This window comes from Streptomyces sp. NPDC058773 (genome assembly GCF_042746015.1).
Taxonomy (GTDB): domain Bacteria; phylum Actinomycetota; class Actinomycetes; order Streptomycetales; family Streptomycetaceae; genus Streptomyces.
Window position 1 is genome coordinate 1 of record NZ_JBHYPE010000032.1, and the last position, 57,671, is coordinate 57,671.

Annotated in this window: 44 protein-coding genes and 1 tRNA gene (1 of these 45 running past the window's edge); 26 read left to right on the forward strand and 19 right to left on the reverse strand. The window is 72.2% G+C overall.

The genetic code is table 11. The annotated features are described in order from the left end of the window. Nucleotides 1-156: 156 nt before the first annotated feature. Both ACFW5B_RS24845 and ACFW5B_RS24850 read right to left on the reverse strand, forming a co-directional pair. A complete protein-coding gene (locus ACFW5B_RS24845) occupies nt 157-1,335 on the reverse strand; it encodes a helix-turn-helix transcriptional regulator (protein ID WP_386443571.1) in 1,179 nt (392 codons plus the stop codon). A 2-nt stretch (nt 1,336-1,337) separates the two neighbouring features. Continuing rightward, nucleotides 1,338-2,270, reverse strand: coding sequence for a DUF4097 domain-containing protein (locus ACFW5B_RS24850; RefSeq protein WP_386443574.1), 933 nt, complete (start codon nt 2,268-2,270; stop codon nt 1,338-1,340). Between the two features lie 195 nt (nt 2,271-2,465). On the opposite strand from ACFW5B_RS24850, the gene ACFW5B_RS24855 reads away from it, so the two are divergent. Next, nucleotides 2,466-2,906: a hypothetical protein gene (locus ACFW5B_RS24855; RefSeq protein WP_386443578.1), complete on the forward strand. Its 441-nt coding sequence runs from the start codon at nt 2,466-2,468 to the stop codon at nt 2,904-2,906. A 171-nt stretch (nt 2,907-3,077) separates the two neighbouring features. Here the strand turns inward: ACFW5B_RS24855 and ACFW5B_RS24860 are convergent, their stop codons facing one another. Next, nucleotides 3,078-3,260 carry a DUF6104 family protein gene (locus ACFW5B_RS24860; protein ID WP_018087464.1) on the reverse strand — a complete coding sequence of 61 codons (183 nt, stop codon included), beginning with the start codon at nt 3,258-3,260 and terminating at the stop codon, nt 3,078-3,080. A 153-nt stretch (nt 3,261-3,413) separates the two neighbouring features. On the opposite strand from ACFW5B_RS24860, the gene ACFW5B_RS24865 reads away from it, so the two are divergent. The 7 genes from ACFW5B_RS24865 (at nt 3,414) to fxsT (ending at nt 15,641) form a co-directional block, all read left to right on the forward strand. Further along, nucleotides 3,414-3,833 carry a CU044_2847 family protein gene (locus tag ACFW5B_RS24865; RefSeq protein ID WP_386443581.1) on the forward strand — a complete coding sequence of 140 codons (420 nt, stop codon included), beginning with the start codon at nt 3,414-3,416 and terminating at the stop codon, nt 3,831-3,833. Continuing rightward, entirely contained in the window at nt 3,833-6,064 is a 2,232-nt protein-coding gene (locus ACFW5B_RS24870) for a trypsin-like peptidase domain-containing protein (protein WP_386443584.1), read from the forward strand. Before ACFW5B_RS24865 ends, ACFW5B_RS24870 begins: the two co-directional genes overlap by 1 nt. Before the next feature lie 349 nt (nt 6,065-6,413). Continuing rightward, nucleotides 6,414-7,469: an AAA family ATPase gene (locus ACFW5B_RS24875; RefSeq protein WP_386443587.1), complete on the forward strand. Its 1,056-nt coding sequence runs from the start codon at nt 6,414-6,416 to the stop codon at nt 7,467-7,469. A 5-nt stretch (nt 7,470-7,474) separates the two neighbouring features. Beyond that, nucleotides 7,475-10,864 carry an SAV_2336 N-terminal domain-related protein gene (locus ACFW5B_RS24880; RefSeq protein ID WP_386443590.1) on the forward strand — a complete coding sequence of 1,130 codons (3,390 nt, stop codon included), beginning with the start codon at nt 7,475-7,477 and terminating at the stop codon, nt 10,862-10,864. A gap of 104 nt (nt 10,865-10,968) precedes the next feature. Further along, entirely contained in the window at nt 10,969-11,187 is a 219-nt protein-coding gene (locus ACFW5B_RS24885) for a YxD-tail cyclophane-containing RiPP peptide (protein ID WP_386443593.1), read from the forward strand. 157 nt (nt 11,188-11,344) lie between these two features. Continuing rightward, nucleotides 11,345-12,499, forward strand: a complete 1,155-nt coding sequence (locus tag ACFW5B_RS24890) for an FxsB family cyclophane-forming radical SAM/SPASM peptide maturase (RefSeq protein ID WP_386443596.1) — start codon at nt 11,345-11,347, stop codon at nt 12,497-12,499. Between the two features lie 133 nt (nt 12,500-12,632). After that, a complete protein-coding gene (fxsT, locus tag ACFW5B_RS24895; RefSeq protein ID WP_386443599.1) occupies nt 12,633-15,641 on the forward strand; it encodes an FxSxx-COOH system tetratricopeptide repeat protein in 3,009 nt (1,002 codons plus the stop codon). Nucleotides 15,642-15,747: 106 nt separating this feature from the next. Here the strand turns inward: fxsT and ACFW5B_RS24900 are convergent, their stop codons facing one another. The 4 genes from ACFW5B_RS24900 to ACFW5B_RS24915 form a co-directional block, all read right to left on the reverse strand. Beyond that, nucleotides 15,748-19,524: a multifunctional oxoglutarate decarboxylase/oxoglutarate dehydrogenase thiamine pyrophosphate-binding subunit/dihydrolipoyllysine-residue succinyltransferase subunit gene (locus tag ACFW5B_RS24900; protein WP_386443602.1), complete on the reverse strand. Its 3,777-nt coding sequence runs from the start codon at nt 19,522-19,524 to the stop codon at nt 15,748-15,750. A 237-nt stretch (nt 19,525-19,761) separates the two neighbouring features. Then, nucleotides 19,762-20,895 (reverse strand): ATP-binding protein, encoded by a 1,134-nt coding sequence (locus ACFW5B_RS24905; protein WP_386443605.1) that lies wholly within the window; start codon nt 20,893-20,895, stop codon nt 19,762-19,764. Next, nucleotides 20,892-21,632 carry a response regulator transcription factor gene (locus tag ACFW5B_RS24910; RefSeq protein WP_386443608.1) on the reverse strand — a complete coding sequence of 247 codons (741 nt, stop codon included), beginning with the start codon at nt 21,630-21,632 and terminating at the stop codon, nt 20,892-20,894. The genes ACFW5B_RS24905 and ACFW5B_RS24910 overlap by 4 nt, the downstream gene beginning before the upstream one ends. Before the next feature lie 72 nt (nt 21,633-21,704). Further along, nucleotides 21,705-22,469, reverse strand: a complete 765-nt coding sequence (locus tag ACFW5B_RS24915; RefSeq protein ID WP_386443611.1) for a spermidine synthase — start codon at nt 22,467-22,469, stop codon at nt 21,705-21,707. A 253-nt stretch (nt 22,470-22,722) separates the two neighbouring features. Here ACFW5B_RS24915 and ACFW5B_RS24920 point away from each other — a divergent pair, with 253 nt between their 5' ends. After that, nucleotides 22,723-23,583 carry a rhomboid-like protein gene (locus ACFW5B_RS24920; RefSeq protein WP_386443614.1) on the forward strand — a complete coding sequence of 287 codons (861 nt, stop codon included), beginning with the start codon at nt 22,723-22,725 and terminating at the stop codon, nt 23,581-23,583. Between the two features lie 88 nt (nt 23,584-23,671). Here the strand turns inward: ACFW5B_RS24920 and ACFW5B_RS24925 are convergent, their stop codons facing one another. Continuing rightward, the gene (locus ACFW5B_RS24925) at nt 23,672-24,214 is read right to left on the reverse strand and encodes a hypothetical protein (protein ID WP_386443616.1); all 543 of its coding nucleotides are present in this window, start codon (nt 24,212-24,214) and stop codon (nt 23,672-23,674) included. A gap of 270 nt (nt 24,215-24,484) precedes the next feature. On the opposite strand from ACFW5B_RS24925, the gene ACFW5B_RS24930 reads away from it, so the two are divergent. Then, complete coding sequence (locus ACFW5B_RS24930; protein ID WP_386443761.1) at nt 24,485-25,270, forward strand: pentapeptide repeat-containing protein; 786 nt, start codon at nt 24,485-24,487, stop codon at nt 25,268-25,270. Nucleotides 25,271-25,541: 271 nt separating this feature from the next. Beyond that, nucleotides 25,542-27,944 (forward strand): endopeptidase La, encoded by a 2,403-nt coding sequence (gene lon / locus ACFW5B_RS24935; protein ID WP_386443619.1) that lies wholly within the window; start codon nt 25,542-25,544, stop codon nt 27,942-27,944. Between the two features lie 63 nt (nt 27,945-28,007). Here lon and ACFW5B_RS24940 read toward each other — a convergent pair whose 3' ends face one another. Further along, nucleotides 28,008-28,865, reverse strand: coding sequence for a lysozyme (locus ACFW5B_RS24940; protein ID WP_386443621.1), 858 nt, complete (start codon nt 28,863-28,865; stop codon nt 28,008-28,010). A 266-nt stretch (nt 28,866-29,131) separates the two neighbouring features. Between ACFW5B_RS24940 and ACFW5B_RS24945 the strand changes: the two genes are divergently transcribed. Then, nucleotides 29,132-29,635, forward strand: coding sequence for a MarR family winged helix-turn-helix transcriptional regulator (locus tag ACFW5B_RS24945; protein ID WP_386443623.1), 504 nt, complete (start codon nt 29,132-29,134; stop codon nt 29,633-29,635). A gap of 166 nt (nt 29,636-29,801) precedes the next feature. Here ACFW5B_RS24945 and ACFW5B_RS24950 read toward each other — a convergent pair whose 3' ends face one another. After that, nucleotides 29,802-30,647: a hypothetical protein gene (locus ACFW5B_RS24950; RefSeq protein ID WP_386443626.1), complete on the reverse strand. Its 846-nt coding sequence runs from the start codon at nt 30,645-30,647 to the stop codon at nt 29,802-29,804. Between the two features lie 639 nt (nt 30,648-31,286). Between ACFW5B_RS24950 and ACFW5B_RS24955 the strand changes: the two genes are divergently transcribed. The 5 genes from ACFW5B_RS24955 to ACFW5B_RS24975 all read left to right on the forward strand — a co-directional run bounded on the left by ACFW5B_RS24955 (nt 31,287) and on the right by ACFW5B_RS24975 (nt 37,220). Further along, nucleotides 31,287-34,235, forward strand: coding sequence for a nitrate- and nitrite sensing domain-containing protein (locus ACFW5B_RS24955; protein ID WP_386443629.1), 2,949 nt, complete (start codon nt 31,287-31,289; stop codon nt 34,233-34,235). Then, nucleotides 34,232-34,729, forward strand: coding sequence for a roadblock/LC7 domain-containing protein (locus tag ACFW5B_RS24960; RefSeq protein ID WP_386443632.1), 498 nt, complete (start codon nt 34,232-34,234; stop codon nt 34,727-34,729). The genes ACFW5B_RS24955 and ACFW5B_RS24960 overlap by 4 nt, the downstream gene beginning before the upstream one ends. Before the next feature lie 73 nt (nt 34,730-34,802). Beyond that, on the forward strand, nt 34,803-35,204 hold the full coding sequence (locus ACFW5B_RS24965; protein ID WP_386443635.1) for a DUF742 domain-containing protein: 402 nt from the start codon (nt 34,803-34,805) through the stop codon (nt 35,202-35,204). 37 nt (nt 35,205-35,241) lie between these two features. Then, on the forward strand, nt 35,242-35,856 hold the full coding sequence (locus tag ACFW5B_RS24970) for an ATP/GTP-binding protein (RefSeq protein ID WP_386443638.1): 615 nt from the start codon (nt 35,242-35,244) through the stop codon (nt 35,854-35,856). A 107-nt stretch (nt 35,857-35,963) separates the two neighbouring features. Continuing rightward, nucleotides 35,964-37,220 (forward strand): styrene monooxygenase/indole monooxygenase family protein, encoded by a 1,257-nt coding sequence (locus tag ACFW5B_RS24975; protein WP_386443641.1) that lies wholly within the window; start codon nt 35,964-35,966, stop codon nt 37,218-37,220. Nucleotides 37,221-37,373: 153 nt separating this feature from the next. On the opposite strand, the gene ACFW5B_RS24980 is transcribed toward ACFW5B_RS24975, so the two are convergent. From ACFW5B_RS24980 to ACFW5B_RS24990, 3 genes are all read right to left on the reverse strand, one after another. Further along, the gene (locus tag ACFW5B_RS24980; protein ID WP_386443644.1) at nt 37,374-37,634 is read right to left on the reverse strand and encodes a hypothetical protein; all 261 of its coding nucleotides are present in this window, start codon (nt 37,632-37,634) and stop codon (nt 37,374-37,376) included. Nucleotides 37,635-37,670: 36 nt separating this feature from the next. Next, nucleotides 37,671-38,411: a TetR/AcrR family transcriptional regulator gene (locus tag ACFW5B_RS24985; RefSeq protein WP_386443647.1), complete on the reverse strand. Its 741-nt coding sequence runs from the start codon at nt 38,409-38,411 to the stop codon at nt 37,671-37,673. 73 nt (nt 38,412-38,484) lie between these two features. Next, a complete protein-coding gene (locus tag ACFW5B_RS24990) occupies nt 38,485-39,432 on the reverse strand; it encodes a diiron oxygenase (RefSeq protein WP_386443650.1) in 948 nt (315 codons plus the stop codon). A 181-nt stretch (nt 39,433-39,613) separates the two neighbouring features. Here ACFW5B_RS24990 and ACFW5B_RS24995 point away from each other — a divergent pair, with 181 nt between their 5' ends. Continuing rightward, nucleotides 39,614-40,720 (forward strand): ferritin-like domain-containing protein, encoded by a 1,107-nt coding sequence (locus ACFW5B_RS24995; RefSeq protein WP_386443653.1) that lies wholly within the window; start codon nt 39,614-39,616, stop codon nt 40,718-40,720. 9 nt (nt 40,721-40,729) lie between these two features. Here the strand turns inward: ACFW5B_RS24995 and ACFW5B_RS25000 are convergent, their stop codons facing one another. The 5 genes from ACFW5B_RS25000 to ACFW5B_RS25020 all read right to left on the reverse strand — a co-directional run bounded on the left by ACFW5B_RS25000 (nt 40,730) and on the right by ACFW5B_RS25020 (nt 45,787). Beyond that, nucleotides 40,730-41,512 (reverse strand): ABC transporter ATP-binding protein, encoded by a 783-nt coding sequence (locus tag ACFW5B_RS25000; RefSeq protein WP_386443764.1) that lies wholly within the window; start codon nt 41,510-41,512, stop codon nt 40,730-40,732. Between the two features lie 186 nt (nt 41,513-41,698). Further along, nucleotides 41,699-42,184, reverse strand: coding sequence for an HD domain-containing protein (locus tag ACFW5B_RS25005; RefSeq protein ID WP_386443656.1), 486 nt, complete (start codon nt 42,182-42,184; stop codon nt 41,699-41,701). A 45-nt stretch (nt 42,185-42,229) separates the two neighbouring features. Continuing rightward, nucleotides 42,230-43,684 (reverse strand): penicillin-binding transpeptidase domain-containing protein, encoded by a 1,455-nt coding sequence (locus tag ACFW5B_RS25010; protein WP_386443659.1) that lies wholly within the window; start codon nt 43,682-43,684, stop codon nt 42,230-42,232. Beyond that, the gene (locus tag ACFW5B_RS25015; protein WP_386443766.1) at nt 43,681-45,285 is read right to left on the reverse strand and encodes an FtsW/RodA/SpoVE family cell cycle protein; all 1,605 of its coding nucleotides are present in this window, start codon (nt 45,283-45,285) and stop codon (nt 43,681-43,683) included. The genes ACFW5B_RS25010 and ACFW5B_RS25015 overlap by 4 nt, the downstream gene beginning before the upstream one ends. Before the next feature lie 139 nt (nt 45,286-45,424). Further along, entirely contained in the window at nt 45,425-45,787 is a 363-nt protein-coding gene (locus tag ACFW5B_RS25020) for a hypothetical protein (protein ID WP_386443662.1), read from the reverse strand. An 883-nt stretch (nt 45,788-46,670) separates the two neighbouring features. Between ACFW5B_RS25020 and ACFW5B_RS25025 the strand changes: the two genes are divergently transcribed. Further along, a complete protein-coding gene (locus ACFW5B_RS25025) occupies nt 46,671-47,957 on the forward strand; it encodes a cytochrome P450 (protein ID WP_386443665.1) in 1,287 nt (428 codons plus the stop codon). Between the two features lie 248 nt (nt 47,958-48,205). Here ACFW5B_RS25025 and ACFW5B_RS25030 read toward each other — a convergent pair. Beyond that, nucleotides 48,206-48,277, reverse strand: a tRNA-Arg gene (locus ACFW5B_RS25030). A 221-nt stretch (nt 48,278-48,498) separates the two neighbouring features. Here ACFW5B_RS25030 and ACFW5B_RS25035 point away from each other — a divergent pair. The 7 genes from ACFW5B_RS25035 to rho all read left to right on the forward strand — a co-directional run. Beyond that, nucleotides 48,499-49,017: a PleD family two-component system response regulator gene (locus ACFW5B_RS25035; RefSeq protein WP_386443668.1), complete on the forward strand. Its 519-nt coding sequence runs from the start codon at nt 48,499-48,501 to the stop codon at nt 49,015-49,017. 195 nt (nt 49,018-49,212) lie between these two features. Further along, entirely contained in the window at nt 49,213-50,241 is a 1,029-nt protein-coding gene (gene nrtL, locus ACFW5B_RS25040; protein WP_386443670.1) for an ArgS-related anticodon-binding protein NrtL, read from the forward strand. Nucleotides 50,242-50,267: 26 nt separating this feature from the next. Then, entirely contained in the window at nt 50,268-51,659 is a 1,392-nt protein-coding gene (lysA, locus tag ACFW5B_RS25045; protein WP_386443673.1) for a diaminopimelate decarboxylase, read from the forward strand. Between the two features lie 137 nt (nt 51,660-51,796). Then, the gene (locus ACFW5B_RS25050) at nt 51,797-53,089 is read left to right on the forward strand and encodes a homoserine dehydrogenase (RefSeq protein WP_386443675.1); all 1,293 of its coding nucleotides are present in this window, start codon (nt 51,797-51,799) and stop codon (nt 53,087-53,089) included. Between the two features lie 8 nt (nt 53,090-53,097). Next, entirely contained in the window at nt 53,098-54,174 is a 1,077-nt protein-coding gene (gene thrC / locus ACFW5B_RS25055) for a threonine synthase (protein WP_386443678.1), read from the forward strand. 346 nt (nt 54,175-54,520) lie between these two features. Further along, nucleotides 54,521-55,438 (forward strand): homoserine kinase, encoded by a 918-nt coding sequence (gene thrB, locus ACFW5B_RS25060; RefSeq protein WP_386443681.1) that lies wholly within the window; start codon nt 54,521-54,523, stop codon nt 55,436-55,438. A gap of 373 nt (nt 55,439-55,811) precedes the next feature. Then, nucleotides 55,812-57,671 carry the 5' portion of a transcription termination factor Rho gene (gene rho, locus ACFW5B_RS25065; protein ID WP_386443684.1) on the forward strand. It continues 177 nt past the right edge of the window, so the window shows 1,860 of its 2,037 coding nt (coding positions 1-1,860); it begins with the start codon at nt 55,812-55,814; the stop codon falls past the right edge of the window.

A 57,671-nucleotide genomic window follows, 5' to 3' on the forward strand; every position in this document is an offset into this window, starting at 1 on the left:
GGGGGGGGGGGGGGGGGGGGGGGGGGGGGGCGCGGGGGGGGGGGGGGGGGGGCGGGGGGGCGCCCCCCCCCCCCGCCGCGGCGTTCGTCACGAGCCGTCGGTTCCGTCCCGGCGGGCCCGCCGGTTCGGCCCGCCCGGTCCGTTCAGTCCGTGCGGTCAGCCCGTGCGGTCAGTCCGGTCCGTCTGATCCGCCTGGTCCGCGTGGAAGGCGAACTGCTCGGGGTGGCGCAGCAGCGCGCCGATGTGGGCGGCGGCCGTGGACAGCCGGCGGCGGGACTCCTTGAGCTGGGCGGCCGTGACGCCGTGATCGCGTGCCGCGTCCCGCAGATCGTCGCGGAAACGGTCCAGCAGCCGGTCGAAGTCGCGGGCGGGGTCGTCGCCGGGCGGTTCCTTCGCCCACTCCGGGGCGAGCGGGGCCTCGGCCGCCGTGTCCGCTCCTGGGCCGTCCCCGGGCCGGTCGGTGCGCTCGACCGTCACCTTGGTTCCGGCGTTCCTGCCGGACCGCCCGGCCGCGCCCGGCTCGCCGGCGCCTCGCCGGGCGTCGGACGGGCCGCCGGTGAAGCGGCCGACCTCGCGGGAGACTTCGGACAGCGCCTCGCGCAACGCGCCCGACCAGTCGCCCGAGCGCACCGCACCCTGGGTCTGCTCCTGGACACGCTTGAGGATCCGCTGGACCTCCTCGCGCGCGAACTCCTGGGCGTCCTTGGCCTGTTTACGGGCCCGCTGGGCGTCCTGCTTGGCGCGCCGGCTCTCCTCCTTGGCCCGGCGGGCCTGCTCCTTCCACTCCTCCTTGGCGCGGCGGAACTCCTCCTTCGCCTGCTGCCAGGACTCCTTGTCGCCGAACGCGCCCTCGAAGTAGTCGGCGGCGTCCGCGAACGGCCCGCCGCCGGCGCCGTCCGAGGCCCCGCCGCCGGTCCGTCCGGCCTTCCCGGTGCCGCGGGCGTCCGTACGGGCCTGCTGGGCGGCCTCCCGGATCTCCCGGCGCAGGTCGCGCGCCGAACCGCTCACGTCCTCCCGGATGTCGGAGGCGAGCGCCGCGACCGACTCCCGGATCTCCAGTTCGAGGTCGGCCAACTCGCCGCCGCGGTCGGCGAGTTCGGTACGGCCGGCGTCGGTGAGGGAGTAGACCTTGCGGCCGCCCTCGGTGGTGTGGGTCACCAGGCCCTCGGCCTCCAGCTTGGCCAGCCGGGGGTAGACCGTACCGGCGGAGGGGGCGTAGAGGCCCTGGAAGCGCTCCTCCAGGAGGCGGATGATCTCGTAGCCGTGCCGCGGGGCCTCGTCCAGCAGCTTGAGGAGGTAGAGGCGGAGGCGGCCGTGGGCGAAGACGGGGGGCATGCTCAGAGCACCTTCTTCTCGGCGGACGGGTCGGTGGGGGAGCCCCCCTGAGGGCCGGGGGCCGGGCCGTCGCCGGGGTCGCCCGGCCGGTGCTCCTCGTCCCCGAAGGCGGGGCGGCGCAGCAGGGCCAGACCGCCGGTGACGGTGGTGGCCCTGAGGGTGCCGGTGCCCGCGCCGAGCGCGCCGGTGATCTTCTTGGCGCCCCACTGGCCGGTGACCCGCAGGGCGTCGAAGGCGTTGGAGACCGTGCCGCTCGCGGTGTTGGCCTCCACCGTGGCGTCGGCCGGGTCGGGCAGCCGGATGGCGACCTCCCCGGAGACCGTGTTCAGCGCGATGTCCGCGCCCCGGGCGGGGTCCAGGTCGAGGACCATGTCGCCGCTGACGGAGTCCGCGCGCACCGCCCCGCCCGCACCGTCGATGACCGTCAGGTCCCCCGAGGCGGAGTGGAACCGCAGATCGCCGGTGACCGACTGCACCTCGACATTGCCGGAGACTGTGTCCGCCCGCACCTCGCCGGTCAGCCCGACGAGCGTGGCGTCACCGGAGACCCCGCGGACGTCCGTACGCCCCGAGATGCCGGAGATCACCGCCCCGGCCCCGACCACGCCGACCTCGACCCGGGTGCCGGCCGGCACCGTCACCGAGATCACCGCGCTGCGGTGCCGGCCCTTGCGCTCCAGGAACTCCAGGAAGCCCTTCCAGGGCAGGTCGTCATAGGCGACCGAGAGGGTGCCGTCCTCGCACGAGACGGTCAGCGGCGGGCCGTGCAGCTCGCTGATCTCCACCCGGGCCGGGCTGCCGTCCGAGGTGCCGACGACGTTGACGGTGCCGCCGACCACGCGCACGCTCACGGCGTCGAGGGGGCCGGGGATCTCCAGTGTGCGTGGCTCGGCCACCTGCACCGGCCGTTGTGGCCACTCGCTCCGCGCTGACATTCCTGGCACCCCCTGGACAAGCCGTGCAACGCAACATATCGCGTCTCTTGAGGACACGATATATCGCGGCTTGTGGAAGTCAAGCGCCGATCCCGCCCGGAGGTGACCGCCGTCGGGTGCAACCGCGCGCCGCGGAAGGGGAGTCCTGGTAAGTGACCATCGATGTCATGGCGTATGCCATAGAGGAGTTGAACTGTGCGTACTTCCACGGGGCTGATCTCGACACTGGTGCTCGGCGCCGCTCTGAGCCTGTCGGCCACCGCCGCCCAGGCCGCCCCCGCCGGGCCCGCCGCCGCTTCCGTCTCCGCCTCCGCGTCCTGCAAGGGGCTGATCGCGAGTGCCAACTCACTGAACGACAAGGCCATTTCGGCCGACGGCGGCCGCCACTACAAGAAGGCCGCGAAGTACAACCACGCGACCCAGGGGAAGATCGTCAACGCCAAGGCGGCATGCCGGCACGCGCGCCACGCGGCGGAGATCCGGCATCGCCTCGACGCCGCCGGTGAGGCGACCGAGGCCGCCGAGTACCACAACAAGAAGGCGTACATCGAGCACGACCGGCAGGCCGGGCGGGAGGCTCTCCACGACGGGTACGAGGTGGAGGAGCAACTGCACAAGGCGATCAAGGCCCTCTGATCCGCGTACGCCCCATCCGCGGTTCCGCCGTGGTGCCGCCACGAAGGGCTTCGCTCGACGGTTCCGCCACGACGGTCCGCCGCCTCCAAGGGGGGCGGACCGTCCGCGCGGGACCCGGCCGCAGGGGAACGGGAGCGCCGGGCCCCCGGTCCCGGCCCGCTTCCCGGCGGTCTACTCGTCCTCGTCCTCGTCGTCCAGGCGGGCCAGCCAGGTCGCCAGCCGCTCCACCGGTACCTCGAAGTCCGGATTGAGGTCGACGAACGTACGCAGCTGGTCGGCCACCCAGGCGAGGGTGACCTCCTCCTCGCCGCGCCGGTTCTCCAGCTCCTCGATGCCACGGTCAGTGAAATACACGCGCTCTCCACCAGGGGTCATGGGTCATTACCGGCCAGGATAGGCAGGCTCACGGACCTCTCGCGCCACAGAGCGCCGGCCGCTAGCCTGATCACCTGTCAACGGTCCTGCGGCAATTGGCACATTGCCGCCCACGGGGCGCAGGAGGCCGTGATGCAAGATCGCGCACAGCGCATCGAACTCCCCGACGGCACGGAAGTCTGGGCCCGGGTCTCCCGGCTCGACACCCCGGGGCCCGACGGGGCGGACGACGCGGACGGGGAATTCGAGGACGTCGGCGCCTGGGATGCGCTCGGGGCCAGGGTCGAAGGGCTCCGCGAGGTGATCGGCGGGGTCGCCACCAGCGTCCGGGAGGCCGCCGGACGGGTCGCGCCGCACGAGACCAGCGTGACCTTCGGTGTGGAGCTGTCGGCCAAGCCGGGCAAGGCCGTCGCCCTGCTCGCGGACGGCGAGGCGAAGGCCAACCTCTCCGTCACCCTCACCTGGCGGCGCGACGACGGGGCGCCGTTGCGGGACGAGCCGCACGGGGCGGCCGCAGCCGAGCCCCGGGAGCCGGACGATTCGAGCCGCTGATGCCGAACTCCGAGAGCCGGGCCGACGGCCGGGCCGACCGCACCCGCTACGCACAGCTCCTCGACCACGCCGGCCGCGCCACCGTCGGACTGCGCGCCGCGCCGGGCCGCCCCGCCGCCCGGCTGTGGGGCAGCGGGGTGCTGATCGCCCCGGGATGGGTGCTGACCTGTGCCCATGTGCTCGCCGCGAGCGACGGGCGGCGCCGCGACACGGGCCCGGACGGGGTCCTCGGGGTCACCTTCGACGGTGCGGTGCTGCCCGCCCGGCTCGCCTACGACCTCAGCCGGCCGCATCCGGACGCCGGGCCCGCCGCGGCCCGCGCCGACCTCGCCCTGGTCCGGCTGATCGACCCGGAGACCGAGCACCCCTGCGCCTGGCTCAGCGACCAGCCCGCGACGCTCCTGGAGGACGCGTACATCTTCCGCGGACACGACCAGCCGGGCGCGGGTGCCGAAGGGGAGGGTGACGCGGACACGGGCCTCCGGGCGGACCGCGCCACACATGCCCCAGGCGCCGGGCGGGAGGGGTGTGATCCGCAGGACGGAGGCGGCCCGCAGGACGGGCGCCGCTCCCGTACGCCGGGGCAGCGGCGCGGCCCCCGCGCCGTCACCGGCCCCGTCGACCCCTTCATCGCGGTCCGCTTCGGCGCCCGTGACGCCCGGGGCCTCCAGTTCGGCAGCGATGTCCGGGTCACCCCGGGCGCCTCCGGCGGCCCGCTGCTCGACTGCGACCGCGGCGAGGTCGTCGGCATCGTCAAGGGCCGCCACCAGCAGGACCATGTCGGGCTGGCGGTGCCGGTCACCGCGCTGCGCGGGCTGGGGCCGGAGCACCTGGTCGAGGGTGCCGAGGACCTGGGCCCCGACCCGTACCACGCGCTGATGAGCCGGCACGACCGCTGGCACTGGGCCGGTCAGGGCCTCGGCCGGGCCGCCGGACCCACCTGGTTCGACGCCCAGCACGCGATCATGGCCGGACGGGGCCGTCTGTGGGGCGTACAGGAGCGGCTCCAGGCGCTGGACCTGCTCGCCCGGCTGCCCGCACCGCGCGATCCGCTGGTCGTGGAGGCCGCGGTCGGTGAGGTGCTGGAGCGCGGCGAACGGCCCGGCACCTGGCTGCTGCGTACCTGGCGGGACGGCCATGGCGCGCTCTACCAGGGCAGCGACCCGTACACCGAGCTGCGCGCCTTTGTGCACTATCTGCGGATCGTGGCGCAGCTGACCGCCGACGAGGTGCGCGACGTCCCGGGTGAAGCGGCCGCCGGGGTACGCGAACAGGCCGCCCGCCTCACGGAGTTCGTGCAGGCCAAGGCGGTGGTGCTGCAGCCGCAGGACCGCCGGAGGATAGGGCCGGTACGCCGCCGGCCGCGCTCGGTGCTCGTCGAGTTCGAGCCGCTCTTCTACGACGAGGGCGGGCAGGAGCTGTTCAACTGGTCGGTCAGCGAGGGCTACGGCCAGGGCCAGTGGCTGCGGGTGGACGTCCAGGAGTCGGCCGGCGGGGTGCCGTTCGAGCAGGCCAGGGAGCAGGTGCTGCGGCGGCTCGGCGGGCGGCTGCTGCGGGCCGACGGCGATGCCGGGCCGGGCGCCCGGGTCCGCCTGGAGGTCGCCGTCCCCGAAGGGCGCTGGGACACCGCCGCCGGCCAGTGGGAGGTCGCGGCCTCGACCCGGCGCACCGCCCGGCTGCGGCCGGTGGGCCCCGGGCGCGCGGTGATCCTGCGGGACCAGGGGCGGCGCGAACAGGTCGACCCGGCCTGGCTGCGCCGCTGGCAGGCCCTGGCCGCAGCGAGGGAACTGCACGCCCTGCGCATCCCGCCGCGGCCGGGCGCCGACGCCCGGTCCGGCTCCGCCGAGGCGATCTGGCGGCTGCTGGAGACGGCCGCCGAGGGCGCGCTGCCGGCGCTGTGCCACGCCGTCGCCGACGGGTTCGGCCGGGACGCGGTCGGCGTCGCCCTGGACACCGGCTTCCCGGCCGGGCTGTGGCCGGCCCGGGGGCACGGCGAGGAGCGGGACTGCGACGCCGGCTGCGAGGAGTTCCACCGGGGGGTGCGGGAGCTGCTCCAGGGGTCGGGCGGGGTGGTCCGGCTCCCCGAACTGGTCCGCCAGTTGCGGGCCAAGGCGGCGGAGGCCGCGGAGGAGGGCACCCACTGGGCGCGCGATCTGATCCTCCTCTACGACGACCCGGAGGACCCGATTCCGCCGCTGTTCACGGACCGGCCCCAGGTCTCGCCGCGATGAGCGGTACGGGGCGCCGCCCCCGGAGGCGCCGGGCGCCGCGCACGCCCCCGTGCACCTCGCACGCGCCCGGTGCCCACCCGCGCGGCGTCCGCCCCTCATGCGGCAAGTCACGTCCCGTACCTGGCACTTGGGAGCCCACGGCACCCAAGGGGGAGACCGGAAACCGCCCCGTGCGCTTCCGTCCGGGTGGGTACTGTCATAGCGTCGTGGAAGACTTGTTCGTGATGACGCGACTGCGTGATTGTGGGTGGCGGACGCAGGGGGAGGCCGAGCGGATGCCGACATCTCCGGTGCTCCGCCATGACCATCGCTCCTGACCGAGGCCTGGCCGGCGATGAGGAGTTCCGACGTGAGCGACTGGCTCATCTACCGTGGCGCGGGGGCACCGCACGACGGAATTGAGCATCTTCCGCCGCCGCCCCCCTGGCGCGATTTCGACGGCGGCCCCCTCGTGGCGCCGCCGGCCGCCCTCGACCCCTCCTCGGAACGCAGACTCGGCGTGCAGCACCGGGAGGCCAGCCACCACCGCCCCGGCGAGACCGAGCGCGAGCTGGTCAACGCCGCCCTCTACCTGCGCCGTCCGCTGCTGGTGACCGGTGCGCCGGGCAGCGGCAAGAGCACCCTGGCCCATTCGGTCGCCTACGAACTCGGCCTCGGCCGGGTGCTCGGCTGGCCCGTCGTCAGCCGCAGCACGCTCCGTGACGGTCTGTACGACTACGACGCCATCGGCCGTCTCCAGGACCTCCAGATCGCCCGCGCCGCCCCGGCCGCCGGGGAGGGCGGGGTGCCGGCCGGCCCGGACCCCACCGACGAACCCGGCGGCGGCATCGGCCGCTACATCCGCCTCGGCCCGCTCGGCACGGCCCTGCTGCCGGCCGCCCGGCCCCGGGTGCTGCTGGTCGACGAGCTCGACAAGAGCGATATCGATCTGCCCAATGACCTCCTCAATGTGCTGGAGGAAGGGGAGTTCCGGATTCCGGAGCTGGAGCGGCTGGCCGGATCCGCCCCCGAGGTGGAGGTGCTCAGCGACGACGGCACCCAGGTCACGGTGCGCGACGGCCGGGTGCGCTGTCATGCCTTCCCCTTCATCGTGCTCACCAGCAACGGCGAACGGGACTTCCCGGCCCCGCTGTTGCGCCGCTGTATCCACCTCCACATCCCGGTGCCCGACAAGGAGCGGCTCGCCGCCATGGTGCGGGCACACTTCGGCGAGGGCGCCGCCGAGCGCTACGAAGCCGTGATCGACCGTTTCCTGGACCGCGAGCCCGGCGATGTCCGCGCCGTCGACCAGCTCTTCAACGCCATCCACCTGACGCAGCGCGCCGGCTGGACGGACGAGGACGAGGAGGAGACGCGCCGGCGTCTGACGGCGGAGCTGATGCGGCCGCTCGACCGGACGAGGTGAGTCCGGTGCCCTCCGGGGAGCCCGGTCCGGGCCCCCTCGACGAACTGGTCGCCCGGCTGACCGCGGCGGGCCTGCCGGCCGACGCCCGCGGGATGGCCGACGCCCTCTGGCTCGCCCAGTGGATCACCCCGGGCGCCCCGCGGCCCGAGGGCGCAGCGGGCGAGGAGCCCACCCCCACGGACCGTCCGGACCGTGCAGATCCGGCCACTTTCCGGGTGGGACCGGCCGTGGCCCCCGGGGCCGTTGATGGCGACGGGACGGCAGTGAGCGACAGCGGGGCCGGACCGGTGGACGAGGACCTCGCGCCCGCCGCACCCCGGGACGGCGCCCGGCGCCGGGTCGCGGAGCTGCTGCCCGCCCATGACCCGGGGGAGAGCGCCACCCGGTTCCCCGACCCGGACCGGCAGCGCCTCGGCGAGGTCGCGGTCCCGATCGCCTCCGCGTTCCCCGGACTGCTGCCGCTCCAGCGCGCGCTGCGCCCCATCCAGCGCTACCGCCCGCCGGTCGCCCCGGTCCCCCGCACGCTCGACGAGCCCGCCACCGCCGAGCTCTCCGCCCACGCCGAAATGATCATCCCGGTGCTGCGCGGGGTGCACCGCAGGGCGGCCGCACTGCGGCTCCTGATGGACGGCTCGTCCTCGATGGCCGTCTGGGAACAGATGCTGCACGACCTGCGCCAGGTCTGCGAGCGGGTGGGTGCCTTCCGCGATGTCACGGTGCACTACCTCCATCCGCACGGCCCGGACGTGGGCGTCGCCGCGGCCCCCGGCCCCGGCCGCCCGCTGCGCCCCGCCGACCAGCTGTACGACCCGACGGGCCACCACCTCACCCTCGTCGTCAGCGACTGCGCCGGCCCCCTCTGGCGGGACGGCCGGATGCAGCGGCTGCTCTACCGCTGGGCGGCCGACGCCCCGCTCGCCGTCGTCCAGCCGCTGCCGCAGCGGATGTGGGCCCGCACCCTCCTGCCCGCCGTCGCCGGTACCCTCATCCGCCGCCAGGGCCCCTTCCAGGCCCTCGACTTCCGGCCGGCCCGGCGCCGCCGCCGTCCCGCCGGGCCACCGGGCGCCGCGCCCGAAGTGCCCCGCGAGCGCGCCGTTCCGGTCCTCTCCGCCACCCCTTCCGCCCTCGGCTCCTGGGCCCGGCTGGCCGCCGCCGACGCCGGTCTCTCGCTGCGCGGCGCGGCCTCCGTCGTCCGGGCCGACCACGGCACCGAGCTTCCGGCGGGCCCGCCGCCCGCGCCCGGCCCCGCCGCCCCGGCCCGTATGGTCCGCGAGTTCGACCAGCAGGCCTCACCGGCCGCCCGGCTGCTCGCCGTCCACCTCTCGGCCGTCCCGCTCGCCCTGCCCGTCATCCAGCTCGTACAGCGCGCGATGCTGCCGCACACCGGCCCGGCCGAGCTGGCCGAGGTTCTGCTCAGCGGGCTGGTCACCCAACTCCCGCCGGACGAGCGGCCGTCGGGGGAGCAGTCCGGGGTGAGCGGCCCCTGGTACGACTTCGCGCCCGGGGTGCGGGACGAACTCCTCGCCCGGCTCAGCGCGGGCGAGGCCGCCCTGGTCCTCAAGCATTGCTCGCTCTACGTCGAGCGCACCTTCGGCCGCAGCGCCCGCAACTTCCCGGCCGTCGCGGTCGCCATGCTCTCCGGCAGCGGCCGGGAGCCGGAGACCGGCCGGCTGGCCGTCCCCGAACCCTTCGCCCGGGTCTCCGAACGCGTACTGCGCCGCTTCGAACCGGCGCTGCGCCCGCCCGCCCGGCGGCCGTACGCCTCCGACGGCCCCGCCGCCGAAGGCGCCGCCCTCCTGGAGCGCTACGAACAGGACCGTGCCGGACGGGATCTGATCGAGGCGGTCCGGCTGCTGCGCGCCGCCACCGCACGCCTGCCGGTGGCCGGCACCGACCTCGCCCGCGCGCTGCTGCACGCCTGGAGGGTCTGGCGCCAGCCGGACGCCCTGGAGGAGGCGGAGCGCGCGGCCCGCGCCGCGGAACGGGCGAGCGCGGCGGAACCGGCCGCCGACGACCAGGAGGGCGCCACGGCCGGCCGCGAGGCCGAGCGCACCCGGGCGCTGATCGTGCTCGGCCGGGTCGGCCACGCCCGCGCCCGGGAACGCCGCGCGGCCGGCACCCCCGCCGAGGAGCGCACCGCCCTCGCCGACGCCGCCCGCCATCTGCACACCGCCTGCGGGCTGATGAGCCTGCTGGACCCCCGCGTCCTGGAGAGCATGGTGTTACGCACCGAGGTCCTGCGCCGCCTGGCCGCCCTGCCGGCCGCACCGGACACCGACGGGACAGGCGACCCCGACCCGCTCGACGAGGCCGAACACTCCCTCACCACCCTCCTCGACCAGTGGCCCAGCGGCGAGCAGGTGCCCGGCGAGGTCTATGCCGCCCGCGGCGGCGTCCTGCTCGACCAGGCCCGGCGGGCCGCCTGCGGGGACACCGCAGGCCCGCACCCCGCCGAGGCGCTCGCCGTGCGCGCCGCCGACGACCTCGACACCGCCGCCGTCCTGCTGCGCCGCCGCGGCGGGGCCGCCGACCGGCTGGTCTGCGAGACCCTGCTCGATCTCGCGGCCGCCCGCCAGCTCCACGGCGGCGCCGCGCTGCCGTCCGTGCTGCCCACCCTCGAACGCGCCCGTGCGCTGGCCCGTGCCCTCGACGACCGGGCCCTGGAGGCCGCAGGTCTGCGCCGTACGGCCGCCGCCCAGCGCGCCGTGCACACCCGCACGGGCGACCTGACCGCCCTCGACGCCGCGATCGCCGCACTGGCCGCCGCCCTCCGGCTGACCACCCCCGATTCGCCCGAGCACAGCGCGCTGCTCGCCGAGCGCGGGGCGGCCCTGCTGCTGCGGGCCCGGCTGGAGCCGGCCGAGGAGCCCGGCCGGCGGCTGGCCAACGAGGCGGTGCACGTGCTGCGCGAGGTGCTGGGCCGGGTCGCGCCGCAGGACCCCGACCTGGGCAGCCATCGGCTGCTGTTCGGCCGCGCCCTGCGGCTGCGCTACGAACGCCAGCCCTCGCTCGCCGATCTGCACGAGGCCGACTGGATCCTGGAGCTGGCCGCCCGCGGCGCGGACGTACCCGACGCGGTGGCCGCCGAGGCCTGGCTGGAAGTGGGCGACGTCCAGCTGCTGCTGGACCGCCGCTTCGACTCCCGGGAGCGCCACGACCGGGCCGCCGCCTGCTACCGCCGGGCCGCCGCGGCCGCCCGCCGGGCCGACAGCGCCCTGCTGGCCGCCCGCGCCCACCACCGCCGCGGCGAGGTCCTGGAGGACACCGCAGGCCCCCGGTCCGCGCTGCACGCCTACCGCGAGAGCTGGGAGCAGTGGCAGCGGGCCGGTGAGGACACCGGCCCCGAGGCCCAGCGCACCCGCGCCCGTATGCGCGCCCTCGAATCCACCGCCTGACCGCCCCCAGCACCCGTCCGGCTGCCTGGCCGTCGGCACCGGAACGTGTTTCTGTGGACGGCAGTTCGGGAACACCCCCGTCCAGCCGGCCAGAGGAGAGCAGCGTGGCGACTACCCCCCGCACCGAACCGGCTGTGGCCGCCCCTCCGCGGCCGTCGGCCGAGCGGCTGCCGGATTTTGCCGGGGTCGACGTGGGCGTTCTGGCGGCACGGACCGGCCATGCGGTGCTGGGAGAGGTGGCGGCGCTGCTGCTGCGCAACTGGCCGTCGGCGGAGGACGCCGTCGCGTACTACGAGGACGGCCCGGAGAAGGCCCTGCACTGACCGCCGGGAGCGGTGGTTTTTGGGCAAACGTGCAAGCGAACCGGCCAGTTGCCGGGGGAATCCGGTTCCTTGCCCGGGAGCGGAGCCATGTACCAGACAGCGGGCCGGAGTTGGCGTGCCCGTACCTCGACGCAGGCACAAGAGCAGGGGGCGACCCGTGGCGGGGGAGAAGACCGGCCCGACCGCTGTCGTGCCCTTCCGGCAGTTCGTGCTCAAGGTCCACAGCCGCTGCAACCTCGCCTGCACCTACTGCTACATCTACGCCGGCCCCGACCGCAGCTGGCGCGCGCGCCCGCCCACGGTCCCCGCCGCCACCGTGCGGCAGACCGCTCACCGCATCGCCGAACACGCCCGCACCCACCGGCTGCGCGAGGTCCGGATCGATCTGCACGGCGGCGAGCCGCTGCTCACCGGGCCCGCCCCGCTGCTGGCCCAGGCCGCCGCCGTCCGCGCCGCGCTGCCGGCCGGCTGCACCGCGGACTTCGGCGTGCAGACCAACGGCACGCTCCTCACCCGCGACACGGTCGACACCCTCGGCGCGGCCGGGTTCCGGCTCGGCCTCAGCCTCGACGGCGGCACCCCCGGCCTCAACCGCCGCCGGGTCGACCACGCCGGACGGCCCTCCTGGCCCGCCGCCGCCCGCGCCGTACGCCTGCTGCACGAGCGGCCCGAGGTGTTCGCCGGCATCCTGTGCACCATCGACATCACCGCCGACCCCGCCGAGGTCCACGACTCGCTGCGCGCCCTGGACCCCCCGATGGTCGACTTCCTCCTCCCGCACGCCAACTGGTCCAGCCCGCCGCCCGCCCCGCCCGGACCGGCCGGCCGCACCCCGTACGGCGACTGGCTCTGCACCGTCTTCGACCTGTGGTGGGACGGCGGCCCCGGCCCCCGGGTGCGGGTGTTCACCGAGATCCTCGGCCTGCTCCTGGGCCGCCCCAGCTCCAGCGAGGCGGTCGGACTCTCCCCGGTCGTCGCCCTGGTCGTGGACACCGACGGCGCCATCGAACAGGTTGACTCGCTCAAATCCACCTACGAGGGCGCCGCCGCCACCGGCCTCGACGTCTTCCGCCACAGCTTCGACGACGCCCTGGCACACCCCGGTATGGCCGCCCGCCGCAGCGGCCGGGACGGCCTCGGCGCACAGTGCCGCGGCTGCGCCCTGGTGGAGGTGTGCGGCGGCGGCAACTACGCCCACCGCTACCGGGCGGACGCCGGGGGATTCCGCAACCCGTCCGTCTACTGCGCCGACCTGGAGCGCCTGATCCGGCACATCGCGGCCCGCCTGGACGCCACGGTCGCACTCAACTGACCTGCCCCCGAGATGACCTGACGCACTGTCGTCATATGGAGGGACACTTGGGCTATCGTGCCAAAGAGCCAGGGCGTGCCTGATGAGACAGCGTCTGCACGCGCGCACCATCGCATCCCAGGGAGACGGTCGCATGGTCGGTCAGGCCCACTTCTCCGGTCCCACCGGCTCCACCGAACACATCACCATCAGCTATGCCGGCTTCACCCGGCCCTGGGCCGCCTGGATCTCCCATCAGCTGGAGCAGCAGGGCCACGGCACGACCATGCTGCGCTGGGACCCCCAGGTGGACACCGCGCTGGTGGCGGAGCTGTCGGGGCTGCTGGAGGCCGAGGGCCGGCTGCTGATGGTGCTGGATGACTGGTATTTCCGGCTGGGCCCCAAGACGCAGGAGGAGTGGACCGCCGCGCTGCGGGAGGTGGTGTCCACCCACGCCGACCGGTTCGCCGCGGTGAGCGTGGCCACCCAGAGCCTGCCCGCCACGGCGTCCCTGCTGCGCCCCGCCGACCTGCGCGACCTGGACGCCCAGGAGGCCAACCGCCGGGTGCTGCAACGCCTCGGCCTCGGACCGGGCCGGACCGTGGACGAGGACGCGCCCGGCGCGCCCCGCTTCCCCAACGACCCGCCCGAGGTGTGGAACATCCCGCGCCGCAACAACCGCTTCACCGGCCGCGACCATGTACTCGAAGAGCTGCACGGCAAGCTGGCCGGCTCCGGCGCGGGCGCCGGCCCGCCGCTGGAGACCCGGATCGCGCTGTACGGCACCTCCGGCGTCGGCAAGAGCCAGATCGCCGCCGAATACGCCCACCGCTTCGGCAATGACTACGACGTGGTGTGGTGGATCAGCGCCACCAACAGGGGCGCCGCCCGCGAACAGCTCGCCGAACTCGCCACCCGGCTCGGCCTCCCCGTGGGCCGGGAGCTGGGCGACCGCATCCGCGCCGTCCACGAAGCGCTCCGCATCGGCCGCCCCTACCGCCGCTGGCTGCTGATCTTCGACAGCGCCGACGACATGGAGCAGATCGAGGACCTGGTCCCCGACGGCCGCGGCCATGTCCTGATCACCACCCTCACCCGCGACTGGTCGGGCTCCGGCAGCGCCCAGGAGATCGAGGTACGGCCCTTCGACCGCGTCGAGAGCGTCGCCTACGCACGGCGGCGCGCCCCGCGGCTGACGGCACTGGAAGCCGATCTGCTCTCCGACGCGGTCCAGGACCTGCCGCTGCTGCTCGCCCAGACCGCCGCCTGGCTCGACGCCAACCCGATGTCCCCCAAGGAGTACATCGAGCTGATCCGCCGCGGGGAGCCCAGCCTCGTCGGCATCCGGATCTCCTCCGACTACCCCATGGCCTTCCAGACGAGCTGGGCCATAACCCTCAACACGCTGCGCGAGCGCAGCCCGGCCGCGGTCGAACTCCTCAAGCTGTTCGCGTTCTTCGCCCCGGACACCATCCCCGTGCCGATGCTCGCCCGCGCCCGCCGCGGCGACCTGCCCGAGCACCTCGCCGACCTCGCCGCCGAGCCGATCAGCTGGAACACCGCGCTGCGCCGGCTGACCGAGTCCACCGCCGTACGCCTCGACTACCAGGTCTCCCAGGACGCCGACCCGGCCGTGGAGACCGCGCTGATGCACCGGCTCTACCACCGGTTCCTGCGCAGCGACATGCCCGAGGACGAGCGCGACCTGATGTCGGCGTGCGCCTGCCGGGTGCTGGTCACCGCCGACCCGCAGAACCCCTCCGACACCCGCTACTGGGAGCGCTACGCCGAACTCATCCCGCATCTGGAGCCGGCCGGCGTCCTCGACAGCCCCGAGCCCGCGGTCCAGCAGCTGCTGCTCAACTGCGTGGAATACCTGCGGGTCCGCGGCGAATACCGGATGGGCCTGCGGCTGTGCGAGCAGTTCATCTCCCGCTGGCGCACCCGTCTCGCCGCCACCCAGCGCACCATGCTCGTGCTCACCCACCAGCACGCCAACATGCTGCGCCGACTGGGCCGCTACCGCGAGGCCGAGGCGGTCGGCAGCGCCGTCGTCGACCAGCTCGCCGCCGAGCGCGACCCCTCCGACGCCGATCTGCTGCGGGCCCAGGACGGGCTGGCCGGCACGCTGATCGCGCTGGGCTCGTACCAGCAGGCCTACGACCTCTTCGACGCCGTCTGGCGGGCCTACACCGAGCTGCTCGGCCCGGAAGCGCCCCGCACCCTTTCCTCGCGGCACAACCTCGGCAGCGTCCTGGCGCTGCTCGGCCGGTACGAGGAGGCGCTGGTCACCCATCGCGAGGTGCTGTCCTTCCGGGAGCGCGAGCTGCGCGCCCGCCACCACCTCACGCTCAACGCGGGCACCGCCCATGCCCGCACCCTGCGCCTGCTCGGCCGCTACCGCGACGCCACCTCCAGCCAGGAACTCAACGCCCGGCTGCATCTCCAGGTGATGGGCGCGCACACCCCGCAGACCCTGCGCGCCGAGCACAATCTCGCGCTGTGCCTGCGCCGCTCCGGCGAGGTCACCCGGGCCGCCGGCCTGCTCACCGACCTCGTCGAGCGCTCCCGCCGGGTACTGGGGCCGCGCCACCCCGAGACGCTGATGGTGCGCGCGGACCAGGCCACCTTCCTGCGGGAGCACGGCGACCTCGGGCACGCCCGCGACCTCGCCGAGGAGGTCGCCGAGCGGTACCGCGCCCTGGCCGGTGAGCGCCACCCGTACACCGTCGGCACCCTGGGGAACGTCGGGCTGGTCCGCGGGGAGTTCGGGGACCCGGCGGACGCGCTGGACATCGCCGAGCGTGCGCTGCGCGGGATGGCCGACGCCATGGGCCCCGGCCACCCCTGGACGCTGGGCTGCGCCCTGAACGCCGCGGCCGCCCGCAACCGGGTGGACGACGAGGACGGCGCGGTGGAGCTGGGCCGCGACACCCTGGAGCGGGCCAAGGCGACGCTGGGCGACACCCACCCGCTGACCCTCTCCGCGAAGACGGCGCTCTCCGAGGACCTGCGGGCGCTCCGCCGCGGCCAGGAGGCGGCCAAGCTCGAACAGGAAGCGATCGGGCAGCTCTCCGAGACCCTGGGCGCCGAGCATCCGCACACCCTGTCCGCCCGGCGCCGCCGGCGCCCGTACTGGGACTTCGAACCGCAGCCCGTCTGACGGGACCGCCCAGCGCACACTCCCCGCGCACGCGGAAGGGCCCGCCCCCACCGGGGACGGGCCCTTCCGCTGTTGCCTGCCGGCTGCTCCGGCGGCCTCGGCGCCGTTACGCGTCGAAGGCCTCCGAGACCAGCTGCGCCTGCTCTGCCTGGTGGCGCTTGGCGGAGCCGACGGCCGGCGACGAGGAGTGCGGCCGGGAGATCCGGCGCAGCCGCTCGCCGTGCGGCACGTCCGCGCCCACGGCCAGGTCGAGGTGGTCGATCAGGTTGAGGCCGAGGAACGGCCAGGCACCCTGGTTCGCCGGCTCCTCCTGCGTCCACAGGTACTTCTCGGCGTTGGAGAACTTGGCGATCTCCGCCTGGAGCTCCTTGCCGGGAAGCGGGTAGAGCCGCTCGATACGGACGATCGCGGTGTCGTGCGCACCACGCTTCTCGCGCTCCGCGTCCAGGTCGTAGTAGACCTTGCCGGAGCAGAAGATGACCTTGCGGACGTCCTCGGGCTTGACCTTGGTGTCGCCGATGACCGGGCGGAAGCCGCCCGACGTGAACTCGTCCGTCCGCGACGCCGCCGCCTTCAGACGCAGCATCGACTTCGGGGTGAAGACGACCAGCGGCTTGTGGTGCGGGTTGTGGACCTGCCAGCGCAGCAGGTGGAAGTAGTTCGACGGCAGGGTCGGCATGGCGACCGTCATGTTGTTCTGCGCGCACAGCTGGAGGAAGCGCTCGATCCGGGCCGAGGAGTGGTCCGGGCCCTGGCCCTCGTAGCCGTGCGGGAGCAGCAGGGTGACGCCGGAGGTCTGGCCCCACTTCTGCTCCGCGGAGGAGATGAACTCGTCGACGACGGTCTGGGCGCCGTTGACGAAGTCACCGAACTGCGCCTCCCACATGACCAGCGCCTCCGGGCGGGCCAGGGAGTAGCCGTACTCGAAGCCCATCGCCGCGTACTCGCTGAGCAGCGAGTCGTAGACGTTGAAGCGGGCCTGGTCCTCGGAGAGGTAGAGCAGCGGCGTGTAGTCGTCGCCCTTCTCCCGGTCGATGAGCACCGCGTGCCGCTGGCCGAAGGTGCCACGGCGGGAGTCCTGGCCGGCGAGCCGGACCGGGGTGCCCTCCATGAGCAGCGAGCCGATGGCGAGGGTCTCGCCCATGCCCCAGTCGATGGCGTTGTCCTCGACCTGGGCCGCGCGGCGCTGCAGCTGGGGCAGCAGACGCGGGTGGACGGTGACCCGCTCGGGGATGTTGACCTGGGACTCGGCGATCCGCTTGACGACCTCCTGGGAGATCGCGGTGTCCACGTAGACCGGGAACTCGGCCTTGGGCTGCGGCACCTCGGGGGCCACGGGGGCCGTGGTGGCGTCGCGGACCTCGGTGAAGACCTTCTCCAGCTGGCCCTGGAAGTCCTGCAGCGCCTGCTCGGCCTCTTCCAGCGTGATGTCGCCACGACCGATGAGGGACTCGGTGTAGAGCTTGCGCACCGAGCGCTTCTTGTCGATCAGGTCGTACATCAGCGGCTGGGTGAAGGCCGGGTTGTCCGACTCGTTGTGGCCGCGGCGGCGGTAGCAGATGAGGTCGATGACCACGTCCTTGTTGAACGCCTGGCGGAACTCGAAGGCCAGCCGGGCGACGCGGACGACGGCCTCGGGGTCGTCGCCGTTGACGTGGAAGATCGGCGCCTCGATCATGCGGGCCACGTCGGTGGCGTACATGGACGAACGCGACGACTCCGGGGCGGCGGTGAAGCCGACCTGGTTGTTGATGACGACGTGGACCGTGCCGCCGGTGCGGTAGCCGCGCAGCTGGGACATGTTCAGCGTCTCGGCGACCACACCCTGGCCGGCGAACGCCGCGTCACCGTGCAGCTGGATCGGCAGGACCGTGAAGTCCGTACCGCCCTTGTTGATGATGTCCTGCTTGGCGCGGGCGACACCCTCGACGACCGGGTCCACGGCCTCCAGGTGGGAGGGGTTCGCGGTGAGCGAGACCTTGATCTGCTCGCCGTCCAGGCCGGTGAAGATGCCCTCGGCGCCCAGGTGGTACTTCACGTCGCCGGAGCCGTGCATCGACTTCGGGTCGAGGTTGCCCTCGAACTCGCGGAAGATCTGCGCGTAGGACTTGCCGACGATGTTGGCCAGGACGTTGAGGCGGCCGCGGTGGGCCATACCGATGACGGCCTCGTCGAGGCGCGACTCGGCCGCGGCGTCGATGACCGCGTCCAGCAGCGGGATGACGGACTCGCCGCCCTCCAGCGAGAAGCGCTTCTGGCCGACGTACTTGGTCTGCAGGAACGTCTCGAACGCCTCGGCGGAGTTCAGCCGGCGCAGGATACGCAGCTGCTCCTCGCGCTCGGGCGACTTGTGCGAGCGCTCGACCCGGTCCTGGATCCACTTGCGCTGCTGCGGGTCCTGGATGTGCATGAACTCGATGCCGGTGGTGCGGCAGTACGAGTCACGCAGCACACCGAGGATGTCGCGCAGCTTCATCATGGACTTGCCGGAGAAGCCGCCGACCGCGAACTCGCGCTCCAGGTCCCACAGGGTGAGCCCGTGCTCGGTGATGTCGAGGTCGGGGTGCTTGCGCTGGTGGTACTCCAGCGGGTCGGTGTCGGCCATGACGTGGCCGCGGACCCGGTAGGAGTGGATCAGCTCGAAGACCCGCGCGGCCTTGGTGACGTCGTCGTCGTGCGAGGCGTCGATGTCCTTGAGCCAGCGGACCGGCTCGTAGGGAATCCGCAGCGACTTGAAGATGTCGTCGAAGAAGTCGTTCTCGCCGAGCAGCAGCTGGTTCATGATCCGAAGGAACTCGCCGGAGGCGGCGCCCTGGATCACGCGGTGGTCATAGGTGCTGGTCAGCGTCATGACCTTGGAGACACCGAGCTTGTTCAGGGCGTCCTGCGAGGTGCCCTGGAACTCCGCGGGGTAGTCCATCGAGCCGACGCCCATGATCATGGACTGGCCGGGCATCAGCCGCGGCACGGAGTGGACCGTGCCGATGCCGCCCGGGTTCGTCAGCGACGCGGTGACCCCGGTGAAGTCGTCCATCGTCAGCTTGTTGTCACGGGCCCGGCGGACGATGTCCTCGTAGGCCTGCCAGAACTCGAAGAAGGTCAGCGTCTCGGCCTTCTTGATGGCGGCGACGACGAGCTGGCGGTCACCGTTCGGCTTCACCAGGTCGATGGCCAGACCGAGGTTGACGTGCTCGGGCTTGACCAGCGTCGGCTTGCCGTCCTTCTCCGCGAAGGAGTAGTTCATCGACGGCATGGCCTTGAGGGCCTGCACCATCGCGTACCCGATGAGGTGCGTGAAGGAGACCTTCCCGCCACGGGCGCGCTTGAGGTGGTTGTTGATCACGATGCGGTTGTCGAAGAGCAGCTTCACCGGCACCGCGCGGACGGACGTGGCCGTCGGCAGCTCCAGGGAGGCGTTCATGTTCTTCGCAACGGCGGCCGACGGGCCGCGCAGCGTGACGAGCTCCGGGCCCGCTTCGGCGGCCGGCTTCGCGGCGGCCTTGGCCGGCTCGGCCTTCGCCGGAGCCGCAGCCTTGGCCGGAGCGGCCTTCGCCGGCTCGGCCTTCGCCGGGGCCGGAGCGCTCGCGGCGGGCTTCGCCGGGGTGGCCGGCTTCGGCTCGGCGGCGGGCGCGGGCGACTGCGCCGGGGCGGCCGGAGCGGGGGCAGCGCCCTCCGCCGGCTGGCTCGGCGCGGTGGCGGAGCCCGGCTTGTAGTCGGCGAAGAAGTCCCACCAGGCTCGGTCTACCGAGTTCGGGTCCTGGAGGTACTGCTGGTAGATCTCGTCGACGAGCCACTCATTGGGACCGAACGCGGCAGCAGGGTTCTTACCCTGCCCCTCTTGGTCGGTCGAGATGCTCGAGCTGTTGGGGGACTGTAGCGACACGGCGGCAACCGCCCTCTTCCGCTTCCTAAGGTGGTGGACAGCGGGAATAAAGGCTACGCCTGTTGCGACCCTTGGTGCAGGCCGGGAGGGGTACTCGTCGTGTACGTCACATTCCCGGTCGGGTTTCAGGGCATGACTTGGCGGGAAACACACGAAGTTTGCCTCTGGGCGGGTAGGAGTGATCGCCGCCACACCCCGGAGGACGTGCTTCCACTACCGACCTTACGTCAGCGGCCGTCAGCTTCGAGCTGACTCCAGCCCCGGAAGAGTGACCCGGATCCGGCAACCGCGGGACGACTCGGCCACGCCGATGCGTCCGCCGTGCAGATCCACCGCCCAGCGCGCGATCGCCAGGCCCAGGCCGGTGCCGCCGTCGGTGCCGGGGCCCGAGGTGCCCGGACCGCCCCGGTTGAACCGCTCGAAGACCCGGTAGCGCTCCGCCTCCGGGATGCCGGGGCCCTCGTCCTGCACCTCCACCACCAGGCTCTCCGGCCCCTCGCCGCGGCGTGCGTGCACCGTGACCCGGCCGTGCCGGGGGCTGTGCTTGATCGCGTTGTCGATGAGATTGGCCACGACCTGGTGCAGCCGCTCGGCGTCCGCGTGCGCGGTCAGCTCCGGCGGCGAGACATCGAGGTGGAGATGGACGTCCGTACGGGTGTGGGTGCCGGAGCCGGCGACCCCCGACAGCCCCGACAGCGTGGCGGCGCCCCGGCTCATGTTGGCCTCCTTGAGCACCCCGGACAGATACGGCCAGACCTCGAAGCGGCGGGCGTGCAGCGGCACCACCCCGTTGTCCAGACGGGACAGGTCCAGCAGGTGCTCGACCAGACGGCCCAGCCGCTCGGTCTGCTTCAGCGCCGTGCGCATCGTCTCCGGGTCCGGCTCGCAGACGCCGTCGACGACGTTCTCCAGGACGGCGCGGAGCGCGGCGATGGGGGTGCGCAGCTCGTGCGACACATTGGCGACCAGCTCCTTGCGGTGAGTGTCCACCGCCTCCAGATCGGCCGCCATCCGGTTGAAGGCCTCCGCCAGGTCGCCGAACTCGTCACGGCGGCCCGAGCGGACCCGGCGGCTGTAGTTACCGCGCGCCATCGACCGGGTGACGTCCGTCATCTCGTCGAGCGGGGCGGTCAGGCTGTTGGCCACGAACTGGGTGATCAGCAGCGAGGCGATGATCGAGAAGATCGTGATCACCCGCAGCTCGGTCGCGGAGTGCATCGCGACGAACACCAGCAGTGTGGTGATGATCACCGAGACGCTGACCAGCGCCCCGAGGGCGGCCTTGACCGAGCGGTACGGATCCAGGGGGCGCAGGCCCTCCCAGATCCGCTGCCACAGCTCGTCGAGCGGGGTGCGTGGCCACCGCCTCATGCGGGCGGGGTCTCCAGCGCGTAGCCGACGCCGTGGACCGTACGGATCCGCTCGGCGCCGATCTTGCGGCGCAGCGCCTTGATGTGGCTGTCGACCGTACGGGTGCCGGAGGCGTCCGCCCAGTCCCACACCTCGGCCAGCAGCTGCTCACGGGAGAGCACCGCACGCGGGGTGTTCGCCAGGCAGACCAGCAGATCGAACTCGGTGGGGGTGAGGTGCACATCGGCGCCGCGCACCCGGACCCGGCGCTGCGCGTGGTCGATCTCCAGCTCGCCGAGGCGCAGGATGCCGCTGCGCGGGGTGTGCGCGGCCAGCGCGGCGCGCTCGACCCGGCGCAGCAGGACGTGCACCCGCGCGGCCAGCTCCCGCATCGAGAACGGCTTGGTCATGTAGTCGTCGGCGCCGACGCCGAGGCCCACCAGCATGTCGGTCTCGTCGTCCCGGGCGGTGAGCATCATCACCGGCACCGGCCGGGAGGCCTGCACCCGGCGGCACACCTCCAGGCCGTCGAAGCCCGGCAGCATCACGTCGAGGACCAGCAGATCGGGCTGCCAGGCCTCGGCGGTGTCCACCGCGGCCGGGCCGTCGGTGGCCGTCTGGACCTGGAAGCCCTCGGCGCGCAGCCGGGCCGCGATGGCCTCGACGATCGTCGGGTCGTCCTCCACGACCAGGACCCTGCGCTGGGCTCCCGGCGTGGCCGCGGCGCCGCCGCCCTGCGTTGTCTGAGTCTGGTCCATCGCCCGCCCCTGCATCCCCTGCGTGGTCGCGTCTTGCTGGGCAGCAGCGTACGGGCATGGTGCGACTGTCGGCTACGCGCCCTTGCGCGCGAGATGGACGACGTCCGGGACGCCTCGGACAACGGGGATCTCTTCCGTATGTACCCCGCTGAAACCGGCATTTCGTAGCGCTTCCTCAAAGGCGGACGAGGGCTGCGCGGACCAGACGGCGAGCACTCCGCCGGGGGGCAGGCGGTCGCGGCAGGCGGCCAGTCCGGCGGGGGAGTAGAGGCTGTCGTTGTCCTCGGTGACCGTCCAGTCCGGGCCGTTGTCGATGTCCAGGCACAGCGCGTCGTAGGTGTCCTGGCCCGCTTCCGTGCGCAGATGGGCGACCAGGTCGGTGTGCAGGATCTCGCTGCGCGGATCGGCCAGCGCGTCCGCGGAGACGGCCGACAGCGGGCCCGTGCGGTGCCAGTCGATGACCGCCTCCTCGCGCTCGACGACGACGATCCGGCCCCAGCGCGGCTGCCCGGCGGCACGGGCCAGGGAGAAGCCCACGCCGAGGCCGCCGATGAGCACGGCGGGGCGGGTGCGGCCGGCCGGCAGCGCGTCCAGCGCGGCGTCGATCAGCAGCCGCTCGGAGCGGCCGTCGGAGGTGTCCATCAGGAAGCAGCCGTTGGCGATGATCTCGTAGATCACCGGCGCCGCGGGGGAGTTGGCGCCGTCGGCACCGGGGGCCGCGGCGGGTCCGCCCCGCTGTCGCAGCACCACCTCGCCGTACGGGCCCTCGCGGCGGTCGAGCGTGCGCGGGGCCTCGGGGGCGCCGGTCGTTGCCTGGAGCGGTGTCACGGGAGCCATGGCGCCATGGTGGCCAATACGGGGCACGCCGGTCCAACGCGTTCGGGCCGTCTCGGCCGGCCGTATCTGCCACCGGTTGCCCGGACGTGAAGCATCTGCGGACGGTTGCCTGATGTGATGGATCTCACTCTCACAGCTTCTTCATGGGTTGAGCGTGCAGGGTGGTCCGGAACGTAGGACAGAGCAGGGATTCACGACCGAGGGACACGGACGTGGCTCACCGGATGCACCAGGACGGAAGGGGCCTCGTACTGTGAGCTGGCTGGGCACCGCGGAGAGGATACGGGCAGGTCAGCGGCGTGCCCCCGCACCGGAAACGGACACCGGTCCGGGCGGGACGCCGGGTCTGCTGCCCGGCATCCCCCGGCAGCGCGCGGACCGGGAGGCCGGCGTCGCCGGTGCGGGGGCTTTGCCGAACACCCCTGGTACGGCGGCGCGTTGGCGACCCTGGCGGCTGGTGCCCACCCCCGCCGGCACCCCCTTCACCTTCGGCTACGCCGTGCTCCTCGCGGCCACCTCGCTCTTCGCCGAGTACGGGGACCAGGGCCTGGTCTCCGACCTGCTGCGCGGCTCCAGCACCGATGTCGCCCATCTCGCCCAGGCCCCGCTGCTGGTGCTGATCGCCAGCGCCCTGTGGATCGCCGGCGGGATGACCTCCGGGTACGCCGTCGCCTTCCTCTTCGTGCTGACCGCGCTGGAGCGGCGGATCGGCGCGCTGTACACCGTCGTGGTCTTCCTCGGCGGGCATGTGCTCGCCACCCTCGCCACCGAACTGCCCGTCGCCTTCCAGGTCGCGGCCGGCGGGCTGCCGGAGAGTTCGCTGCACCGCCTCGACTACGGCATCAGCTTCGGCGTGATGACCTGCACCGGAGCCCTGGCCGGACTGCTGCCGGTCCGGTCGCGGCTGCCCCTGCTGGCCGGTGCCGGCTATCTCGCCGTGACGGATCTGCTCGCCTACACCGACCCGCTGAGCGACTGGGGACATCTGCTCTCGCTCGCCCTGGGCGTGGCGAGCTGGCCGCTGCTGCGCCGCTGGCGCGCCCACCGCGCCGCCCCCGCACCTCTCCTCGGCGACCTGGGCCACCCGGCCCTGCGGGGCGCGCGGATGTACTGAGCGTTCGGATGCGGCGGTTCCGGACGACGGGGCCAGGAGGCTGCGGGGCCAGGGATATACGGACCTGCGGGTCTGCGGGCCTGTGGGCCTACGGCCGTGCCGTCGACCGGTAGGTGTGGGTGATGGCGTAGGTGCAGCCACCCAGGAGCGCCACACCGGAGAGCACGCCGCTGACGAACGGCACCCAGGCCACGGCGGAGGTGGCCGCCATGACCAGGCCGGTCGCGCCGAGCGCGGTCAGCGTGGCGCCGGGGACGGCGATGCTGCGCCGCTTCCAGACCGACGTCAGCGCGATGAAGTGCAGCCCGACGATCAGCGCGATCCAGGCCACCGCGGTCTGTTCGGGCGCACCCGCCGCCCGCAGCGCGAGATTGCCGCCGGCCAGCAGCACCGCCTCCGCCCCCACGACGAACGCGAACTTCCCCCGGAACCAGTCCGCCCGCGGCACCTCGGAGTCGTCCGGCGCGGGCTCTCCGCGGCGCCCCGCCCGCAGCGCGAGGGTGAGCAGCCCGGCGAAGGTGAGCACCGCGAGTACCCGGAGGGCGATACCGATCGCCGGATTCAGCGGGTCGTGCGCGTTGGCGACCACGAAGACCGTTCCGAAGAGTGCACCGATGAAAACTCCGGACATCCGCTGCAACATGCGCCGAAGGTAGCAGTCCTGACGGGGCGTGAGGCCGGAGGCGAGGGGACGAGGTATCCCTGACGGGCCCCAACTGGCCGGTCGCGACGGCCCGTCGGCTCCTGGGAGAATGGCGGCCCCTTCCGGGCACGGCCTCGCGCGGTGCCCGCCGAGCACTGGAGTACCCGCACCTTGTCCCCGAAGCGCGAGCCGTTGAGGTCCCCACGACGCGAGTCATCGCCGCGTGAGACATCGCCTCCGGACGCCACGGACCCCGGTCTGCGGTCCGACTGCGGCAGCTGCTTCGGACTGTGCTGTGTCGCGCTGCCGTTCGCGGCCTCCGCCGACTTCGCGATCGACAAGGACGCCGGCCGGCCGTGCCCGAACCTGGAGGCGGACTTCCGCTGCGGCATCCACCGTGAGCTGCGCCCGCGCGGCTTCACCGGCTGCACCGTCTTCGACTGCTTCGGCGCCGGGCAGAAGGTCTCCCAGGTCACCTTCGGCGGACGGGACTGGCGAAACGCCCCGGACACCGCCCGGCAGATGTTCGACGTCTTCCCCGTCATGCGGCAGCTGCACGAGCTCCTCTGGTACCTGGCCGAGGCGCTGACCCGCCCGGCCGCCCACCCGGTACACACCCGCCTGCGCGCCGCCCTGGAGAAGACCGAACGCCTCACCCGGGGCGCCGCCGAAGAGCTGGCGGAGCTGGATGTGGCCGCCCACCGGGGCGAGGTCAACACCCTGCTGCTGCGCACCAGCGAACTCGTCCGGGCCGAGGTCCGGGGCCGCAAGAAGGAGCGGCGGGGCGCCGACCTCATGGGAGCCCGCCTCAAGGGCGCCGACCTCCGGGGCGCCAATCTCCGTGGGGCCTACCTGATTGCCGCCGACCTCAGGGGCGCAGACCTGCGCACCGCGGACCTGATCGGCGCCGACCTGCGCGCCGCCGACCTCGCCGGCGCCGATCTCACCGGCGCGCTCTTCCTCACCCAGTCGCAGCTCAACGCGGCCAAGGGCGACGCCGCCACCGAACTGCCGCGGACCCTGACCCGCCCCGCTCACTGGTAGCGGACCCGGCGGCGGCCGGGGAGGCCGAGCCGCCGGACGGTGGGGGTGATCAACGGCCGCCCGGCCGGGCCCACCGAGCCACCGAGGCCTTGGCCCACCGGACCACCGAGGCCACCGGCCCGCCGCGCCTCCGAGGCCCACGGCGCCGCCCCTCCCTGCCCGCTTCGCCGCCCACTCCCCGATCGCTCACAGCGAACGCACCCAGGGGAACATCTCCCCGCCCCGCCGCATTGAGTGAGTAAAGCTCAACTTGCTTGCCGAAGGGGAGATCATGGCTTCGACGTCCACATCGCTCACTCTGCCCGTACTGCCCCTCGATGACGAGGTCGTGCTCCCCGGCATGGTGGTGCCGCTGGACCTGTCCGACGCGGACGTACGGGCAGCGGTGGAGGCCGCCCAGGCCGCCGCCTCCTCGGGCAACAAACCGCGGGTGCTCCTTGTGCCCCGCGTCGAGGGGAAGTACACGGCGATCGGCACGCTCGGGCGGGTCGAGCAGGTCGGGCGGCTGTCCGACGGCGACCCCGGCGCGCTGATCCGGGGCCTGGGCCGGGTGCGGATCGGTTCCGGCACCACCGGGCCCGGCGCCGCGCTCTGGGTGGAGGGCACCACTGTCGAGGAGAAGGTCCCCGATCCTTCCCCGAGTTCTCTCGTCACGGAATACAAGGCGCTGGCCACCAGCTGGCTGCGCAAGCGGGGTGCCTGGCAGGTCGTTGACCGCGTCCAGCAGATCGAGGACGTCCCGACGCTGGCCGACAACGCCGGCTACTCGCCCTTCCTGACCATCGAACAGAAGGTCCGGCTGCTGGAGACCACCGATCCGGTCGCGCGCCTGAAGTACGCCACCGAGACGCTGCGCGAGCACCTCGCCGAGCAGGACGTCGCCGAGTCCATCGCCAAGGACGTCCAGGAGGGCGTCGACAAGCAGCAGCGGGAATTCCTGCTCCGCCGCCAGCTGGAGGCGGTCCGCAAGGAGCTGGCCGAGCTCAACGGCGATCCCGAGGACGAGGGCGACGACTACCGTGCCCGGGTGGAGGCCGCCGACCTGCCCGAGGACGTCCGCAAGGCCGCCCTCAAGGAGGTCGACAAGCTGGAGCGGTCCAGCGACCAGAGCCCCGAGGGCTCCTGGATCCGCACCTGGCTGGACACCGTCCTCGAACTCCCGTGGAACGAACGGACCGAGGACGCCTACGACATCGCCGGCGCCAAGGAGGTCCTGGACGCCGACCACTCCGGCCTGGAGGACGTCAAGGAGCGGATCACCGAATACCTGGCCGTGCGCAAGCGGCGGGCCGAACGCGGCCTCGGCCTGATCGGCGGCCGTCGCGGCGGCGCCGTACTGGCGCTGGTCGGCCCGCCCGGCGTCGGAAAGACCTCGCTCGGGGAATCCGTCGCCCGCGCCATGGGCCGGAAGTTCGTCCGGGTCGCGCTCGGCGGCGTCCGGGACGAGGCGGAGATCCGCGGCCACCGCCGTACGTACGTCGGCGCGCTGCCCGGCCGGATCGTACGGGCGATCAAGGAGGCCGGGGCGATGAACCCGGTCGTCCTCCTCGACGAGATCGACAAGGTGGGCTCCGACTTCCGGGGCGACCCGGCAGCCGCCCTCCTGGAGGTCCTGGACCCGGCGCAGAACCACACCTTCCGCGACCACTACCTGGAGGTCGAACTCGACCTCAGCGACGTGGTCTTCCTGGCCACCGCCAATGTCCTCGAAGCCATCCCCGAGCCGCTGCTCGACCGTATGGAGCTGGTCCGGCTGGACGGCTACACCGAGGACGAGAAGGTGGTCATCGCCCGGGACCATCTGCTGCCGCGCCAGCTGGAGCGGGCCGGACTGGAGCCGGGTGAGGTGATCCTGGAGGACGGCGCGCTGCGCAGGCTGGCGGGCGAATACACCCGCGAGGCGGGCGTGCGGAATCTGGAGCGTTCGGTCGCCAGGCTGCTGCGCAAGGTCGCCGCCCAGCACGAACTGGGCGAGCGGGAGCTGCCGTTCACGGTCGGCGCGGACCAGCTGCGCGCGCTGATCGGGCGGCCGCACCACACCCCCGAATCGGCCCAGGACCCGGCCGAGCGGCGCACCGCGGTGCCCGGTGTGGTCACCGGTCTCGCGGTCACCGGCGCCGGCGGCGACGTCCTCTACGTGGAGGCCTCGCTCGCCGACCCGGAAACCGGGGCGTCCGGGCTCCAGCTGACCGGCCAGCTCGGCGACGTGATGAAGGAGTCCGCGCACATCGCGCTGTCGTTCCTGCGCTCCCACGGCGCGGAACTGGAGCTCCCGGTCGGCGACCTGAAGGAGCGCGGAGTGCATCTGCACGTACCGGCGGGCGCCGTCCCCAAGGACGGGCCGAGCGCGGGCGTGACGATGACGACGGCGCTGGCCTCGCTGCTGTCGGGCCGGCAGGTCCGGCCGGACGTGGCGATGACCGGTGAGGTCTCGCTGACCGGGCGGGTGCTGCCGATCGGCGGCGTCAAGCAGAAGCTGCTGGCGGCGCACCGGGCGGGGATCACGACCGTCATCATCCCCAAGCGCAACGAACCGGACCTGGACGACGTCCCGGACGAGATCCTCGCATCCCTCGATGTCCACCCGGTCGCCGATGTCCGCCAGGTGCTGGAGCTGGCGCTGACGCCGGCGTCCAACGGGGCGGCCCCGGAGGTGGCCCCGCTCAGCGCCTGACCACGGCAGGGGGAGCGGCCGGTGCTCCGTGCGGGAACACCGGCCGCTCCCCGATGCCTGTCCTCAGCCGTTCGCGAGCGCCCGGAGCCGGTCCAGCGCGCCGTTGAAGCGGTTGTGGTCACCGACCGTCGGACCGGTCGAGGTGTACTGCCAGATGGTGTGGAAGCCCCAGCCGGCCGGGAGTTCGCCGACCGAGGAGCCGTAGCGCGGGATCCACAGGGGGTTGACGGTGCCGAAGGCGGCGGAGTTGCCGGTGCACTGCTTCCACCAGTTGGTGGAGGTGTAGAGGACGGCGTCCCGGCCGGTGCGCGCCTTGTAGGTGGCGAACCAGTCCTTCATCCAGTTGACCAGCCCGGCCGCGCTCAGCCCGTAACAGGTCGCGCCGTAGGGGTTGTACTCCATGTCGAGCGCGCCGGGCAGCGTCCTGCCGTCCTTGGACCAGCCGCCGCCGTGGTCGGCGAAGTAGGTGGCCTGGGCGGCGCCGCTGGAGGTGTTGGGGGTCGCGAAGTGGTAGGCGCCGCGGATCATCCCGGCGTTGTACGAGCCGTTGTACTGCTGCGCGAAGTACGGGTTGGTGTAGCTGGTGGACTCCGTCGCCTTCACGTAGGCGAAGCGGACGCCGCTGTTCCAGAGCGTCGGCCAGGCGACATTGCCGTTGTGGCTGCTGACGTCCACGCCCTCGACGGACGCGAGGGCGGCGGCCGGGGGTGCGACGCCGGCCGCCGTGCCCTCGTGCCGGGCGATCTGGGAACCGGCCCAGTCCTGTCCGGGGTGGGTGGGTTCCGGCGCGCGCCGGGCGGCCGCGGCGCCGGCGGTGCCGGGCAGGCCGAGGAGGAGGGCGAGCAGGGTGAGCAGGGTCCCGGCCACGGTCGCGAAGGAGCACACGGGGCGGTGGGGGGAGCCGGATCTGAGCACGGACATACGTGCCTCCGAAGATCTCGGTGGATGACCTGAGGGGGGAGAACTGAGGCATGACACAGGCGTGCAGAGATGAGCTGCGAGGTGCATGACGCCGCGGCGGAATAGCCGGGTCGCTCGGCAGGGCTGTGCCGAAAATGACGATACGCGCGTAGACCGGGGGCCAGAAGAGGTTCGGTGGGCTGCCGTTGGTCTAATCCTGCGAAATACTGGCCGAGCTGCGGCTTCGGCCGCCGAGGGCGGAAACTTTCAGGTGAGGAAACGCGGGAATGGGCGCTGACGTGCACAACACCGGAGCCGACGGAACGACTGCGGACGGCGAGCCGGCCGGCGTGGATCACGTATTTCTCGCCCTGGAACGTGAATTGGCGGTATTTCTCCGCCGGGCCCGTGCCTCGTCCGGCGAAATGGCACGAGAGGTGCATCCCGATCTGGAGCCCGCCGCCTACGGCCTGCTCGTACGGCTGGCCGACGCCGGTGCCCAGCGCGCCACCGACCTCGCCGGCTACTTCGGGGTCGGCAAGGCCACGATGAGCCGCCAGCTGCACGCCCTGGAGAAGCTCGGGCTCGTCGCCCGCGAACCGGACCCGGCGGACGGCCGCGCGGTCCTGGTGCGCATCACCGACGAGGGCCGGGAACGCTACACCCGGGTCCGCACCGGCCGCCGCGCCCGGTACGCCTGCCGCCTCGCCTCCTGGGACCGCGGCGAGGTCGCCGAACTCGCCCGGCTGCTGCACCGGCTGAACGAGGAGCAGGAGGGGGAGGAGGGGTAGCCGAGGCCCCGTCCCCTCCCGCGACGACGCCGGGGCGGTGTGGAAGAGCTGTGGACATCCCGTGGAAATCCCGCTGCCCGCAGGCGGGATGACCAGCCACGGACCCGCACCGCCGCGCGGCCGTTCCCCCCGCGACGGGGAAACATGCCCCGCATTTCCGCGTTTGTCACGGCGCCACAAAAATCACCGCCGCGTCATCCCGCGCCTTGCCGCGGGGAAACGCCGCGCACGCCGGGTCCGCCGCCTCCGCGGCCCGTACCCGGTCGATCAGCGCCTGCGGCCCCTGCCCGGAGACCAGGGCCACGCAATCCGCCCATTCCCCCTCCCGGAAGACCTCGACCCAGCGGCCCGCGCCGTCACTGAGCGCGGTCAGCGAGCGGAGCGCGGTGCGCGGGGTGCGACCGGTCACCGCGCGGGCGGCAGCCGTCGGATCGGCGGCCGCGGTGAAGAAGCCGCCCTCCGCGTTGCGCAGCGCCTCGACCGCACGGGCGTACTCCCGGCTCCGGGCGGCCCGTTCGGCCGATCCGCGGGGCAGTGCCCGTACGGCGGCCCGCAGGTCCCGGACGGCGGGCGGCAGTTCGTCCAGCCGGGAGTCGAGCACCGGTTCCACCGTGCCGTCCGTCCGCTCCAGCAGCAGTACCGAGTCGGACAGGACGAGATGTTCCACTTCGCCCCCGGACCATCGTGCGGCGATCACGGTTGCCTGCGGAGTGCGGACGTGAGAAAGGTCACAGGATTGCCGGTGGCTGTCGGCTGTCCGGGAGATGGCCGCGGCAAGCGCCTCAGTGAGCGTCATATCCCGGTGTGAAACCGACAGTTCGAGCATTGCGCCACCGAGCCGCGCGGTGAACCAGGGCACCCCGTGGACGCAGCCGTCGTCCCCCTCCGGTGGCGTCACACCGTCCAGCAGGACGAGGGCGCCGCCCTCGCCGGAAGCCGGCAGAGCTACCGATGCGTAGTCCTCATTTGGGCGTTGGGGGTCGCCGGGCTCGGTGGCGAGTGCGATGCGCATGTCCCGAAGTCTGCCGGAGGCGGTCGCTCCGGCCCGGCCGGCGGGCGTCCGCGGCGGCACCGGCGGCCGGGCGGGCCGCGGGTTTACCCGGGGTAAGGGGCGCCGGTCCGGCGGCGTGCGGGCGGGCATCTTTCCAGGAGCGGCACGCATCTCCAAACCCGTTCGGGGGTTGCGCGAGGTTGCTGCCCGAAACGGTGGCGCACGGAAGTTGATGGCCAAACTCCGAGTGATGTTCACTCGTTCAGGTGGCCGGGCATGTGTTGCCGAGCCACTGCGCGGCGCCGGTGGAATGGTCGTTGCCCGGATCATTGGGGTGAGGTCAGGACATTCGTCGCGACGCGCAGAGCCGGGCCGGATCCCCTCGCGGAAGTGTGCGCGCTGCGGTCTTCGCGCAGCTCCGCTCCGCGAGCGGAGGGCGAGCCGGGTCCGCGACGCCATGGGGCGTGAGCAGGCGAGACAGGAATGCGAGCAGCGGTGCGGAAGATGCGGCTTCGAGGCGGCGCAGGGAAGCCGGGTTCACCGGCCGGTTCGACTGCGGGACCGGGCACGGGCTCGGCTCCTGGCAAGGGACCGGAAGCGAAGGGCGGTCCCGGTACGACGGGCCGTGAAGAGAACTCCACGGGACGGCGCCCCGCACGGGTGCGCAACCGGCTGGTCGGCGCGGTGGCCGTGGTGGCCGCCGCCGTCCTCGGCGCCGGCGCCCCCGGCCTGACGGCGACGGCCGACCACGCCGGCACCGGCCAGCAACTGGTCGATCTGGCCGAACTGAACGCCCGCGCCATCGCGCTCGCGCACTCCCTCGCCGACGAACGCGACGGCATGACCGCGTACGCCGCCAACCGCGGCGGCCGCGGTGCCGCGCGGACGGGCGCCACCGGTACCCAAGAGGCCGCGCCCGCCCGGACCCAGCGGGCCCGGGTGGACCGGCAGATCAGCGAACTGCGCTCCGAGGCCCAGGACGCCTCGGGCGACACCGCCGTCTACCGGGCCGCCGCCAAGCTGCTGGCCGCACTCCCGCAGACCCGTCAGAAGGCGCTGTCCGGGACCGGATCGGCCGAGCAGGTCTACACCGCCTATACCGAGGCCCTGCAGGCGCTCGACGCGATCAGCGACGACATCGCCCGCGGACTGCCGGCCCGCGCGGACTCCGCCGACGCCGACACCCGCGCCCTGCCGTTCCTCGGCCGCGCCACCGAACAGGCCGCGGGCACCCGTGCCCTGCTGCTGGCCGGGCTCAATGCGGGCGGCAGCCAGCCCCGGCTGACCGCCCTCGCCCAGATCGCCCACGTCCGGGCGCAGGCCGCGCTGGGCGACTTCCGGCAGACCGCGAGCCAGGCCGGCCGGGACCGCTACGACCGCACCGTCACCGGCGCGGAGGCCAACACCGCCGAGCGCTATCTGACCCGGCTGACCGACCAGCCCCGGCTGGACGCCTTCGACCTGCGGCTCAACCGCCGCGGTGTGCAGAGCACCCTCACCACCCGCATCGGACTGATGCGGGGCGTCGAATCCGCCATGGCCACCGCCGACATCCAGCGGCTCGGCGGGCTGCGCGACGACGCGGTGAACGAGCTGGAGATCCGCATCGGCCTGGAGGCGCTGTGCCTGCTGCTGGCCGTCGGCGCCGGGGTGTGGGCCGCCCGCTCCCTGACCCAGCCGCTCGCGGCGCTGCGGATCGGCGCCAAGCGGGTGGCCGAGGACCCCGCGCACGAGGAGCCCATCAGCTACAAGGGCCGCAACGACGAATTCGCCGCCGCCGTACGGTCCGTCAACGCGCTGCACGCCCAGGTCGGCGAGGTGGCGCGGCGCACCGGCGAGCTGGAGGGCGAGCGCAAGCGGCTGATCGGCGGCCGGCAGCGGCTGGTCGCCGAGCGCGAGGTGCTCCAGGAGCAGACCGAGACGCTCAGGGAGGAGATCGCCGACCTCACCGAGCGGCTGGCGGCCCTGCGCAGCGGGGTGCACGGCCGGTTCGTCAACCTCTCGCTGCGCACCCTCGGGCTCGTGGAGCGCCAGCTCGGCGTCATCGAGTCGCTGGAGGAGAGCGAGCAGGACCCGGAGCGGCTGGAAACCCTGTTCAAGCTGGACCACTTCGCCGCGCGGATGCGCCGCAACAGCGAGAACCTGCTCGTCCTCGCGGGCGCGGAACAGCACAGCACCAACCACCAGGGCCCGGTGCCGCTGCTGGACGTGCTGCGCGCCGCGATCAGCGAGATCGAGCGGTACGAGCGGGTCCGTATCGAGTCGCTGCCGCCGCACTCCCAGGTCGCCGGTTTCGCCGCGGACGACCTCAGCCACCTGGTCGCCGAACTCCTGGAGAACGCCACCGCGTTCTCGCCGCCGAACGCCCATGTGGAGCTGTCCGGCTGGCTGCTGGAGAGCGGCGAGGTGATGCTCTCGGTCCAGGACGAGGGCATAGGGATGACCTCCGAGCGGATGGCCGAGCTCAACGAGCGGCTGGCGGACGTCGAGGCCGCTTCCTCCTCGGAGACCGTCGACGACGCGCTGGGCCTCGGGCTGTACGTCGTGGTGCGGCTGGCCGCCCGGCACGGCGTCCGGGTCCAGCTGCGGGACGCGAAGCAGGGCGGCGTCACCGCCGTCGTCGTGCTGCCCGGCTCGATCCTGCCCACCCGCCCGGTCCCGTCGGCCTCCCCGGCCACCGCGTCCGAGGACGTGCCGCACACGCCGAGCCTGCCCGGCTCGGTCGCCGAGGCGAACTCCAACGCGCTGCCGCCGCGCGCCTCCCGCGCCGCACCGGCGGCGGGCGCGACGGGGAGCGCGGAGGCGCCCGCCGCGGCCCCGGCCGAGGGCGCCCCCCGGCCCGCCGAGCGGCCCGCCGCGACCGACACCGCACCGGCCACCGGCCAGGAGGGGACCCCGGACACGGATCCGGCGCCCGCCGCCGACCCGTTCGTCGTCGCCGCGGAGCGCGCGATCGACGCCGCCGGGCTCGGCGCCCCGGCCGAGCCGGGACCCGAACCGGCACCGGCGCCCGCCCCGCAGCAGCCCACCGGCCCGACCACCCACGCCACGGGCGAGCCGAGCCCGTACGGTCCGCAGTCGCCCGGCCCGTACGGCCCGACCACCAGCGGCACCGGCGAGCACGCACGGCCCGAGGAGGAGCCGCGGCCGGCCGCGGACCCGGCCTCCGGTCCCGCCGCGTCCGACGCGCCGGCGGCCGATCCGTACGCCATCGGCCCGGACCGGCACAGCCACGCCACCGACGCGGCACCCGTGGAGGCGGCACCCACCGGCGCGGCGGCACCCGCCGACGCGACCCCGGCCGGCGCGCAGACCGCTGCCACCCCGTCCGAGGAGGAGCGGCGGACGACCTCCATGGGGCTGCCCAAGCGCACGCCCAAGGTCGTGGCGCAGCAACAGGCGCCCACCGCCCCGCGCAAGAGCGGTGCGGCCAACGCCGAGGCGCTGCGGCGCCGGCTCGGCGGATTCCAGGCGGGGGCACGAGACGGCCGACGTGAGGTCGAGGCCGAGATCGCAGACCGTACAGCGGAGCTGACCATCCCAGAGACGGACACCGACGGAGCGGGGGCCCCGGGAGAGAGCCACGTTGTCGAGGAGGCACGCGATTGAAGGCGCAAGCGCCCACTGCGCACGGACAAGGCCTGAGCAGCCAGGCCCGGAATCTGCACTGGCTGCTGACCAACCTGGTCGAAGAGGTACCGGGCATCCGCTCGGTCGCGGTGGTCTCCTCCGACGGCCTGCTGCTGCTGTCGTCCGACCCGGGCCGGGTGGACGAGGCGGCGGCACGGCCGGGCGGCGGTGACGGTCCGCGGGGATCCAGCGCGGATCTGGCCACCATCGTGTCCGGGCTCGGCAGTCTGACCAACGGCGCCGCGAAGCTGATGGACGGCGGCGCGGTCAAGCAGACGATGATCACGATGGACGAGGGCAGCGTGTTCGTCATGTCGATCAGCGACGGTTCGCTGCTCGGCGTGCAGGCCACCCCGGACTGCGACATGAACGTCATCGCCTACCACATGGCGCTGTTCGTGGGCCGGGCCGGACATGTCCTCACCCCCGAACTCCGCAGCGAACTGCGCAAGTCGATGGAGAGCGCCAAGTGAGCGAACGTAGTGAGCGAACCGTTGAGGGGCGCGTGCTGAGCGAATGCGAGGCCCGGCGAAGCGAGGTTGCGGCATGAGCAGTTCTCCCAAACTCCCCGTGCGAGGCGGGGACCGTAAACCCGCGCGCGTACGGCCGTACTCGCTCACCGGCGGCCGGACGCGCTTCGGGCACGTCCTGCTCGTCGAGACGTTCGTGGCCGCGCTGGAGGCACCCGAGGAACGCCGCGAACTCACCTCCGGCGGCTGGGGTGACCGGGTGATGCCGGAGATGCGCGCGATCGTCGAACTGTGCCGCCGGATGCGCTCGGTCGCGGAGATCTCCGCACTCCTCAAGATGCCGCTGGGCGTGGTCCGGGTACTGCTCAGCGACCTCGCCGACCAGGGAAAGATTCGCGTCTACGGCACCGGGCACGGCTCCGGCCGGCCCGACCGCGCGCTGCTCGAAAGGGTGCTGAGTGGACTTCACAGGCTCTGACACGATATCGGCCGGGCCGACGGCGAGCGCCGGTTCCGTGCGAGGGGCCGACCCGGCGGCGGCCGCGGACGCGGGGCTGCAGAGCTGGCAGACGGACCGTTCCCGGGCGCCGATCGCCACCAAGATCGTGGTGGCGGGCGGCTTCGGCGTCGGCAAGACCACGTTCGTCGGCTCGGTCTCGGAGATCACCCCGCTCCAGACCGAAGCCGTGATGACGCAGGCCAGCGCCGACACGGACGATCTGACCGCCACTCCGGAGAAGACCACGACCACGGTCGCGATGGACTTCGGGCGGATCACCCTGGACCAGGAACTGGTGCTCTATCTGTTCGGCACGCCTGGACAGCAGCGCTTCTGGTTCATGTGGGACGACCTGGTGCGCGGCGCGATCGGCGCGATCGTGATGGCCGATACCCGCCGCCTGGAGGACTGCTTCCCGGCGCTCGACTACTTCGAGAGCTGCGGACTGCCGTACGTCGTCGCGGTCAACCACTTCGAGGGGACGGAGGCGTTCGCCGTCGAGCACGTCCGTGAGGCACTGACCGTGCCGCCGCAGGTTCCTGTGGTGATCATGGACGCGCGGGAGCGGACCACGGTGGTCCAGTCGCTGCTCGCGCTGGTCGGCCACGCCCTGGAGACCTCCCCGGAGTGACCGGAAGGGTCTGGTTACCGGGGTGTGGCCAGACCCGTCCGGACCCGTAGAGTCTCGCTCCTCCCCACACCTCCCCGAACAACCAGCAGTAAGAGAAGAGCCCCGCCATGCGGAAAATACTCATCGTCGGAGCCGGCCAGTCCGGCCTCCAGCTCGCCCTCGGCCTCCAGTCGCAGGGCTATGAGGTCACCCTCATGTCCAACCGCACCGCCGACGAGATCCGCGCCGGCCGGGTCATGTCGACGCAGTGCATGTTCGACACGGCGCTTCAGCACGAGCGCGACCTCCAGATCAACTTCTGGGAGAGCCAGGCCCCGCGCATCGAGGGCCTCGGCGTCTCGGTCGCCGCGCCCGGCAGCCATGAGGCGCCCGAGGGCTCGCAGCGCGCCATCGACTGGGTCGGCAAGCTGGACGGCTACGCCCAGTCCGTCGACCAGCGGGTGAAGATGGCCGGCTGGATGGAGACCTTCGCGCAGCGCGGCGGCCAGCTCGTCATCCACGGCGCGGCCGTCTCCGACCTGGACTTCTTCGCGAGCCGCTACGACCTGACGCTGGTCTCGGCCGGCAAGGGCGAGCTGGTGTCCATGTTCGGCCGGAACGCCGAGCGTTCCCCGTACGACGCCCCGCAGCGCGCGCTGGCCGTCGCCTACGTCCACGGGCTGGGCCCGCGCCCAGAGCACCCCGACTTCGACGCGGTGCGCTGCAACCTCGTGCCCGGTGTCGGCGAGCTGTTCGTCATGCCGACGTACACCACCTCCGGCCGCGCCGACATCCTCTTCTGGGAGGGCATACCCGGCGGCCCGCTGGACGTGTTCCAGGGCGTCAAGGACCCCGCCGAGCACCTCGCCCTCACGCTGAAGCTGATGGAGAAGTTCCTGCCCTGGGAGTACGCCCGTACCACCGAGGCCGAACTGACCGACGCCAACGGCACGCTGGCCGGGCGCTACGCCCCCACCGTGCGCAACGCCGTCGGCCGGCTGCCCTCGGGCGGTCTGGTCCTCGGCGTCGCGGACGTCGTCGTCGCCAACGACCCGATCACCGGCCAGGGCTCCAACTCGGCCTCCAAGTGCGCCGCGTCCTACCTCGCCTCCATTGTCGAGCGCGGTGACCAGCCCTTCGACGAGGACTGGATGCACACCACCTTCGAGCGCTACTGGACCACCGCGCAGCACGTCACCAAGTGGACGAACGCGATGCTGGCGCCGCCGCCGGAGCACATCCTGAACCTCATCGGCGCGGCCGGTCAGCTCCAGCCCGTCGCCGACCGGTTCGCCAACGGGTTCAATGACCCGTCCGACTTCGAGAACTTCTTCTACGAGCCGGAGAAGACGAATGCGTATCTGGCGTCGCTGACCCAGCCGTAGGGGTGCTTCCCACGTTGTTGGGTGCGCCGCCGGGTGGCTTCCCTCCCCGCCTTTGGCGGGGAGGGTTTTTTTGTTTGGGGGCGCCGTTGTCGCCGGGTGCGTGGGGGCGCCGGTGGCGGGCCGCAGAGGGTATGAGGTGGTTCCTGTGGTTCTTCAGTTTTTGCGCCAGGGCCACTTGGGGCCGGTGGGGGGTGCTGCGGTGGGGTCGTACTCGTACTTCCAGCCGCTGGGGAGGCCGAGGCGGCTCACGCGGGCGGGGGTGCGGCGGTAGACGTGGCGGGTCGGGGGGCGGCCGTCGTCGTGGGGTTCGGGCACCACGTACGTCTTGGGCGGCTGGCCGGTCATGCCGACCAGGACGGGCAGCACCCGGCCGTCCAGCGGGCCGCCGACGAAGGGGGTGTTCTCGCTTCTCACGCGCTCAGTGTCACACCGCCCGGGGCCGGCGGCGGCTCACAGCAGATGCGCGGCGTCGGTGACCACGGGCAGGGTGCGGCGGGCCAGATCGCCGGCCGGGCCGTCGGCGGTCTCCAGCTTGAGCGCCGCGCGGGCCACCCGGGCGGTCTGCGGGTCCCCGGCGGCGGTCGCGGTCAGCAGCGCGATGAAGTGGTCGACGAGCCAGTTCCGCAGCTCGTCGAGGGCCGGCTGCTTTTCCTCGTCGAGCCAGATGAGCGAGGCGCCCTCGACGGCGGTGATCCACATGCGGACGGTCATCCGCAGCCGCAGGCCCGGTTCGGGCTCGCCCAGATGCCGCAGGATCTGGTCCGCGGCGGCCCGCCGTACCTCGTCGACGATCGCGGTCGTACGGGTGGTCTCCACGACGCTGCCGCCCTGGAGCAGCGCGCTGAACCCGGCGTCGTGCTCGTCGACGAACGCCAAGTAGCGGTCCAGCGCGCGGGACAGCCGCTGGGTGAGCGGACCGGACTCCGGCTCGGCGAAGCACCGCTCCAGGACGTCGGCCGCGCTGCGCAGCGCGGCCTCGTACAACTGCTGCTTGCCGCCGGGGAAGTAGCGGTAGACGAGCGGCCGGGAGACCCCGGCGGCAAGGGCGACATCGTCCAGGGAGACGTCTTCGGGCGCGCGCTGGGCGAACAGGTCCAGCGCGGCGGTGAGCAATTGGCTGCGGCGCTGCTCCACGCTCAGCCTGCGATACGCGGGTCGGGGTACTGCTGGGGCGGTGCCGCTGCCGTTCATGCAGAGCAGCGTAACCGGCCCGGATGTCGGGTCGTACAGGTGCTCGGGGTGTACCGGTTTCCTGCCGTCCGCTTCAGGCCAGCAGGCCCGAGCTCCGCCACAACCTGCGGCCCACACCCCGCAGTACGCCGATCTCGTCCAGGAAGTCGGTCAGCCGCCGGGCGCCGGACTGCATCACCTCGCGACGGTGGCCGCTGGCCGCGACCTGTGCGACGGCCTCCCGCCGGTCCAGGCCGACCCGGGTGTAGACCGCCGGATTGACGAAGGCGACGGAGAACACCCGGGCCGCCTCCCCGGAGCTGATGCGGGTCAACTCCCGCTCCCAGCGCGGCGCGGTGACCATCTGGCGGCGCAGCTCCTCGCGGGCGTAGCGCACATGCCGGGCCTCCTCGACGACATGGATACGCGTCACCCCGCGCACGAGGGTCTGCACCCGCTCGTCCGGGAAGGTCAGCCGCTGCATCCAGTCCAGGATCTCCTCGCCGAGCAGGGTGCAGGCGAAGGACCCCGGGGTGGTGGAGACCGTCTTGAGGACGCGGGCGAGGTTGTGGTTGCGCCGGGAGACCGGGTACGCGGGTGCGCCGCCCTTCTGGATCATGCGCGCGAACATCTTGGAGTGCCGGCACTCATCGGCGATCTCGGTGAGGGCGTAGCGCACGTGCGCGCTGGTCACCGGCTTGTCGTAGATGTGCCGTACGAGCAGCTGCATCAGGATGATCTCGAACCAGATGCCCAGCGAGGCGAGCGAGGCGGCCTCGTGCCGGGAGAGGTCCTGCTGCTGCTCCAGCGACATCCTCTTCCACAGCGGGGTGTCGTAGAGCGAGACCAGCTCCGGCGGCCAGAACCACTTGCCCTCCTCCAGGGGCGCGTCCCAGTCGAGTTCGGTGTCGGGGTCGAAGGAGTGCCTGGCAGAGGAGTCGAGCAGTCGCTCGGCGACCTGTTCCCGGTCCTTGAGCAGACCGAGGGCGTCCCGCAGCACGTCGGTGTCCGTTTCGGTCATCGGGGTGGGCGCGCTCGTCATGGCTGTGGCTACCTCGCTACTGGGGTCGGGGCCTGTCCTACCCCCGGTCATCTCTTATGAGACTGCCTGTCAGCAAGCTCGTCAATCCCCTGTGCACGACTTATTGACCCTCCGGTAAGAAACGTGTGAGCCTGCCAACGACCGCCCATGGCAAGGCATTTGGCGAGCCGAGGAGGCCTCCGTGTCGACCCGAGATCTCTACGTACAGGACCCAGGCGACCCCGTGTGGAAGGTGCCCGCCTCCGGTGCGGCCCGCTTCAGCTGGGACTACGACGACGGGCGCGACCGGCTGCTCGCGCTCTATCAGAAGGGCAAGGACAAGCAGTGGGACGCCAATCTGCGCATCGACTGGGATCACGAGGTCGACCCCCAGGACCCGCTCGGCACCCCGGACGAGTCGATGTCCCTGTACGGCACCAAGTACTGGGACAAAATGACCGAGAAGGACCGTGGTGCTCTGCGCCGGCACTACACCTCCTGGCAGTTCAGCCAGTTCCTGCACGGTGAGCAGGGCGCGATGGTGTGCGCGGCCCGGATCGTCGAATCCGTACCCGACCTCGACGCGAAGTTCTACTCCGCCACCCAGACCATGGACGAGGCGCGGCACGCGGAGATATACAGCCGCTTCCTCCAGGAGAAGATCGGGATGCTCTACCCGGTCAACGACAATCTCCAGGCGCTGCTCTCCGACACCCTCAGGGATTCCCGCTGGGACATGCCGTATCTCGGTATGCAGGTACTGATCGAGGGCTTGGCGCTGGCCGCCTTCGGCATGATCCGCGACACCACCACCAAGCCGCTGCCCCAGCAGATCCTCGCGTACGTCATGCAGGACGAGGCGCGCCACGTCGCCTTCGGGCGCATGGCACTGCGCGACTACTACAAGCAGCTCACCGATGCCGAACTGCGCGAACGCGAGGAATTCGTCATCGAGGGCTGCTATTTGATGCGCGACCGGCTGCGCGGTCTGGAAGTCCTGGAGAACTTCGGCATTCCGCACGACGAGGCCGCCGAATTCACCGAGCAGTCCGAATTCCTGCATCTCTTCCGCAAGCTGCTCTTCAGCCGGATCGTGCCCTGCGTGAAGGACATCGGCCTGTGGGGCGAACGCCTCCAGCGCGCCTACGTCGACATGGGTGTCTTCGAGATGGGCGACTCCAACCTCGATCTGCTGATGGCCCAGGACGAAGAACTCGCCGAAAAGCTGGACGCGGAGCGCTTCGCGGCCGAGGAGGAGGCCCGCACGGCGGAGGTCGCGGCGGCCATCGCGGAGGGCGCGGAGGGCTGACGCCGGGCTTCAGCGTTTGCCCGACCGCGCCAGCCAGCGGCCCTCGTGGCGGGACACCTCGATCGGGCGGCCGAAGCAGGCCGTCATCCGCGGCCCGGTGAGCACCTCGTCCACGGGGCCGCGGGCCTGCACCCGGCCGTCGCGCAGCAGCAGGGCGTGCCCGATGGCCGGGGAGAGTTCCTCCAGGTGATGGGTGACGGTCACGGTCGCCAGCTCCGGGCGCCCCACGGCCAGCCGGTGCAGCGCGTCGATCAGGTCCTCGCGGGAGGGCAGGTCGAGCGCGTTGAACGGCTCGTCGAGCAGCAGCAGCCGGGGCTCGGCCATCAGCGCGCGGGCGATCAGGATCCGGGCCCGCTGGCCGCCCGAGCACACCCCGAACGGGCGGTCCGCCAGCTCCTTGCAGTCCAGCTCGGTGAGCAGCTCATGGGCGCGCTCACGGGTGGCCGCGTCGTACTTGCGCCACAGCGGCTGGACGGTGCCGGTCGCACCGGTCAGGACGACCGTGTGGCCCGTCGCGTCCTGGGGGACCTTCTGCGAACCGGAGACCAGACCGATGACGGCGCGCAGTTCCCGGACGTCCACCGAACCGAGGCGGTGGCCCAGCACCTCGACGGTGCCGACGGTGGGGAACATCAGCGCCCCGACGAGACGCAGCAGCGTGGTCTTGCCGGCACCGTTCGCACCGAGCAGCGCCCAGTGCTCACCGGAACGCACGGTCCAGTCGATCGCGTCGAGGATGACCTGCCCGGTGGTGTAACGGCGGACGCCCACCCCCTCCAGGGCGGCGATCACTTGGGAGGCTTCGGGAGCCGGCTGCGGTGCGGACGGCGCGGGCTTCTGGGGCTGCGAAGGCTGCATGGCGCTCATCGCGGCAGAGTAGCTGTATGCGGCAGCTTTTTGTCATGCTGTCCGATGCGCGGACCCCGGGACCTGGGGCCCGGCCCCTCGTTCGGTCACCGATCTCCGACACGGCCGTCGTTACGGCGCGGACAGCCCCAACAGCCCCCGCACCCGGGCGTACTTGGCCGCCAGCCGCTCGCGGGTCGGCGCGTCCAATACGGCCAGCCGGTCCGGATCGGCGTTGTGCGCGAGATCGGACTCCTTGACCAGCAGCGCCCCCGGCGTGGCCAGAATGCGGGCGGTGTACTCCTCGACCGGCTCGCCCGCCCGTTTGGTGACGGCCAGGATCATCGCCTTGACCGCCTCGCTCAGCGCCGCACCGGCCAGCCACTCCTCGCTCAGCGCCCCGTCCTCGACCGCATCGTGCAGCCAGGCCGCGGCGATCTGCTCGTCGCTGCCGCCCCGTTCCCGTACGCCCGAAGCGACCGCGGCCAGATGCTCGGCATACGGGCGGCCCGCCTTGTCGGTCTGCCCCGAGTGCACGCGGCGGGCCAGCGCCTCCACTTCGGCCAGCAAGAGCAGCGGGGGCGGGGCGGGTTCCATGGGCGGGATCGCGTCAGCCATACGGCCATTGTGACGCGCGGACCGGGCCCCGGGCGAGGACCGGCCTCAGCGCAGCCCCGCCGCCATCACCGCCCGCGCGATCGGCGCCGCGCTCCCTCCACCGCTGACGTCCGCCCGGTCGGCGGCCGCGTCCTCGACCACCACGGCCACCGCCACCGCGGGCTCATAGCTGTCCCTCTCCCGTGCCCAGGAGATGAACCAGGCGTACGGCGTCCCCTCGTTGTGCACCCCGTGCTGCGCGGTGCCGGTCTTGCCGCCGACCGTGACGCCCTTGAGGGCGGCGCGCTTGCCGCTGCCGTGCGCCACGACGTCGATCATCATCTCCTGGAGCTGCTGCGCGGTGACCGGGCCGATCGCCTGGCGGGCGGGGCGGTGCGGACCGTCCGCGATCATGACCCCCCTGGCATCGGTCACCTTGTCGACGAGGGACGGCGGCGCCAGCCGGCCCCCGTTGGCGACCGTCGCCGAAACCATCGCCATCTGGAGCGGGGTGGCCGTGGTGTCGTACTGCCCGATGGCGGACAGCGCGACCTGCGAGGCATCCATCCGGGTGTCGAAGTTGCTCGGCGCCACCGGCGACGGGATGCGCAGCCGGGGGTCGTTGAAACCGAACCGCCGGGCCATGCCGGAAAGGTCCCGCAGCCCGATCCCGGCCCCCAGCCGCGCGAAGACGGTGTTGCAGGAAGCCCGGAAGGCGTCCTTGAGCGAGGCGTCCTCGCAGCCCTCCGCGGCATTGCCGAGCAGGGTGGCGGTGCCCGGCAGGCGGTAGGGGTCGGGCGAATCCGTGGCGGCGTCGATATCGGTGACCCGGCCGCTCTCCAGCGCGGCCGCCGCGGTGACGACCTTGAAGGTGGAGCCGGGCGGATAGGTCTGCTGGAGCGCCCGGTTGAGCATCGGCCGCTGCCCGGCACCGTTCAGCCGGCGCCAGGCCGCGCTGACCCCGGCGTCGTTGCCGGCCAGCTCGCCCGGGTCGTACGACGGCGTGCTCACCAGGGCCAGGACCCGTCCCGTACGCGGCTCGATCGCGGCCACCGCGCCCTTCTTGCCGCCCAGCCCGTCGAACGCGGCGCGCTGCATACGGGGGTTGATGGTGGTGTGCACGCTGCCGCCGGGCCGGTGGGTACGGGTCAGCTGGTCCCACCACGGGAACGTGGCCAGCCGGTCGTCGAAACCGGAGAGCACCCCGTCCTCGGCGTTCTCCAGCAGAGAGGTCCCGTAGATCTGCGACGCGTAGCCGGTGACCGGCGCATACAGCGGCCCCTGGGCGTAGGTGCGCTCGTAACGCAGCCGCCCGCCGCTGTCCCGCGAACCGGTGACCGGCCGGCCCGCGACGAGCACCGCCCCGCGCGGCTGCTCGTAACGGGCGATCGACGCCCGCCGGTTGGCGGGATTGGCGCCGTAGCGCTCCGTCTCGAAGACCTGCACGCGCGCGGCGTTGACCAGGAGCGCCACAAGAAGCAGGAAGGAGAACGCGGCGGTGTGCCGAATACAGCGAATCAACGGCCGGCCTCCGGGGAGGCGGCATCATCGGCACCGTTGTGGACGGCGGTATCGGCTGCGCTCTCGGGGGCGCCCTCTGCGGGGCCCGGAGGCGCGGGGGACCGCGTCGGCTTCAGGAACCCCACCACCCAGCTCCTCGCCCCGAGCCTCGCGTCCCCACCGGTCTCGTGCGCCCCACGGCTCCGCGCCGGACTCTCCGATGGGCTCCCCGTCCCGCCGCCCGGTCCTCCGGTCGCCCCTCCGGCCACCCCGCCCCGCTCCACCCCCGGCGTCCGCGCCCGGTCGCTGATCCGTAGCAGCAGCGCGATGATGATCCAGTTCGTGACGACGGACGACCCGCCCTGCGCGAGAAACGGCATCGCCATCCCCGTCAGCGGAATCAGCCCCGTCACCCCGCCCGCGATGACGAAGACCTGCAGGGCGGGCAGCGCCGCCAGCCCCACGGCCAGCAGGCTGCCGAACGGATCGCGCAGCCCCAGGGCGGCCCGGTATCCGCGGGCCACCAGCAGCGCGTACAGCAGGAACAGCGCGGTCAGCCCGGCCAGCCCGAGTTCCTCCCCGTAGGTCGCGAGGATGAAGTCGGACTTCATGGCGAAGCCGATCAGATACGAGTGCCCCTGGCCGAGGCCGGTGCCCAGCATCCCGCCGGCGGCGAACGCGAACAGCGACTGGGCGAGCTGACCGGGCCCCCGGCCCGCCGCGATACCGGCGAACGGATGCTGCCAGTCCTCGACCCGGCTGTGCACATGCGGCTCCAGCGTGCCGACGGCGGCCGCTCCGACGCCCGCCAGGATCAGCCCGATCGCGATCCATCCGATCCGTCCGGTGGCCACGTACAACAGCACGACGAAGATCCCGAAGAACAGCAGCGAGGTGCCCAGATCGCGCTCCAGGACCAGCACCGCGACGCTGACCAGCCAGATTGCGACGATCGGCCCGAGCACCCGGCCGGTGGGGAGCCGCAGCCGTCCCATCCGCCGTCCCGTGTGGGCCAGCGCGCTGCGGTTGGCGGCAAGGTAGGCCGCGAAGAAGACGGTGATCAGGACCTTGGCGAACTCGCCCGGCTGAATGGAGAATCCGGCGATCCTGATCCAGATCTTCGCCCCGTTGACGGCGGGGAAGAGAATCGGCGCCGCCATGAGCAACAGCGCCAGCGCCGCACAGCCATAGGCGTACCGCTGCAGCATGCGGTGGTCGCGCAACAGCAGCACCACCAGGATGAAGAGCCCGACGCCGACCGTCGACCACATCAGCTGGGTGGGCGCGGCATGGTCGGCCGGGGTGTCCAGATCGAGCCGGAAGATCAGTACCAGCCCGATCCCGTTGAGCAGTACGGCGGTGGGCAGCAGCAGCGGATCGGCGTACGGGGCGCGCAGGCGGACCGCGAGATGCGCGAGCAGCGCCAGCCCGGCGAGCCCGGCGCCGTACCGGACCGCACCGCCCGGCAGCGCATGCCCCCGGGCCAGCCCCACGACCAGATATCCGCAGACGCTGATCAGAACCGCGCCCACGAGGAGGGCCAGTTCGATGCCCCGCCGCCTGGGCAGCAGCGGCAAGGGCGGGGGAGTATCCGCCGGGCGCCCGGCCGCCGCCCTCGCCATTGCCGTCATGCCTGGCAACGTAGCAAGCGGCGGCCGTTATTTCCGTTATGCCGGATACGACGTTCGGGGCGTCCACCGCACCACCCGCGGACCGCTCCGCGCTACGCGCGCGATCTCCCTCCATGCGCGCCGCCCCGCCTCAACACCATCGAGGGTCCTCCCCGTCGTTCACGATGTCCCGCGTCGAGGACCAGACGTACGAGGCGTCGCTGAGCCGGAACCAGACCGGGTTGCCTTCGACGCTCTGCCCGTTGAGCCGGCAGGTGATCCCCACCACGGCCCCGTACTCCTTCAAGCCGATCGCGCGGAATTCGGTACTCGGCCCGGTGCGCAGCACCAGGCCCTCCTTGGCGACGACCCGGCCCTCGTACTCGGTGAGGCCGTCGCCCCCGTCGTCGTCGGACGCGAGGGCGGGACCGGCCGCGAGGATCCCGGCCAGCGCGCCGGACAGAAAGCAAAGGGCGAACGTGCCGAGTTTGCCGGACTTCGACTTCGGAAACATGCGCTTCCTCCTGCGAAGGGGAGAGCCCCAGGGGCGTTGCTGTGGGGTGCATCGAGCGGAGTCGCCGGGCGTCACCGGAGGGACGGGCCGGGGTGGACGCCCCGCCGGTGCGGTGCCTGCCGCACCCTTCCCTGGCTGCGAGTGCGGCTCCCTCTGTCGCGCGCCGCCTCTCGCGTCGCGCCGTGCCGCCTGCCCCGCTCCCCTCTCACGCTAAAGAGGCAGCAGAGGGTCCGCAACTCATCACGCTGAGTAATGACGGTGGCACCGTAATGCCGTCCCCGCTCGCCCCTCGGCCACCCCCATCCGCGTCGCTCTCAAATCGCGCAGCCCCCGACTCGCCCGAACCGCACTCCCCGTCCACTCCCGAATCGCTCTCAACTCGCGCTCGCGCGGGCGCCGTTCGCTGCTTCATCAAGGGGGCCCGTGCTTCATCCATGACGTCCCGGTGTACCGGAAGCGCCAGTTCACCTTCGCGTACCACCTGGGGCGTTAATGGCGAGCAGGTGCAGCGGCGGGCGCGGAACCAAGGGGGATGCCCAAGAGGGAGTCAGGGAAGGGTTGGCGAAGGGTCAGGGAAGAGTCAGGGGTGAATCAGGGGTCTCCCGGGGTCATCCCGGGTTGTTCCGTGAACGCGGCCAATGGCACTTTGTAAACTCGTCCGGACCGAATGGAAGAAGAAGGCCGAGGCCGAGCTCGTCACGCTGATGCGGACGACCGAAGACTCCGGTCGATGGCATGGACCTGTGCCATGACCACCGCAAGCGAGGGGCTATGGCGTACGTCACACCCATGCACGCCGAGTGGGGGTTCCGCGCCGTCCCGGCCGTCTTGGGCCGCCGAGTGCGGGTGACCGTCCCCCTCGACGAAAGGCAGTATTAGCGTCATGACGACCCTCCGTTCCCGGATCATCGCCTGGGCCGGCCGCATGTATCTGGCGAGAACACAGAAGAAAGGCTTCGACCTGTCTCGAATGTCTTTCTTGCCCGAGTCCGTCCTGATGCCATTGCGGCGCAACGGCCTCAACCCTGTGGGCGATTTGGCGGCCGTCCGGGAGCGGGAGCCCGTCAGCAAGCTTCCTGTCCCGATAGCCGCCAACGTCTGGCTGGTCACCGGCTACGACGAGGTCAAGGCGGTGCTGGGGAAGGCCAATGCGTTCAGTTCGGACTTCACCAACCTCGTCGGCAAGGCCGGCGCCGGCGCCGAACAGAATCCCGGCGGACTCGGATTCGCCGACCCGCCCGTGCACACCCGTCTTCGCCGGCTCCTGACCCCCGAATTCACGATGCGGCGCCTCGGCCGGCTCACGCCCCGCATCCATGAAATCGTCGAGGAGTGCCTCGACACGATGGAAAAGGCAGGGAAAAGCGGCGACCCGGTCGACATCGTCCACTCCTTCGCCCTGCCCATTCCCTCTCTCGTTATTTGCGAACTCCTCGGCGTGCCTTACGAAGACCGCGCCGATTTCGAACGGCTCAGTGCCGCTCGTTTTGACCTTTTCAGCGGAGCGAACGCCTCCTTCGGTGCCATATCCGAATCGCTCTCCTATTTCCGGGACATCGTCAAGAAGCAGCGCGAGAATCCGGGCGACGGTCTGCTCGGCATGATCGTGAAGGAGCACGGCGACTCGGTCAGCGACGAAGAACTCGCAGGCCTCGCCGACGGCGTCCTCACCGGCGGCTTCGAAACCACCGCGAGCATGCTGGCCCTCGGCGCTCTGGTCCTCCTCCAGGACCCGAAGCACTTCGCGGCCCTGCACGACGGCGATGACGTCGTCGACAGCTATGTCGAGGAACTCCTCCGTTACTTGACCGTCGTACAGGTGGCCTTCCCGCGCTTCGCCCGCGAGGACCTGGAAATCGGCGGCGTCCAGATCGCCGCCGGAGATGTGGTGCTGTGCTCACTGAGCGGTGCGGACCGGGACGGCAAACTGGGCCCGGAAATGGAACAGTTCGACCCCAACCGCAACGTTCCCTCCCACCTCGCCTTCGGCTACGGAATTCACCGCTGCGTGGGTGCGGAACTGGCCCGCATGGAACTCCGTGCGGCCTACCCCGCTTTGGTGCGCCGCTTCCCGAACATGCGCCTCGCCATCAAGCCCGAGGACCTCGAATTCCGCAAACTCTCCATCGTCTACGGAATCGAATCCCTCCCGGTGCGACTGAACGACTGACCTCGCCCCGGCCCCACGCTCCCCGCTGACCGGGCACTTGGCCAAGACGCCGGGTGCCCGGTCTCGCGCTTCCGGACGGACCTCGTACGCCGACCACCCTGAGCCCTCGCCGCCCTCACGGAAGGAACCGTCCCGGAGGCGGCCACGCGGGTGGTGGCCGGTCCCTGCTTCCCCGCCGACGAATACCGACATGAAAAAGACCCCGCCCAGCAATCTGCTGGCGGGGTCTTCAGGCACCTCGTGCAAGGTGCCCCCGGCAGGATTCGAACCTGCGCACACGGCTCCGGAGGCCGTTGCTCTATCCCCTGAGCTACGGGGGCTTTGTCGCTCTGCGTTGCGGCGACGGGTAGAACACTACCAGCTCTGATGGGGTGTTCATGAACAGCTTTCCCGGGCGACGGTTCGTGGTGGCGCGGAGGAGGTCCGGAGCCCTAGCGCATGCGGGGGCCGTCGCGGTGAGGGTCGCGGAAAGGTCCCTCGCACGGGGGCGGAAGTGGGGAAAACCGGGACGCAGTCGCAGGTGGAGTCCTAGTCTCATGGTGTGCCTGGCTTGTCCGGTCGGATCCTTGTTGTCGACGACAACAAGGTGATCCGCCAGTTGATCAGGGTCAATCTCGAGCTGGAGGGCTTCGAGGTCGTGACCGCGGCTGATGGTGCCGAATGTCTGGATGTCGTGCACCACGTGAGACCTGATGTCGTGACCCTTGATGTCGTGATGCCGCGGCTCAACGGTCTGCACACCGCGGCGCGATTGCGCTCCGATCCGCGGACGTGGGACATCCCGATCGCCATCGTCAGCGCGTGCACCCGGGGCGAGGTGGACAACGGCGAGTCGGTGGGCGTGGACGCCTTTCTTGCGAAGCCGTTCGAGCCGGCCGAGCTGGTGCGGACCGTGGGAATGCTGGTGCGTGAGGGCCGGCAGCGGGCGCGCGGGCCCGAGGGCGGGGCCGAGGAGGACGACGGGGAAAGCGACGGGGGCGGGGGAGGGGCGGGGTGCGGCACCTCGTCCGGCGGGGTCGCGGCGTCCGGCGGGGCCGGGATGATGGACGCGGGCGAATAGCCCGGAGACGGGAAGCGGCCGGGAAGAACGGACCCGGAAGGGGCCGGAACGGACCGCCGGCGGGCCGAGGAGCCCGGAAAGCGGACGGGGAAAGAGCCGGGGAAAGGTGACCGGGTGCCCTGGACCGTTACGTGGAGTGTCCACAGGGCGAAACCGGGTCGCATGGGTACCCGGGGTCTCCCATACGCTTGTCCTGTGACCCCCGCTGAGCTGTCCCGTACCGTCCTGCGCTCCGTGCGTGGTGCGGTCGAGGAGCAGGAGCTCTCCGTGCCCGTGCCGGCGCGGATCGTGATGCAGCCGCCGCCGCGGCCCGGGTGTGGGGACTACGCCTCCAATGTCGCGCTCCAGCTCGCCCGGCAGGCGGGGCGGCCGGCTCGGGAGGTCGCCGAGATCCTGCGGAAGCGGCTGGCCGGGAACGCCGGGATCGCCCGCGTCGAGATCGCCGGGCCGGGTTTCCTGAACTTCACGCTGGGGGACGGGGCGCAGAGCGCGCTGGTGCGGGAGGTGCTGGCGCAGGGGGACCGTTACGGGGGAGCCGTCGCGGGCCCGGTGGTGTCCGGCCCGGCGGGCGGCGCCCGGGAGGACGTGGTCGCCGAGGTGCTGGCGCGGATCGACGCGGCGGCCGGGCCCGGTGGCCGGCCGGCCGGGGAGCCGCCCGTCCTCGCGCCCGCTCCGTACGACCTCGCCACCCTCGTCGCCCGGCTCGGCGTCGATGAAGCCCGCTGGGTGTTGTTGCGGCCCGCCGCGCAGGACGCGGTGCGGGTGCCCGGGCGGCCCGTGCAGCGGGAGAGCAACCCGCGGTTCCGGGTGCAGTACGCGTATGCGCGGGCTCGGGCGCTCGGGCGGCATGCGCAGGAGCTGGGGTTCGGGAGTGAGCCGGGTGACCTGGGCGCTCCGGTGAACGGCCGGGCCGCGGGCGACGGCCCGGTGGCCGGAGCCGGGTCCGCCGCGCAGCACCTCCAGACGTTCCAGTCCCTGCTCGCCACCTACCCCTCCGTCATCGAGACCGCCGCGCGGCTGCGGGCGCCGGACCGGGTGGTGCGGCATCTGGAGGCGACGGCGGACGCGTTCTTCCGGTGGCATGACGACTATCCGCCGCTGCCCGTCGGGGAGCAGAAACCCTTGGCCGTGCACCGCGCCCGGCTGGCCCTCGCCGAGGCCGGCCGGACGGTGCTCGCCAACGGCCTGCGTCTGCTCGGCATCTCCGCTCCCGAACACCTCTGAACGATTTTGAGGGGATCTCCACTGTCATGAGCCGTTCCGCGCACCCCGCAGGGCCCCGGCACGCCGATGTGTTGCCCGAGGGCCACTACGCCGGGCCGCCCGCCGATCTCAACACCCTCGACCCGCGGGTCTGGTCCCGTACGGTTCAGCGCAATGCCGACGGGGTGGTCACCGTCGGCGGGCTGGACGTCGCCGCGCTCGCCGCGGAATTCGGTACGCCGGCGTACTTCCTCGACGAGGACGACTTCCGGGCGCGCTGCCGGGCGTGGAAGGACGCGTTCGGGCCGGGTGCCGATGTGTTCTACGCCGGGAAGGCCTTTCTCTCCCGGGCCATCGTGCGGTGGCTGAACGAGGAGGGACTGAATCTCGACGTCTGTTCCGGCGGCGAGCTGGCCACGGCGCTGGCCGCGGGAATGCCCGCCGAGCGGATCGCCCTGCACGGGAACAACAAGAGCACCGAGGAAATCACCCGGGCCGTCGAGGCGGGCGTCGGGCGCATCGTGCTCGATTCCTTCCAGGAGATGGTGCGGGTCTCCCATGTCGCGGAGCGGCTGGGCAAGCGCCAGCGGGTGCAGATCCGGGTCACGGTCGGTGTCGAGGCGCACACCCACGAATTCATCGCGACCGCGCACGAGGACCAGAAGTTCGGCATCGCGCTGGCCGGCGGGCAGGCGGCGGAGGCCGTGCGCCGGGCGCTCAAGCTGGACGGTCTGGAGCTCATCGGAATTCACAGCCATATCGGGTCGCAGATTTTCGATATGGCGGGTTTCGAGGTGTCGGCCCGCCGGGTGGTGCAGCTGCTGACCGAGGTCCGGGACGAGCACGGCATCGAGCTGCCGGAGATCGACCTGGGCGGCGGTCTCGGCATCGCGTACACCTCGGACGACGATCCGCGGGAGCCGCACGAGATCGCGACGGCGCTCGGCGAGATCGTGCGCCGGGAGTGCGAGTCGGCCGGGCTGCGGATGCCGCGCCTCTCGGTCGAGCCGGGGCGCGCGATCGTGGGTCCGACGGCCTTCACGCTGTATGAGGTCGGTACGGTCAAGGAGCTGGAGGGGCTACGGACGTACGTATCCGTGGACGGCGGAATGTCGGACAACATCCGTACGGCGCTCTACGACGCGGAGTACAGCGTGGCGCTGGTGTCGCGTACCTCCGACGCTGAGCCGATGCTCTCGCGGGTGGTCGGCAAGCACTGTGAGAGCGGCGACATCGTCGTACGCGACGCCTTCCTGCCGGCGGACGTGGCGCCGGGGGATCTGCTCGCGGTGCCGGCGACCGGTGCGTACTGCCGCTCCATGGCGAGCAACTACAACCACTCGCTGCGGCCGCCGGTGGTGGCGGTGCGGAATGGCTCGGCCAGGGTGATCGTGCGACGGGAGACAGAGGAAGATCTCCTGCGGTTGGATGTCGGGTAGGGCCGGATCGCCGGATCCCGATCCCGAATGAAATAAATGTCTCGGCATCTGGACGACGGGCGGAAACTGCCGTCCGGTGCGTGAGACTTGTGCATGAACAAGCTGGAATTCGCTGATCGATGAGAAGCAGAGGTCGAATGATGCGTACGCGTCCGCTGAAAGTGGCGCTCCTGGGCTGTGGTGTTGTCGGCTCAGAGGTGACGCGCATCATGACGACGCACGCCGACGACCTCGCCGCCCGCATCGGTGCGCCCGTGGAGCTCGCCGGGATCGCCGTCCGCCGCCCCGACAAGGTGCGCGAGGGCGTCCCGGCCGAGCTGGTCACCACCGATGCGACCGCGCTCGTCAAACGCGGCGACATTGATGTCGTGATCGAGGTCATCGGCGGCATCGAGCCCGCCCGTACGCTGATCACCACCGCTTTCGAACACGGCGCGAGCGTGGTCTCCGCCAACAAGGCGCTGGTCGCGGCGGACGGCGCGGCGCTGCACGCGGCGGCCGAGGCCAATGGCGCGGACCTCTATTACGAGGCCGCCGTCGCCGGCGCGATCCCGCTGGTGCGGCCGCTGCGCGAGTCGCTGGCCGGGGACAAGGTCAACCGCGTGCTGGGCATCGTCAACGGCACGACCAATTTCATTCTCGACAAGATGGATTCGACCGGCGCGGGCTACAGCGAGGCGCTGGACGAGGCGACCGCGCTGGGGTACGCCGAGGCCGACCCGACCGCCGACGTCGAGGGCTTCGACGCCGCCGCCAAGGCCGCGATCCTGGCCGGTATCGCCTTCCACACCCGGGTGACCATCGACGATGTGCACCGCGAGGGCCTCACGGAGGTCACCGCGGCCGATATCGCCTCCGCCAAGCGGATGGGCTGCACGGTCAAGCTGCTGGCCATCTGCGAGCGGGCCGAGGACGGGGCGTCGGTGACCGCGCGGGTGCACCCCGCGATGATCCCGCTGACGCATCCGCTGGCCTCCGTCCGCGAGGCGTACAACGCGGTCTTCGTCGAGGCCGAGGCGGCCGGTCAGCTGATGTTCTACGGGCCGGGCGCGGGCGGCGCCCCGACCGCCTCCGCGGTCCTCGGCGACCTCGTCGCGGTCTGCCGCAACAAGCTCGCCGGTGCCACCGGGCCGGGCGAGTCCGCCTACACCCGGCTGCCCGTCAGCCCCATGGGCGCGGTCGTCACGCGCTACCACATCAGCCTTGATGTGGCCGACAAGCCCGGCGTGCTCGCGCAGGTCGCGACCATCTTCGCCGAACACGGCGTATCGATCGATACGGTCCGTCAGCAGGGCAAGGACGGGGAGGCATCCCTCGTCATCGTCACCCACCGAGCGGCGGACGCGGCCCTGTCGTCGACCGTCGGCGCACTGCGTGAGATGGACACCGTGCGCGGTGTCGCCAGCATCATGCGGGTCGAAGGGGAGTAAAGGAACCCATGTCTGCCAATTCCACCGCGAGCCACCAGTGGCGCGGAATCATCGAGGAATACCGTGACCGGCTGCCGGTCAGCGACACGACCGAGGTCGTCACCCTCCGGGAGGGCGGCACCCCCCTCGTACCGGCGCAGCTGCTCTCCGAGCGCACCGGCTGCGAGGTGCACCTCAAGGTCGAGGGCGCCAACCCCACCGGGTCCTTCAAGGACCGCGGCATGACGATGGCCATCACGCGCGCCAAGGAGGAGGGCGCCAAGGCGGTCATCTGTGCCTCCACCGGCAACACCTCCGCCTCGGCCGCGGCCTACGCGGTCCGGGCCGGCATGGTCTGCGCCGTGCTCGTCCCGCAGGGCAAGATCGCGCTCGGCAAGATGGGCCAGGCGCTGGTCCACGGCGCGAAGATCCTCCAGGTCGACGGAAATTTCGACGACTGTCTGACCCTGGCCCGGAGCCTGTCCGACAACTACCCCGTCGCACTTGTGAACTCCGTGAACCCGGTGCGCATCGAGGGGCAGAAGACCGCGGCCTTCGAAATCGTCGACATGCTCGGCGACGCCCCCGACATCCATGTGCTGCCCGTCGGCAACGCCGGCAACATCACGGCGTACTGGAAGGGCTACCAGGAGTACGCGGCCGACGGCATCGCCTCGCACACCCCGCGGATGTGGGGCTTCCAGGCCTCCGGCAGCGCGCCGATCGTGCGGGGTGAGGTCGTCAAGGACCCGACCACCATCGCCACCGCGATCCGCATCGGCAACCCGGCCTCGTGGTCGTTCGCCCAGCGGGCGCGGGACGAGTCCGGCGGCTTCATCGACGATGTGACCGACCGTCAAATCCTGGCCGCCTACCGCCTGTTGGCGGCGCGCGAGGGCGTCTTCGTGGAGCCCGCCTCGGCCGCTTCGGTCGCTGGTCTGCTGAAGGCCGCCGAGGAGGGCAAGGTCGACCCCGGCCAGCGCATCGTCTGCACGGTCACCGGCAACGGCCTCAAGGACCCGGACTGGGCGGTGGCCGGTGCGCCGCAGCCCGTCACGGTCCCCATCGACGCGGACGCCGCCGCCGAGCGTCTGGGCCTGGTCTAAGGGTTGTCTCCCCGCCGCCGTACGGGCCGAGCGTCCGTACGGCACCCGGTGACGGGGCGGCCACCGTCCCGTCACCCGCGCACAGCAAATTGCGCAAAGGCTGCAAAGTCATGGCAGGCAGCGTCGGGGCACGGGAAGGCGCGCGACACGCATCGTGCGCCTCCCGTGCGCCCTATGTCGCGACAGAACCTTCCTTCGATAGGCTGGCAGCCAACTCCCCTCCCCACGGCATAACGCAGTGGTGTTCAGGGCAGGTCAGAACCGACCCCAGGAATCGGCCGGGCGCCTCGGCGCCGCGGCGCTCCGGGGTAGTACCGCAGCATCAATCAAGGAGAGTCATCGAGCGATGGCCGGTCCCGCGTTCCGCGCCGCCGCCGTCCGGGTGCGCACCCCCGCTACCAGCGCCAATCTCGGTCCCGGCTTCGATGCCCTGGGTCTTTCCCTGGGCCTGTACGACGATGTCGTGGTGCGCGTTGCAGACTCCGGGCTGCACATCGACATCGCAGGTGAGGGCGCCGACACCCTCCCGCGCGACGAGAGTCATCTGCTCGTACGGTCGATGCGCGCCGCTTTCGACAGGCTCGGCGGGCAGCCCCGCGGCCTGGAAATCGTCTGCGCCAACCGCATCCCGCACGGCCGCGGCCTGGGGTCCTCGTCGGCCGCCATCTCCGCCGGCATCGTGGCCGCCCGCGCGGTGACGATAGGCGGTGAGCAGAAGCTCGACGACACCGCGCTGCTGGAGCTGGCCACCGAGATCGAGGGCCACCCCGACAACGTCGCCGCCTGTCTGCTGGGCGGCTTCACGCTCGCCTGGATGGACACCGGAACCGCGCGGGCGATCCGGATGGATCCGGTCGATTCCATCGTTCCGGTGGTCTTCGTGCCCGGAAAGCCGGTGCTGACCGAGACCGCCCGCGGACTGCTGCCGCGCACCGTCCCGCATGTGGACGCCGCGGCCAACGCCGGCCGCGCCGCACTGCTCGTCGAGGCCCTGACCAGGCGCCCCGAGCTGCTGCTCGCCGCGACCGAGGACCGACTCCACCAGGAGTACCGCGCCCCCGCGATGCCGGAGAGCGTGGCCCTGGTGAACCGACTGCGCGCGGACGGCGTCCCCGCAGTCGTGTCCGGTGCGGGCCCCACGGTGCTCGCACTGGTCGAGGAAGCGGCGGCCGACAAGGTCGCGGCACTGGCGGGAGAGGGGTGGGCGGCCAACCGGCTGACCCTCGATGCGGCGGGCACCTGCGTCCTGCCGCTCGCCGGGTGATCACGCGGGTGATCGACGATTGCCGGTCTTGGAGAGGGGGAATGTTTGTTGGACCCGGTAGTGTTAACCTCAAGTCAGTACTCGACGCCTGAGTGGCGCGGTGCTTCGTGTCCCCCATAGGGACCACTTTCTTCCGGGAGCCTCCCAAACTGCTCGGAGCAATGGCCTGAGCAGGAGTGAGCACGCTCCGGAATCGGCGTGACGACATGAGCCACTCTGCATCTCTTCACGCCGGCGCCATGAACTGATCTCTCCGCCATTTCCGGCGGGACCACCGCCCCGGCACCGGTCCACCAGACCAAGGACCCAGCCGGACAGCACAACCGGTCGCCGAGCCAGACAGGCCGACGCCCGCTCCAGGGAAGGACCCTTCGTGAGCGACACCACCGATCTGATGGGCGCGCGCACCGATGGCAGTGCCACCGCGCCCGCCACGGACGCTCCCGCCGCGCCTGCTACCACGCGGCGCCGCCGTTCCGGCACCGGCCTTGACGGCATGGTCCTGGCAGAGCTGCAGCAGGTCGCCTCCGGCCTCGGTATCAAGGGCACCGCGCGGATGCGCAAGAGCCAGCTGATCGAGGTCATCAAGGAGAAGCAGGCCGGGGGCTCGGGCTCCGCAGCCAAGGCCGACGCGCCTGCCGACACCGAGACCAAGCCCAAGCGCCGGGCGACCTCCAAGGCCCGTACCGGCGACGACGGTGCGGACGCGGCCGGCGGCAAGGCCGCCAAGTCCGACAAGGGCGCCAAGGCCGCCGACCAGGCCGGGGCCCAGCAGCAGATCGACATCCCCGGCCAGCCGGTCAGCGACGAGCAGCCGGCCGGTGAGCGCCGCCGGCGCCGCGCCACCGCCGCCGCGGGCAGCCCCGAGGCCGCCTCCGGCGACCTCAAGACCGACACCAAGGTCGAGGCGAAGACCGAGGTCAAGGCGGATGCCAAGACCGACACCGCGGTGTCCCCGCAGGAGACCGGCGAGGGCCGGCCCGGCAAGGGCGAGCGCCAGGACCGCGGCGACCGTCAGGACCGCGGCCAGAAGGGCGACCGTGGCGACCGCGGTGAGCGCGGTCAGCGTCAGCGGGACCGCCGCAAGGGCGACGCCGGTGACGGCGGCCAGGGCGGCCAGGGCGGCCAGCGTCAGCGCGACCGCCGCAACGATGATGACGACGACTTCGAGGGCGGACGCCGGGGCCGTCGCGGCCGCTACCGCGACCGCCGGGGCCGTCGCGGCGGCCGCGAGGACTTCGGCAACGAGCCGCAGGTCTCCGAGGACGACGTCCTGATCCCCGTCGCGGGCATCCTCGACATCCTCGACAACTACGCGTTCATCCGGACCTCCGGCTACCTGCCCGGCCCGAACGACGTCTACGTCTCCCTCGCCCAGGTCCGCAAGAACGGTCTGCGCAAGGGTGACCACGTCACCGGCGCGGTCCGCCAGCCCAAGGACGGCGAGCGGCGCGAGAAGTTCAACGCGCTGGTCCGCCTCGACACGGTCAACAGCGTGGCGCCCGAACAGGGCCGCGGGCGGCCGGAGTTCGGGAAGCTGACGCCTCTTTACCCGCAGGAGCGACTGCGCCTGGAGGGTGAGTCGGGCGGTCTGACGACCCGGATCATCGACCTGGTCACGCCGATCGGCAAGGGCCAGCGCGGGCTGATCGTGGCCCCGCCGAAGACCGGCAAGACCATGATCATGCAGGCGATCGCCAACTCGATCACCCGCAACAACCCCGAGTGCCACCTGATGGTCGTCCTCGTCGACGAGCGTCCCGAAGAGGTCACCGACATGCAGCGGTCGGTGAAGGGCGAGGTCATCTCCTCGACCTTCGACCGCCCGGCCGAGGACCACACCACCGTCGCCGAGCTGGCCATCGAGCGCGCCAAGCGCCTCGTCGAGCTGGGTCACGACGTGGTCGTCCTGCTGGACTCGATCACCCGCCTGGGCCGTGCGTACAACCTGGCCGCCCCGGCCTCCGGCCGCATCCTGTCCGGTGGTGTCGACTCCACCGCGCTCTACCCGCCGAAGCGCTTCTTCGGTGCCGCGCGGAACATCGAGGACGGCGGTTCGCTGACCATCCTGGCCACCGCGCTGGTCGAGACCGGCTCGCGGATGGACGAGGTGATCTTCGAGGAGTTCAAGGGCACCGGCAACCTGGAGCTCAAGCTCGACCGCAAGCTCTCCGACAAGCGCATCTTCCCGGCGGTGGACGTGGACGCGTCCAGCACCCGTAAGGAAGAGATC

Excerpts from the sequence above, each read along its gene's own strand:
- fxsT (WP_386443599.1), top strand. The coding sequence starts at position 12,633 with ATGGTCGGTCAGGCCCACTTCTCCGGTCCCACCGGCTCCACCGAACAC.
- ACFW5B_RS24965 (WP_386443635.1), top strand. The coding sequence starts at position 34,803 with ATGAGCAGTTCTCCCAAACTCCCCGTGCGAGGCGGGGACCGTAAACCC.
- lysA (WP_386443673.1), top strand. The coding sequence starts at position 50,268 with ATGAGCCGTTCCGCGCACCCCGCAGGGCCCCGGCACGCCGATGTGTTG.
- ACFW5B_RS24915 (WP_386443611.1), bottom strand. The coding sequence starts at position 22,469 with ATGGCTCCCGTGACACCGCTCCAGGCAACGACCGGCGCCCCCGAGGCC.
- ACFW5B_RS24845 (WP_386443571.1), bottom strand. The coding sequence starts at position 1,335 with ATGCCCCCCGTCTTCGCCCACGGCCGCCTCCGCCTCTACCTCCTCAAG.
- ACFW5B_RS25050 (WP_386443675.1), top strand. The coding sequence starts at position 51,797 with ATGATGCGTACGCGTCCGCTGAAAGTGGCGCTCCTGGGCTGTGGTGTT.
- ACFW5B_RS24945 (WP_386443623.1), top strand. The coding sequence starts at position 29,132 with ATGGGCGCTGACGTGCACAACACCGGAGCCGACGGAACGACTGCGGAC.
- ACFW5B_RS24850 (WP_386443574.1), bottom strand. The coding sequence starts at position 2,270 with ATGTCAGCGCGGAGCGAGTGGCCACAACGGCCGGTGCAGGTGGCCGAG.
- ACFW5B_RS24925 (WP_386443616.1), bottom strand. The coding sequence starts at position 24,214 with ATGTCCGGAGTTTTCATCGGTGCACTCTTCGGAACGGTCTTCGTGGTC.
- ACFW5B_RS24990 (WP_386443650.1), bottom strand. The coding sequence starts at position 39,432 with ATGACGAGCGCGCCCACCCCGATGACCGAAACGGACACCGACGTGCTG.
- ACFW5B_RS24910 (WP_386443608.1), bottom strand. The coding sequence starts at position 21,632 with ATGGACCAGACTCAGACAACGCAGGGCGGCGGCGCCGCGGCCACGCCG.
- ACFW5B_RS24940 (WP_386443621.1), bottom strand. The coding sequence starts at position 28,865 with ATGTCCGTGCTCAGATCCGGCTCCCCCCACCGCCCCGTGTGCTCCTTC.
- ACFW5B_RS24985 (WP_386443647.1), bottom strand. The coding sequence starts at position 38,411 with ATGAACGGCAGCGGCACCGCCCCAGCAGTACCCCGACCCGCGTATCGC.
- ACFW5B_RS25025 (WP_386443665.1), top strand. The coding sequence starts at position 46,671 with ATGACGACCCTCCGTTCCCGGATCATCGCCTGGGCCGGCCGCATGTAT.
- ACFW5B_RS25005 (WP_386443656.1), bottom strand. The coding sequence starts at position 42,184 with ATGGCTGACGCGATCCCGCCCATGGAACCCGCCCCGCCCCCGCTGCTC.
- thrC (WP_386443678.1), top strand. The coding sequence starts at position 53,098 with ATGTCTGCCAATTCCACCGCGAGCCACCAGTGGCGCGGAATCATCGAG.
- ACFW5B_RS24975 (WP_386443641.1), top strand. The coding sequence starts at position 35,964 with ATGCGGAAAATACTCATCGTCGGAGCCGGCCAGTCCGGCCTCCAGCTC.
- ACFW5B_RS24950 (WP_386443626.1), bottom strand. The coding sequence starts at position 30,647 with ATGCGCATCGCACTCGCCACCGAGCCCGGCGACCCCCAACGCCCAAAT.
- thrB (WP_386443681.1), top strand. The coding sequence starts at position 54,521 with ATGGCCGGTCCCGCGTTCCGCGCCGCCGCCGTCCGGGTGCGCACCCCC.
- ACFW5B_RS25020 (WP_386443662.1), bottom strand. The coding sequence starts at position 45,787 with ATGTTTCCGAAGTCGAAGTCCGGCAAACTCGGCACGTTCGCCCTTTGC.
- lon (WP_386443619.1), top strand. The coding sequence starts at position 25,542 with ATGGCTTCGACGTCCACATCGCTCACTCTGCCCGTACTGCCCCTCGAT.
- ACFW5B_RS24865 (WP_386443581.1), top strand. The coding sequence starts at position 3,414 with ATGCAAGATCGCGCACAGCGCATCGAACTCCCCGACGGCACGGAAGTC.
- ACFW5B_RS24870 (WP_386443584.1), top strand. The coding sequence starts at position 3,833 with ATGCCGAACTCCGAGAGCCGGGCCGACGGCCGGGCCGACCGCACCCGC.
- ACFW5B_RS25015 (WP_386443766.1), bottom strand. The coding sequence starts at position 45,285 with ATGGCGAGGGCGGCGGCCGGGCGCCCGGCGGATACTCCCCCGCCCTTG.
- ACFW5B_RS24905 (WP_386443605.1), bottom strand. The coding sequence starts at position 20,895 with ATGAGGCGGTGGCCACGCACCCCGCTCGACGAGCTGTGGCAGCGGATC.